This is a genomic window from Nonomuraea sp. NPDC050153 (assembly GCF_044460125.1).
Lineage (GTDB): Bacteria > Actinomycetota > Actinomycetes > Streptosporangiales > Streptosporangiaceae > Nonomuraea.
The window spans coordinates 109,097-165,612 of sequence record NZ_JBITJQ010000001.1 but is presented as its reverse complement, the minus strand read 5'-3'; the positions used below and the strand labels follow the sequence as shown (position 1 = coordinate 165,612).

Here is a 56,516-nt window from a genome sequence, read left to right as displayed (position 1 = left end):
GGGCGCGCGGTCGCTGCACATCTCGATGACGGCGTCGTAGGTGCCGAGCCCGCGCAGCGTCCCGTAGGCCAGCTCGGTCGCCAGCGCGGCGTCGCGCCCCTTGATGCCGCGGTCGCGAAGCAGCCGCGGCAGCAGCAGGTTGGCGTACGCGTCGCGCTCGTCGACCGCGCGCACGACGTCGAAGGCGGCGTTGCGGGCGTGGTCGCGTGCCGGTCTCGGCGGCCTGCGCGTACGGCTCCCGCCGCCCCTGCCGCCGGCGCCCTGGTCCCCCCTCGTCCTCATTCCCTCAGACTTCCCTCACGCCTCGTGCACCGGCCTCTCGCATCACTTGAAGACCTCGTCGCCCTCGGGGCGAACGCCGCGAGCCCACTCCACGGCCCCCATCACCCGCTTGCCCTGCGGCTGCACCTCACCCAGCTCCACCGCGTCGGTGGCCGTGCCGACCAGCACTCTCGCCTTCGAGGCGGCGATCCCGCCCTCGGGCAGCCGCTCGCCGGGGACGACGCGCACGGGCCCCAGCTTCACCCGCTGCCCCCGGAACTCGCTCCACGCCCCGGGCGCCGGGGTGCAGGCCCGGATCTGGCGGTCGATGCCCATGGCGGGCCTGGCCCAGTCGACCCGGGCGTCCACCACCGTGATCTTGGGGGCGAGGCTCACCCCTTCGGCGGGCTGCGGCCTGGCCTCCAGGGTGCCGTCCTCGACACCGTCGAGGGTGGCGGCCAGCAGCCCCGCCCCCGACACCGACAGGCGCTCCAGCAGCGACCCGCTCGTGTCGTCCGGGTGGATCGCCTCGGTCACCACGCCATAGACGGGCCCGGCGTCCAGCTCCTTGACGATCTGGAACGTCGAGGCCCCGCCGATCTCGTCACCGTGCAGGATCGAGTGCTGCACGGGCGCGGCCCCGCGCCAGGCGGGCAGGATCGAGAAGTGCAGGTTGATCCACCCGTGCCGGGGGATGTCCAGCGCCGACTGCGGCAGCAGCGCCCCGTACGCGACCACCGGGCAGCAGTCGGGCTCCAGGGCGCGCAACCGGTCGAGGAACTCCGGGTCGCCGGCCCTGGCCGGGCGGAGCACCTCGATGCCCGCCTCCTCCGCGAGCTCGGCCACCGGCGAGGGGTGGACCTTGCGCCCGCGGCCGGACTGGGCGTCGGGACGGGTGACGACCGCGACGACCTCGTGGCGCGGCGAGTCGATCAGGGTCCGCAGCGACGGCAGCGCCGTCTCCGGCGTGCCCGCGAAGACGAGACGCATGCTCTCAGAGCGCCCTTCCGCCGGTGGCGTGCGGCGAGACCTTGATCACAGGGGCGGACAGGCCGCTCCACTCGGCCTCGCGCACGGCCTTCATGGCCAGCTTGCGCTGCTTGGGGTCCATCCGGTCGATGAACAGGATGCCGTCGAGGTGGTCGGTCTCGTGCTGGAAGCAGCGGGCCATCAGGTCGGTGCCCTCCAGCGTGACGGGCTCGCCGTGCATGTCGAAGCCCTTGGCCACGGCGCGGAGGGCGCGCGGCGTCGGGTAGGACAGGCCGGGGAAGGACAGGCAGCCCTCCTCGCCCTCCTCGTCCAGCTCCGGGGACAGGTCGAGGTCGGGGTTGATCAGGTGGCCGAGCCGCTCGTCCACGTAGTAGGTGAACACCCGCAGCCCGACCCCGATCTGCGGGGCCGCCAGGCCGGCGCCCGGGGCGTCCATCATCGTGTCGGTGAGGTCTTTGACCAGCTTGCGGAGCTCCTTGTCGAAGTCGACGACCGGGGCCGCCGGGGTGCGCAGCACCGGGTCTCCGAACAGTCGGATCGACTGGATCGCCAAGGGGTCACTCCGTTTCTCGTCTGTGGATCACCCCAGTTTAGTGCTCTCCAGGGACCGCGCCTTCATCGCCGCCTTGCGCGCCGCCTTGACCACGGCCTGGTCGTCGTGGGCGGCGGCGAGCATGTCGAGCACGGCGATCGTGTCGGGGTGGTCGACCGCGGGCATCTCGCCGACCAGCTTGATCAGATCCTCCCCCGGCTCGGGCGTGTCGAGCCGGCCCGCGGCCGGGCCCGACAGGTGCATGAGGGCGGCCAGGGAGTCGACCGCGATCCAGGTGTGATCCTCGGGGCTGAGCGTGGGGGCTTCCAGGTCGCGGATGTGCAGCCAGGAGGCGGCGTAGCGGCGCATGAGCGGGTGGTCGAGCGCCCGCCTGACGGGCCCCTCGGCCTCCGGGCCCAGCTCCTCGAGGATGGCCCCGACCGCGCCGCGCTGGCCCGCCGTGCCGGACCCGGCGATCTCGATCAGGTCGCGGGCCGCGGACTCGGGCGCGCGGCGCTCCAGCCACCCGGCGACGGCGCTCTGCGTCGCCGAACCCTTGACCAGCGCCTCCACCAGCTCGGACGCCGACAGGTCGGCGAACACCTCCACCTCGGCCGTCGTCGGCGCGTCGTGGCCCTCGCGCAGCAGGTCGCGCCGGATGGCCCAGACGCCGAGCGGGGTGAGCGCCGTGCGGCCGGCCGCGGTCTGCTCCACGAGCCCGCAGTACGCCAGCAGCGAAAGCGCCTCCAGCAGCTCGGCGGGCAGCGCGGCGGCGAGCCGGCGCATCTCGACGGGGCCGGGGGCGCAGGCGACCTCGTGGGACTGGAGGATGCCCCTGGCGAGGTTGGCGGTGGCCACGCCGGAGCGCACGGAGTAGATCGTGGCGAGCATCTCGGCCAGGTGCCCGTCGACCACGGCCGAGCCGGTCAGGCCCACGTCGGCGCGGTCGAGCACGTCCATGACCACGCCGTCCCAGAACTCCAGCGTGGCCTCCACCGTGAGCTGCATCGACAGCGGGCCCCGCGAGGCGCGGCCACCGAGGATCCGAAGCAGCCCGGTGTTGACGGCGACGATCCAGATCAGCCGCAGCCGGGCGGCGGGCAGGCCGAGCTCCCGGGCGGCGGCCTCGGCGTCCGGCCCGGTCAGGTGCCCCTCCGGGGTGACCTCGCGGTCGCCCGTCCACGTGGTGAGCCTGATGGCGTCAGCGACGAGCGGCACCGCGGGCACCGCCGCGGCCAGCTCGGCATCGGGCGCGGGCAGGACCGGCGGGAACGTCAGCGCTTCGTGCTCCACGGGAGTCTCCTCAGGAGGCCGTGGGGGCACGGCGGCCTGCTCATCGATCAGCTTGCGCAGCTCGGCGAGGTCGAAGACGTTGTTTGCCACCCACGAAACTTACTGCACAGGAGTCACATGGGCGTACTCAACGGATGGCGCGGGACCGGGCTTTGAAAGCGGCCTTGCGTGCCGCCTTCGCGACCGTGCCGTCGGGGATGGAGCGTCCCAGCAGCTCCAGGACCTCCACGACGTCGGGGTGGTCGACCCGCCACATCTCCTCGATCATATGGGCGGGCGGGCCCGAGGCGGCCATGTTCTCGGCGAAGATCTCGGGATCCTCCTCGGCCGCGGGCATCGCGAGGGCCAGCATGTCGACGCTGACCCAGAGCAGCTCCTCCTGGGTGAGCTGCGGCGCGGGCAGCCCCCTGGCGGCCAGCCAGTGGATGGCGTGCGGGCGCAGCTCCTGGTCGTCGAGCTGGTCGCGGACGTGGGGCTCGGCCTCGGCGCCCAGCCGGTCGACGATGGTGATCGCGATGCCGCGGGCCACGGCGGGCGCGCCGGAGGCGGCGGCCAGCAGCTCGGCGGCGGCCTCGCCGGGCTCCCTGCCGCTCAGCCAGCGGCTGATGTCCTGCTCGGCGAGCTCGGTGGGCAGACCGTCGAGCAGCCCCTCGATGAGCCCGAGCGCGTCGGCCTCGGCCAGGTCGGGGGCCTCGGGCGCGTCGAGGCCGAGCGACAGGTAGTGCTCGCGCAGCCCCCAGACGGCCAGCGAGGTGAGCTCCGCGGTGTCGTCCGTGACCTGGACCATGCCGCACCAGGACAGGCGGTCGAGCGCGGCGCCCAGGTCGGCCTCGCCCTCCTCGGCGATCTCGTCGAGGTAGTCGCCGATCACGGTGACGGGCACCCGCACCTGGAGCCGGTAGAGCATGTCGAACAGGTCGTAGTATCCGTCCTCCGCCTCGGCCAGGTGGGCGACCCGCCCGGCCCAGCCCGCCAGCGGATCGCCGGTGTCGGGCAGCGGGTCCTCGGCCAGCATCGGCACGCTCTCCAGCGCCGCGACGAGGTCCTCCCGCGCGGCCAGCCGGGCGGCGGGCAGCGGCGTGCACCCGGGACAGTCGCAGGGCGCCTCGCCCAGGTCGGGCACCTCGCCGGAGGGGATGGCGACCGCCTGCTCCAGCGACTCGGGGCCGATGGAGCTGAACAGGCTCTTGGCCATGCCGAAGTTCGCGGGGTCGGCGAGGGCCTCGGGCATGCGCGGCGCGATGTCGTCGAGCCTGTCGCGCATGAGCACCGCCGTCGGCTCCGGCACCGCGCCCGCCTCGCTGAGGTAGTCGACGAGGGTGCGCGCGGCGGCGACGGTCTCCGGAGCGCTCTCCGGCGGGGCGATGACCTTGCGCGGGTAGATGGACAGCAGCAGCTCGTCGAAGGTCTCCGGGGTGAAGTCACCCAGTTCGTTGACGTTGAGGTAGTCGCTGGCGTAGTCGCAGAGCAGGCGGACCTCGTCCGCGTCCACCTCGACTTCCCGCGCGTGCCCCCAAGCGCGCAGGTCGTCGATGGCCTGGTTCACCCATTCGATCGACACATGGGCACGCTAACGGCTGGTCCTCAGATGAGCGAATCGGGGAAACGGGCTAAATCAGGTCGAGTGGGTCGACACTCACCTTCACGACATCCGGCGTCTTACGCGCCGCGCGCACCCCACTGGCCCCTTTGAGCGCGGCCGCCAGGGCTGCCCCGCCGGACCTCCGTACCCGGATCATGGCGCGTTCCTGGCCGGACTCGTCCACCGGGACGGGGCCGAGCACCTCGGCGTCGGACGGGAGGCGCACCTCGTCGAGCATCTGCCTGACCGCGCTTGCCGCGCCGGTCAGCGTGGCCATCCGCACCGCCGGCGGGAATCCCAGCTCGGCGCGGTCGCCCAGCTCGCGCTCGGCGTGGGTGACGGGGTCCCACCGCAGCAGGGCCTGTACGGCGGGCAGCGCGGCGTCGCCGAGCACCACCAGCTCGGCGACGGGGCGGAGCAGGGCGGCGGCGTTCATCCACCTGCGGACCGCCTCCTCGGCGGCCCGCAGGTCGGCCCGGCCGAGGAGCGCCCAGCCGTCGAGCAGCACCGCCGCCGCGTAGCCGCCCTCCGCCACGGGCTCGGCGCCCGGCGTGGCGACGACCAGCGCGCGAGCGGCGGGGACCGTGGCCAGCACGCCGTCGCGGCCCGAGGTGCGCACCTGCACGGACGGGAAGGCCCTGCCGAGCTCCTCCGCCGTGCGCCTGGCGCCGGTGACGACGGCGCGGAGCCTCGGGCTGCCGCAGGACGAGCAGCGCCAGTCGGCGTCCACCCGGCCGCACCAGCGGCAGTAGGGGGCCGCGTGACCGCCCCGGAGGGCGAGCGGCCCGTGGCACAGGTGACCGGGCCCCGCCGCCCCCGGAGTCGGGCCCTGAATCGGACCCGGAATCGGGCCCTGAATCGGAATGGCCGAGTCGGTGCGCGGGTCCGGCGGCAGCGCCACCCTCCGGGTGGGCGGCAGGACGCAGCGGGCGGGAGTGCGGCAGTGCCGGCAGGCCAGGGCGGGCAGGTAGCCGCGTCTGGGCACCTGCACCAGCACGGGCCCGTTCTCCAGGCCGTGGCGCAGGGCCCGCCAGGCGAGGCTGGGCAGCCTGGCCAGGCGGGCCGCCTGGTCCTTGGCCAGCTCGGCGTCCTCGCCCGCGGGGCGGACCCGGGGGGCCAGGGCCCTGATCGTCGTGCGGGCCGCCGCGATCGGCCTGGCCCAGCCGGAGGCGACGAGCTGGGTGGCCTCGGCGGTGCGCGCGTATCCCCCGATGAGCATCGCGGCGCCGGTCCGGTGGGCGCGCAGGCCGAGGACCTCGCGGGCGTGCGGATACGGGGCCAGGCGCTCGGCGTGGAGGTCGTCGCCGTCGTCCCAGATGGCCACCAGGCCGAGATCGGCGACGGGGGCGAACATCGCGGCCCGGGTGCCGACCACGGCCCGCACCTGGCCTCTCAGCACCTTCAGCCACCGGCGGTAGCGCTCGGCCGGGCCGAGGTCGGCGGTGAGCGCCACGTGCCTGCCCGGCCCCAGCGCCCGGGCGAACTCGCCGTCGGCCAGCGCCACGTCCTTCCCGTCGGGCACCACGACGACCGCTCCCCTGCCGCCGTCCAGCGTCGCCCGCACCGCCTCGGCGGTCGCCCCCGCCCATCCCCTGGCGCCCGGCAGGGCGGACCACACGGCCCGGGGCGCGCGCCCGTCGCGCAGCGCGTCGAGGAAGGAGGGGCCGGTCGGGTACGCGTTCCATGCGCTTTCGGTCTGGGACGGCTCCGCGGGCGGCGGGTCCTGCTTGGCGGGCTCCTCCGACTCGGCCTTGGCGTGGCGCGGCGGGACGGCCAGGCGCAGCACGTCGGTCAGGGTGCCCGCGTACCGGTCGGCGACCGCCCTGGCCAGCCCGGCGATCTCGGGGGTGAGGACGCGCTCGGGGGACACCACGCGTTCGAGCGGCATGAGCCTGCCGTCGTGGTCGCTCTCGTCCGCCCGCTCCAGCAGGAACGCGTCGACCAGCTTGCCCGCGAACCGCACCCGCACCCGCACGCCCGGCTCGGCCGTCTCGTGCATGGAGTCGGGCACCAGGTAGTCGAAGGGGCGGTCGAGGTGCGGCAGCGGGCTGTCCACCACGACCCTGGCCACGGGGCGCTCGGGGGCGGGCGCGGGGGCCCCTTTGGTGTCCTTCGACGACGCTGGGGGCCGCACGGCGTCGAGCGGCAGAAGGGCGTCGTCGGAGTCGGTCACGCTTAACGTCTACCAGACCGTTCCCCGTGACCGAGTGGGAGCGGAGTTGTTGCCGGGACGACGCTTCCCGGGCACGCGGAAGGCCCGCGTTCACCCAGGTGGGCGGGTGTCCGCGGTCGTGATCTCCAGCCGTCCGGGACTCCGGTGGCGCGGCGGGCGGGTCGTCGTCGAGCCCGCCGTGCGACCTCACGCCCCGATGGCCGGACGGCGGCTCACCGGCTCCGGACGTGTCCCCCGGCACGCCCAGAGGCGCCGCGCACCGAGGCGGCGCCCCTTGAGCTCAGACGGCGGCGTGGATCAGAGGCCGATCAGAGGCCGGCGGCGGTCCGCAGCGCCTCGGCGCGGTCCGTGGACTCCCAGGAGAAGCCCTCGCGGCCGAAGTGACCGTAGGCGGCGGTCTCCGAGTAGATCGGGCGCAGCAGGTCGAGGTCGCGGATGATGGCGGCCGGGCGCAGGTCGAAGACCTGGAGGACGGCGTCCTGGATCTTCTCCACCGGCAGCTTCTCGGTGCCGAAGCACTCCACGAACAGACCCACCGGCTGCGCCTTGCCGATCGCGTACGCGACCTGGACCTCGCACCGGTCGGCCAGACCGGCGGCCACGACGTTCTTGGCGACCCAGCGCATCGCGTACGCGGCCGAGCGGTCGACCTTGGACGGGTCCTTTCCGGAGAAGGCGCCGCCACCGTGGCGGGCCATGCCGCCGTAGGTGTCGATGATGATCTTGCGGCCGGTCAGGCCGGCGTCGCCCATGGGGCCGCCGATCTCGAAACGGCCGGTCGGGTTGACCAGCAGGCGGTAGCCCTCGGTGTCGATCTCGAGGCCGGCCAGCACGGGGTCGACCACGTGCTCCTTGATGTCCGGCGTCAGCATCTCGCGCAGGTCGATCTCCGCCGCGTGCTGCGTGGAGACCACCACGGTGTCGAGGCGGACGGGCGTGTCGCCGTCGTACTCGATCGTCACCTGGGTCTTGCCGTCGGGGCGGAGGTAGGGCACCGTGCCGCTCTTGCGCACCTCCGACAGCCGCTGCGCCAGCCGGTGGGCGAGGGTGATCGGCAGCGGCATCAGCTCAGGGGTCTCGCGGCAGGCGAAGCCGAACATGAGCCCCTGGTCGCCCGCGCCCTGGCGGTCCAGCTCGTCCTCGGCCTGGTCGACCCGGCTCTCGTAGGCGTCGTTGACGCCCTGGGCGATGTCGGGGGACTGGGCGCCGATGGACACCGACACGCCGCACGAAGCTCCGTCGAAGCCCTTGTGGGAGGCGTCGTAGCCGATCTCGAGGATCTTCTCCCGGATGAGGGCCGGAATGTCGACGTAGGTCTCGGTGGTGACCTCGCCTGCGACATGGACCTGGCCGGTAGTGATCAGCGTCTCGACGGCGACCCGGCTCTTGGGGTCGTCCTTGAGCATGGCGTCGAGAATCGCGTCACTGATCTGGTCAGCGATCTTGTCCGGGTGGCCCTCGGTGACCGACTCGGAGGTGAACAGGCGACGTGACAACTCAGTGGCTCCTCATGCAGCGGCTGCTGACGGATGTAAGGCCCGGGACGCATGGGCATGCCCGAGCCTCGCCGAAGTCTAGCCCCACCCGGCGCCAGGGTGCGAAACCATCCGTCCTGCGGCTCGGATCACAGCTCGGGCAAGGGATCGGGCGGCAGGGTCTCCGGCGCGAAGATCTCCGCGTCGGCGGCCGCCACCACCGCGGCGTACTCCTCATCGAACTCGAACACCATCGAGTCCAGCTCGATCACCGGTCCAGGCAGGATGGGGCCGAGCCTGGTGTAGCGCGGGAACTCCGCGAACACCGCGACCGGCCGATCGCTCCGGAGCGTCCTGGTGGCCAGCACCGATATAGAGGAAGCGGTGACGACGATCAGGAAATTCCCCGTCCCCGTCGGTCCCACGGACGCCGCGGGGAAGACGTAGCGGATCTCCCCCTGGTCGCCGAGCAATGTTCTACAACGGTCTCTGACAGCAGACCCCACCGGCATTCCATCCCCCTTTGCCCCAAGTATCCGCAGGCGTATAGGGATGTCGCAATAGGTGATCGGGTAATCGGTCTTGCACGATTTGAACGGTCCAATAGGCGAGGTGAGGCCCAGGTCCTCAGGGTGCTGATCCCGCCGGCAGGACTCCTGACACGTGCGGCCGCGCGCTAGGCGAGGCGGGCCGCCACGAGGTCCCACACGACGTCGGCGAGGGCCTCCTTCGGCCCGAACGGCACCTCGACCGGGTCGCCGCCCGCCACGAGCACGGTGGCCGCGTTGTCGGGCGTGCCGAACGCCAGCCCCTCCCCCACCTGGTTGACGACCAGCAGGTCGCACCCCTTGCGGGCGAGCTTGGCCTGGCCGTTGGCGAGCACGTCGTGCGTCTCGGCCGCGAACCCGACGATCACCTCCGGGTACGCCTGCGGCACGCCGTCATCCTGCTCCGGCCCGGCGGCTACGTCGGCCGGCGGCGCCGAAGCGTCCTCGCCGGTCGCCGTCGTGGCCGTGCTCTCACCGCTCGCGCTCGCGGCGGCCGGGAGGGGCCGTGCCGCGCGCGTCTCGGCGGCACGGGCCTCGCGGGCCTCGCGGGCCTCGCGGGCCTCGCGGGCCTCGCGGGCCTCGCGGGCCTCGCGGGCCTCGCGGCGGATGGTGCCGAGCTCGGCGAGGATGTCGGGGTTCTTGGCCAGGAAGATCGGCTCCGGCTCGCCGTCCGTCTTCTTGATCTTCGCCTCGTGCCGCGCGGCGGGCCGGAAGTCGGCCACCGCGGCGGCCATGACCACCGCGTCGGCGTCGGCCGCGGCGGCCAGCACCGCCTCACGGAGCTCGGTCGCCGACTCCACCCGTACGACCTTGGCCCCGGCGGGGTCGGGCAGCGTGACGTTCGCCGCCACCAGCGTCACCTCGGCCCCCCGGGCGACCGCCGTGCGGGCCAGCGCGTAACCCTGCCGTCCCGACGAGCGGTTGCCGAGGTAGCGGACCGGGTCGATGGGCTCCCGGGTGCCCCCGGCGGAGACGACGACCTTGCGCCCGGCCAGGTCGCGGGGCCGGCCGCGCAGCACGCGCAGGCAGACCTCGAAGATCTCCGCGGGGTCGGGCAGGCGCCCCGGGCCGGTGTCGGCGCCGGTGAGGCGGCCGACGGCGGGGTCGATCACGACGGCGCCCCGCTCGCGCAGCGTCGCGACGTTGGCGCGGGTGGCGGGGTGCTGCCACATCTCGGTGTGCATCGCGGGCGCGAACACGACCGGGCAGGTGGCCGTCAGCAGCGTGTTGGTGAGCAGGTCGCCGGCCAGCCCGTGGGCCGCCCTGGCGAGCACGTCGGCGGTCGCGGGCGCCACCACGACGAGGTCGGCCCGCTTGCCGATCCGTACGTGGGGCACCTCGTGGACGTCGTCCCACACCTCGGCCGACACGGGGTTGCCGGACAGGGCGGCCCAGGTGGGCGCGCCCACGAACTTCAGCGCCTCGCGAGTCGGCACGACCCGCACCTCGTGGCCCGACTCGGTGAACAGGCGCAGCAGCTCGCAAGCCTTGTACGCGGCGATGCCGCCGCTGACGCCCAGGACGACCTTCATCGAAGGCGTCAGACCGCGCCTTCGATGGGCTCGGCGTTGAGCAGGCCCTCGGAGACCTCGCGCAGCGCGATGGACAGCGGCTTCTCCTGCGCGTGCGTCTCGACCAGCGGGCCGACGTACTCCAGCAGGCCCTCGCCGAGCTGGGAGTAGTAAGCGTTGATCTGGCGAGCGCGCTTGGCGCCCATGATCACCAGGGAGTATTTGCTGTCGACGATGTCGAGCAGCGCGTCGATCGGCGGGTTGGTGATGCCCTCCGCGGCCGGGGTGGTGCCTGCCACGATTGTCAGACCTCTCGGTTGATGGTTGTCGTGACCCCCTGAGGGTCAGTCATCAAGGCTATCAGCCGGCGGCACACTTCTTGGACGCTCGTGTTCACGAGTGTCAGGTCGAACTCCTGCTCCGCGGCCATCTCGACCCGCCCCGCCTCCAGGCGGCGCGCGATGACGTCCTCAGGCTCGGTGCCGCGGCCGCGCAGCCGCTTCTCCAGCTCCTCCCAGGTGGGCGGGGCCAGGAACACCAGCAGGGCCTCCGGCATGCTCCTGCGCACCTGCCTGGCGCCTTCGAGGTCGATCTCGAGCAGGGTGGGCACGCCCTCGGCGAGCTTCTTCAGCACCGGCTCGCGCGGCGTGCCGTAGCGGTTTCCCGCGAACTCCGCCCATTCGAGCAGCTCACCGGCCGTCACGAGCCGGTCGAACTCCTCGCCGTCGGCGAAGTAGTAGTGGACCCCGTTCACCTCACCGGGACGGGGCCTCCTGGTGGTCACCGAGACCGACAGCCACACCGCGGGGTGTGCCCGCCGGAGCTCGGCGACGACCGTGGACTTGCCGACGCCCGACGGCCCCGAAAGGACCGTCAGCCGCCGTTCGCTCAAGGGCAAGAATCCGACCTCCGCTCCGGGTCCGAATGCCTGATAGGCACTGACTTCTCCGGACCAGGACCCGTCGGTCACTTTCCTACCCCCCGTTGAACCTGCGCTTTCTTGTGGAACAGAGATTAGCTCTCGTTGCCACCGAACTCGCGCTCGAGGGAGGCCCTCTGGTTCGCGCCGAGACCCCGCACGCGGCGGGACTCGGCGATGGCAAGCCGCTCCATGAGCTGCTTGGCGCGGACCTTGCCGACGCCGGGGAGCGATTCCAACAGAGCCGACACCTTCATCTTGCCGATGACGTCGTCGGTCTGCCCATCCTTGAGCACCTCAGCCAGAGAAACCGCGCCATGCTTGAGCCGGTTCTTGACCTCGGCACGCTCTTTACGGGCCTTGGCAGCCTTCTCCAGGGCTGCGGCGCGCTGCTCAGGGGTCAGTGGAGGAAGAGCCACGCCGGGTCACCTCGAATTTCTGTCGATGTACTCGGACGGGAAGGGAAACTAGCTGGTCATCGCCCCCTAAGCAACGTCAAGCGCCGTTTCTCTCCTCACAAAATCCACTTCATCACTCTGCGTGATTGTAAAATCACATTGTGCTGATCAAATCGCCCTCACTTCCCGGTTCGCCCGTCAGGGCGCGACGGTGTCGCGAAACGCAACGATGATCGCATTCCAGCCACCCGCCGATGTCCGTAATGCTGCCCAGACCAGGGCCGAAACCCATTCCGAAGATCGCGTGCGCAGGCCACCGCGGATGCATTATGATCTTGCAAGGCACCCCTGGCGCACCATGATCAAAACCCTGCCGCCCACCCCTCCGGACGGCACCCCCGCGCCAAGGGACCCCGCCACCGATCCGAGCCCGCGGATCACACCCCGGACGCCCACCCACCGCGCCCGGAAAACCGGCCCCACCCGAACGACCGGACATCCGGCCGCCAGGGCAACGGCCACCCCACGGGCAACGCGAGCCTCACACCCGGCACTTGACCGCGCCATGGGCCCGCACCGGAGACGGCGGCGGCACGACGCCGACCGCGCCACGGAGCCGGCCGCGCCGCAGGGTCAACCGCGCCATGGGATCGACCGCCGCGCAGGGCGCTGTGGCAGCGCAGCCGGGGGCGGGCTGAGGTCGCGGGCGCGATGGGCCGGCGATGGGCCACGGAGCCGGTCAAGAGTGCGCGTCGTCACGGCGACCAGCCCGTGAGCCTTCACGACCGGCCATGACAGACGGCAACGAGCGTCGGCGCGTGCGGCCCACCGTGCGCAGCCGTAAAGAATGAACGGCTTGAGCGGCGCGGGGCCGTGAGATGAACGGCACCCGCCCCACCGTGCGTAGTCGTAGAGGACGGGAGTTGATCGGCGGGTCAGAGGGGGGTCATGACGCGCGGCGGAGAGACGCGGCGATGGCGGCCGCGGCGGCGCCCGGGTCGGGGGACGCAGTGATGGGGCGGCCGATGACCAGGAGGTCGGCGCCGTCGGCGAGGGCCTGTTCGGGCGTGGCGACCCGCGCCTGGTCCTGCGTGTCGGCCCCCGTGGGCCGCACGCCCGGCGTGATGAGCGTGATCCCCTCCCCCACCTCCGCCCGCACCGCGGACACCTCGTGGGGCGAGCACACCAGCCCCGTGGCCCCCGACTCCACCGACAGGGCGGCCAGGCGGCGTACGGCGTCGTCGGCGGGCCCCACGAGCCCGATCCGCGCCAGGTCGGCCTCCGACAGCGAGGTCAGGATCGTCACTGCGGCGATCTTGGTCTGCGGGTCCGCGGCCTCGACGGCGGCGCGGATCATGGCGGGGCCCCCGGCGGCGTGAACGGTGAGGATGGCCGGGCGCAGGCGGGAGACGGCGCGGGAGGCGCCGGCGACGGTGTTCGGGATGTCGTGGAGCTTGAGGTCGAGGAACACCTGGACGCCGCTGGCGCCCCGCACCGAGGCGATCACGTCGGGGCCGTAGCGGAGGTAGAGCTCCAGGCCCACTTTGACCGTGCTGACGTGCGGCGTCACCAGGGCCGCCCACTGGGCGGCGGTCTCCAGGTCGGGGGCGTCGAGGGCGACGGCGATGGGCGCGGGGGTCAACAGGGGCGCGGGAGTCAAGACTTGCTCTCCTCGTTAAGACGGGCAGTGGTCACGGGGTGCTCTCTTCGGAGTCGACGAGCAGGTGGCGCGGGGCGCTCCCCGGCGGGCGGTGGGCGAGGCCGACGGCGTCGGCCAGGCGCTGGAAGCCGCGGGCCCTCAGAAGGTCCTCAAGCTCGCGTTCGATGCGCAGGCAGGCATAGGGGTCGTGGAACAGCGCCGTGCCCACTCCGACCACGCAGGCGCCCGCCAGGACCAGCTGGAAGGCGTCCCTGCCGCTCATCACGCCGCCGATGCCGATGAGGGGCACCCCGGGCAGGGCGGCGTGGACCTGCCACACGCACCGTACGGCGAGCGGCAGGATCGCGGGCCCCGACAGCCCTCCGGTCACGGCGGCGAGCGAGGGCCGCAGCGCCTCGGTGTCGATGGCCATGCCCAGCGGATTGTTGATCATGGACAGCGCGTCGGCCCCGGCGTCCACGCAGGCGCGCGCCACCGACACGATGTCGGCCACGTCGGGGGCCAGCTTGGCCACGACCGGCACGTCGTAACGCATGATGGAGCGCACCGAGGCGATCACCTCGGCCGCGGCGCTGCCCTCGCGGGCGAAGACGCGGCCGCGGTCCTCGATGTTCGGGCAGGAGAGGTTGACCTCCAGCGCGGTGACCCCGGGCGCGTCGGCGAGCCGGCGGGCCAGCTCGGAGTATTCGGCGACGGTGCCGCCGCCGATCGAGACGATGGTCTTGATGCCCCGCTGCGCGAGCCAGGGCAGCTCGCGCTCCAGGAACGCGTCGATGCCGGGCCCCTGCAGGCCGACGGCGTTGAGCATGCCCGAGGGCGTCTCGGCCATGCGCGGCGTGGGCCGCCCGGCGCGCGGCGCCATGGTGATCGAGCGGGTGGTCAGCGCCCCGAGCCGGTGCAGGTCGAAGAACTGGGCCAGCTCCCGCCCCGAAGCGGCGCATCCGGCGGCCGTGGTGATCGGGTTCGCGAGCTCCATATGCGCCAGAAATGTCCGCATATCAACTGACATGTCGTGCACCGCCTCCGGGGGCGCCGAGCGCGTCGAACGGGATCGTTCCCACGTCCTCGAAACGCACTCGCTCCCCCCGGAACACCGGCCCTTCAGCGCACGCCCGCACCATCCTGGTCACCCCGTCGTCCCCGATGACGGGCAGCACGCACGTCATGCACACCCCGATGCCGCAGGCCATCGACTCCTCGACGGCCACCTGCACCGGGATGTCGAACTCCATCGCCACCGCCGTCACCGCCCGCAGCGTCTCCATCGGCGCGCAGGCGTAGACCGCGTCGGCCCGCGCGTCGGCGATCACCGAGGGTAGCGCGTCGGTGACCTTGCCGCGAAGCCCGAGCGAGCCGTCCTCGGTGGTCAGCGTGGTGGTCTCGGCGATCCGGCGGGCCCGCATGGCGCCGAACACCCGCTCGGCCCCGGTGCCGCCCAGCACGAAGTCGACCCGGCAGCCCCGCGCCAGCAGCGCGTCGGCCAGCGGGAACAGCACCGCGGAGCCGTACTCGGAGCCGACGAGCACGCAGTGCGCCGGGTCGCGCGGCAGCGGAAAGGGCCGGCCGAGCGGCCCGACCAGGTCGAGCGTGTCGCGGGCGCGCCGCTCGGCCAGCCAGGCCGTGCCGGGGCCCTGGGCGGTGAAGACCAGCTCGACCGTGCCGCCGTAGTCGGCCTTGACGTCATGGATGGACAGCGCGCGGCGGGTCACCATCGACGTGTGGGCCCCGCCGACCGCCACGGAGACGAAGTGACCGGGGCGGTAGCGCTCGGCGATGCCGGGCGCCACCACCGTCAGCGCATGGTAGGCGTCGACCCGGCGCGTGGTCAGCACCGTGCCCGTCACCTGCACCGGAGTGCCGGCCAGACGTCTTCACCTCCTGTGCGGGGTCAGCCCCGGAGTGCCTGTGCGTGCTCCTGGAGCGACCGTACGCCGACGTCGCCGCGGACGATCGCCTGGATGCCCGCCGCCGCCGCGGCGAGCCCTGAGACCGTGGTGATGCACGGGATGCCGCGCAGCACCGCGGCGGTGCGGATCTCGTAGCCGTCGAGCCGCGGCCCGGACTGCCCAGGGCTGCCGAAGGGCGTGTTGACGATCAGGTCGACCTCGCCGTCCAGAATGGCCTGCACGCTCGTGGGCTCACCTCCGGGACCCGTCCCCTCGCTCTGCTTTCGCACGATCTTGGCATGGACGCCGTTGCGGCGCAGCACCTCGGCGGTCCCCTCGGTGGCCAGGATCTCGAATCCGAGATCCGCCAGGGCCTTCACAGGGAAGATCATGGCACGCTTGTCCCGGTTGGCCACGGACACGAACGCGCGTCCCTTGGTCGGCAGCTCGCCGTAGGCGCCCGCCTGGGACTTGGCGTACGCGATCCCGAAGAACTTGTCGATGCCCATGACCTCGCCCGTGGAGCGCATCTCCGGCCCCAGCACGATGTCCACGCCCCGGAAGCGGTTGAACGGCAGCACCGCCTCCTTGACCGCGATGGAGGCGTCCATCGGCAGCGTCCCGCCGTCGCCGGTCGCGGGCAGCATGCCCTCCTCGCGGAGCGAGGCGATCGACGCGCCGAGCATCACCCGGGCCGCCGCCTTGGCCAGCGGCGCCCCCGTCGCCTTGGACACGAACGGGACGGTGCGGCTGGCCCGCGGGTTGGCCTCCAGGACGTACAGGACGCCGGCCGACATCGCGTACTGGACGTTCAGCAGCCCGCGCACGCCCACCCCCGCGGCGATGGCCTCGGTGGCGGCGCGGATGCGCTTGATGTCGTGGCTGCCGAGCGTGATGGGCGGCAGCGCGCACGCCGAGTCGCCGGAGTGGATGCCGGCCTCCTCGATGTGCTCCATGACGCCGCCCAGGTAGAGCTCCGACCCGTCGTACAGGGCGTCGACGTCGATCTCGATGGCCTCGTCCAGGAACTTGTCCACCAGCACCGGGTGGCCGCCCTCCTGGGCCGCCATGTACGTCGTCAGCGTGTCGTCGTCGTACACGATGGCCATGCCGGCGCCGCCGAGCACGTAGGACGGCCGGACGAGCACAGGGTAGCCGATCTCCTCGGCGATCTCCCGGGCCTCGGCGACGGTGAGGGCGGTGCCGTGCTTGGGCGCGGGCAGGCCAGCCTCGGCCAGCACCCGCCCGAACGCGCCACGCTCCTCGGCCAGGTGGATCGACTCCGGCGAGGTGCCCACCACGGGCACGCCCGCGTCCTTGAGCGCCTGCGCCAGCCCCAGCGGCGTCTGGCCGCCGAGCTGCACGATCACGCCCGCGACCGGGCCCGTCTGCTGCTCGGCGTAGACGACCTCCAGGACGTCCTCCAGCGTGAGCGGCTCGAAGTAGAGCCGGTCGGAGGTGTCGTAGTCGGTCGAGACGGTCTCCGGGTTGCAGTTGACCATGACGGTCTCGAACCCGGCCCTGGACAGCTCGAACGAGGCGTGCACGCACGCGTAGTCGAACTCGATGCCCTGCCCGATGCGGTTGGGCCCGGAGCCGAGGATGATGACCTTCTCGCGCTCGCCCTCGGGGACCTCGTTCTCCTCGTCGTAGGTCGAGTAGAGGTACGGCGTCCTCGCGGCGAACTCGGCGGCGCAGGTGTCGACGGTGTTGTAGACCGGGCGCAGCCCCAGCGCGTGGCGCAGGTCGCGGACCCGGGCCTCGTCGATGCCGCGGATCTCGCCGATCTGCGCGTCGCTGAACCCGTGCCGCTTGGCCCGCTCGAGCACCTCGGCGGTCAGCTCGACGGCCGCGGCGACCTCCCCGGCCTCCTCGTGGAGCAGGAAGAGCTGGTCGACGAACCACGGGTCGACGCTGGTCGCCTCGAACACCTCCTCGGGCGTGGCGCCGGCCCTGATGGCCTGCTGCATCGTGCGCAGCCGCCCGTCGTGCGGCGTGCGGCAGCGGTCGAGCAGCTCGGCCTTGTCGCCGGGCGAGCCCGCCCAGGTGAAGGACGACTCCTTCTTCTCCAGCGACCGCAGCGCCTTCTGCAGCGCCTCGGGGAAGGAGCGGCCGATGGCCATGGCCTCGCCCACGGACTTCATGTGCGTGGTGAGCGTCTGGTCGGCGCCCCGGAACTTCTCGAACGCGAACCTCGGCACCTTCACCACGATGTAGTCGAGCGTCGGCTCGAAGGAGGCCGGGGTCTCCTTGGTGATGTCGTTGGGGATCTCGTCGAGCGTGTAGCCGATGGCCAGCTTGGCCGCGATCTTCGCGATCGGGAACCCGGTGGCCTTGGAGGCCAGCGCCGAGGAGCGCGACACGCGCGGGTTCATCTCGATGACGATCATGCGGCCGGTGCGCGGGTCGACCGCGAACTGGATGTTGCAGCCCCCGGTGTCGACGCCGACCTCGCGGATGACCGCGATGGCGACGTCGCGCATGTTCTGGTATTCGCGGTCGGTCAGGGTCAGCGCGGGCGCGACGGTGACGCTGTCGCCGGTGTGGACGCCCATCGGGTCGATGTTCTCGATGGAGCAGACGATGACGACGTTGTCGTGCTTGTCGCGCATGACCTCCAGCTCGTACTCCTTCCAGCCGAGGATCGACTCCTCCAGGAGCACCTCGGTGGTCGGAGAGGCGTCGAGCCCGGACCCGGCGATGCGCCGCAGGTCGGCCTCGTCGTAGGCGAACCCGGACCCGGCCCCGCCCATGGTGAACGACGGCCGGACCACGACCGGGTAGCCCAGCTCGCCCGCGGCGGCCAGGCACTCCTCCATCGTGTGGCAGATGGCCGACCTGGCCGACTCCGCGTTGAGCCCGCGCTCGCGGGCGACCTTGGCGACGATCTCCTTGAACCGCTCGCGGTTCTCCCCCGCCTGGATCGCGTCGAAGTCCGCGCCGATCAGCTCGACGCCGTACTTCTCCAGCACGCCCGACTCGTGCAGCGCGACCGCGGTGTTGAGCGCGGTCTGCCCGCCCAGGGTCGGCAGCAGCGCGTCGGGCCGCTCCTTGGCGATGATCTTCTCGACGAACTCGGGGGTGATCGGCTCGACGTACGTGGCGTCGGCGAACTCGGGGTCCGTCATGATCGTCGCAGGGTTGCTGTTGACCAGGACGACACGGAAACCCTCGGCCCGCAGCACGCGGCACGCCTGGGTGCCCGAGTAGTCGAACTCGCACGCCTGTCCGATCACGATCGGCCCCGAGCCGATCACCAGCACGGACCTGATGTCCTCACGCTTGGGCACGGCTCATGACCTCACAGAACTCGTCGAACAGGTAGGCCGCGTCGTGGGGCCCCGCGGCGGCCTCGGGATGGTACTGGACGCTGAAGGCCCGCCCGTCGAGCAGGCGCAGCCCCTCCACGCAGCGGTCGTTGAGGTTGACGTGGCTGACCTCGGCCCGACCGTACGGGGTGTCGAACGGCCCGTCGAGCGGCGCCTCCACGGCGAACCCGTGGTTGTGCGCCGAGATCTCGACCTTGCCGGTGCGCATGTCCTGGACGGGCTGGTTGACGCCCCGGTGCCCGTAGCGCAGCTTGTAGGTGGACAGGCCCAGGGCCCGCCCGAAGAGCTGGTTGCCGAAGCAGATCCCGAAGAACGGGACCCCGGCCTCCAGGACGCCCCGCAGCGCGCTCACGTCGGCCGTGGCGGGGTCGCCGGGCCCGTTGGAGAAGAACACCCCGTCCGGGCCGACGGCCATGATCTGCTCGTAGGTGGCCGTCGCGGGCAGCACGTGCACCTCGCAGCCGCGCTCGGCCATCCGGTGCGGGGTCATGCCCTTGATGCCGAGGTCCACGGCGGCCACGGTGAAGCGCTTGGCCCCGATCGCCGGCACCACGTACGGCTCGGTGGTGGCCACCTCGGCGGCCAGGTCGGCGCCCTCCATACGGGGCGACTGCCGCACGCGCTCGACCAGCTCCTCGACCGGCGCGGTGGGCGCGGTGAAGATGCCGGCGCGCATGGCGCCGCGCTCGCGCAGGTGGCGGGTGAGCGCGCGGGTGCCGGAGATGGCGATCCCGACGACGCCCTGCTCCTTGAGGTAGTCGTCGAGCGAGCGGTTGGCCCGCCAGCTGGAGACGACCCTGGACGGCTCGCGCACGACGTAGCCGGCGACCCAGACGCGCCCGGACTCCGGGTCCTCGTCGTTGACGCCGGTGTTGCCGATGTGGGGCGCCGTCATGGCGACGATCTGCCGATGGTAGGACGGGTCCGTGAGGGTCTCCTGGTAGCCGGTCATGCCGGTGTTGAAGACCATCTCGCCGAACGTCTCGCCCTCGGCGCCGTACGGACGTCCCTGGAAGACGCGGCCGTCTTCCAGGACGAGCACCGATGTGTTCAAACCAGCTTCCCTTCGAGAACGGTCGCCCTGCCGCGCAGGAACGTGGCCACCACCCGGCCGGGCAGCGTCATCCCCTCGTAGGGGGTGTTCCTGCTCTTCGACGCGAATGCGGACGGATCCACCTCGGTGCGCACGGACGGGTCGTACAGCGTGATGTTGGCCGGGGCGCCCACTTCGAGCGGCTGGCCCTGGCCGCCGAGACGGCCGATGCGGGCCGGGACGACGGACATGCGCTGGGCGACGCCCGCCCAGCCGAGCAGCCCGGTCTCGACCATGGCCTCCTGGACCACGCTGAGCGCCGTCTCCAGGCCCACCATGCCCATGGCCGCGGCCGACCACTCGGTCTCCTTGTCCTCGACCGGGTGGGGGGCGTGGTCGGTGGCGACGATGTCGATCGTGCCGTCGGCCAGCGCGGCCCGCAGCGCCTCGACGTCGGCGCGGGTGCGCAGCGGCGGGTTGACCTTGTAGATCGGGTTGTACGCGCCCACCGGGGACTCCTCGACGAGGTCGTCGGTGAGCAGGAGGTGGTGCGGGGTGACCTCGCAGGTGACGTTCCAGCCCTTGGACTTGGCCCAGCGGATGATCTCGACCGAGCCGGCCGTGGAGACGTGGCAGATGTGCAGCCTGGAGCCGACGTGGGCGGCCAGCAGGCAGTCGCGGGCGATGATCGCCTCCTCGGCGACCGCGGGCCAGCCGGTCAGGCCGAGCCTGCCGGAGACCACGCCCTCGTTCATCTGGGCCTCGGCGGTGAGCCTGGGCTCCTGGGCGTGCTGGGCGATGACGCCGTCGAACGCCTTGACGTACTCCAGGGCGCGGCGCATCAGCACGGCGTCGTCGACGCACTTGCCGTCGTCGGAGAAGACCCGCACGCGGGCGGCCGAGTCGGCCATCGCGCCCAGCTCGGCGAGCTGCTTGCCCTCCAGGCCGACGGTGACGGCGCCGACGGGGTGGACGTCGCAGTGCGCGAACTCCCGCCCGAGCCGCCACACCTGCTCGACGACCCCCGCGGTGTCGGCGACCGGCGAGGTGTTGGCCATGGCGTGCACGGCGGTGTATCCGCCCCGGGCGGCCGACTGCGTGCCGGTCTGCACGGTCTCGGCGTCCTCGCGGCCGGGCTCGCGCAGGTGCGTGTGCAGGTCCACGAGGCCGGGCAGCGCGATCGCGCCGCCGCCGTCGACGGTCTCGGGCCCCTCCAGGCCCGGCCCGATCTCGGCGATCAGCCCGTCGGCGACCCGGATGTCGACGGGCTCCCCGCCCAGGATCCTGACATTCTTAATGATCATTGTGCCTCCTTCGTCGGCACACTGATCAAGATGCTGTGCCCATTGGTTCGTTCGCTTCGCTCACTCACGAGCTCTCTCCCCCCAGCAGCAGGTACAGCACCGCCATGCGAATGGTCACGCCGTTGGCGACCTGCTCGACGATCGTGGAGCGCGCCGAGTCGGCCACCTCGGCGGCGATCTCCATGCCCCGGTTCATCGGCCCGGGGTGCATCACGATGGCGTCCTCGGGCATCTTGGCGAACCGGTCCCTGTCCAGGCCGTATCGGCGGGAGTACTCCCGCTCGCTGGGGAAGTAGGCGGCGTTCATCCGCTCCTTCTGCACCCGCAGCATCATCACCACATCCGACTTCGGCAGCACGGCGTCGAGGTCGTAGGAGACCTCGCACGGCCAGGAGCCGACGGAGACGGGCAGCAGGGTCGGCGGCGCCACCAGCGTGACGTCGGCGCCGAGCGTGTCGAGCAGCAGCACGTTGGAGCGGGCGACCCGGCTGTGCAGCACGTCGCCGACGATCGTGACCTTGCGCCCTTCGAGGCTGCCCAGGCGGCGGCGCATCGAGAAGGCGTCCAGCAGCGCCTGCGTGGGGTGCTCGTGGGTGCCGTCGCCGGCGTTGACGACGCTGCCGCGCACCCAGTTGGCCAGGCGGTGCGGCGCGCCGGAGGAGCCGTGGCGGATGACGACCGCGTCGGCGCCCATGGCCTCGAGGGTGAGCGCGGTGTCCTTGAGCGACTCGCCCTTGGACACGCTCGACCCCTTGGCCGAGAAGTTGATCACGTCGGCGGACAGCCGCTTGGCCGCCGCCTCGAACGAGATGCGCGTGCGGGTGGAGTCCTCGAAGAACAGGTTGACCACGGTGCGCCCGCGCAGCGTGGGCAGCTTCTTGATGGAACGTTCCGAGACCCTCGCCAGCTCCTCGGCGGTGTCGAGGATGAGGAGCGCGTCGTCCTTGGTGAGGTCGCCCGCGGAGATCAGGTGGCGGTTCACTTGGCGTCCCCCTTCATGAGGAGCACGGCGTCGCGGCCGTCGATCTCCTGCAGGTAGACCTTGACCTTCTCGCTCTTGGCCGTCGGGAGGTTCTTGCCGACGTAGTCGGCGCGGATGGGCAGCTCGCGGTGGCCGCGGTCGACCAGCGTGGCCAGCTGCACCGCGGTGGGCCGGCCGAGGTCGTTGAGGGCGTCGAGCGCGGCGCGCACGGTGCGCCCGGAGTAGAGGACGTCGTCCACCAGCACGACGACCCTGCCGTCGATGCCGTCCGGCGGCAGCTCGGTGCGGCCGAGCGGCCTGGCGGGCTTGAGCCGCAGGTCGTCGCGGTACATCGTGATGTCGATCGAACCGACCGGGATCTTGACGCCTTCGAACTGCTCGATGCGGTCGCCGAGCCTGCGGGCCAGCGTGGCGCCGCGGGTCGGGATGCCGAGGAGCACGACGTCGTCGGCGCCCTTGGTGCGCTCGAGGATCTCGTGCGCTATCCGGGTCAGCGCTCGGTGGATGTCCGGGGCCTCCAGGACGGCCCGGGAATCGGACATGGCGAATCTCACCACCTTTCCCGCCTCACGGGACGGGTCTTAAAAGGGTGTTGGTCGGCACACACAGTACCAGGGGCTACCAGGAACAACGCGAGTGGCCTCCCATGGCGTCACCAAGCCGCGGCGGGGTACGGATGGCGTACCGGCTTCCTCGGGGAGACGCTGATACTGCCCGAGGAAGCCGCCAGGAGGGGATGCTGCGAACATGGCCTTTCACGTCGATTCCGAGGTCGGACACCTGCGCCAGGTGCTCCTGCACGGACCGGACCGGGCGCTCAGGCGGCTGACCCCGTCCAACAAGGACGCCTTCCTCTTCGACGACGTGCTGTGGGTCCAGCGCGCGATGGAGGAGCACGAGGAGTTCCGGCGGGTGCTGACCGGCCGCGGCGTCAAGGTCCACCTGCTGGCCGACCTGCTCAGGGAGACCGTCGACATCCCCGAGGCGCGCAAGCACATCCTCGACGCCGTCATCGACGAGCGCTGGCTCGGCCCGGGGGCCATCGACGACGTCCGCAACGCCCTCGACGGGATGGACTCCGCGACGCTGCAGGTCTACCTGACCGGCGGCATCACCAAGCGCGAGCTGGTCGAGACGGGCTGCGATTTCGACTCCGTGACCTTCCACACCATGGGCGACGACGACTTCATCCTGCCGCCGCTGCCCAACCACCTCTTCACCCGCGACACGTCCTGCTGGATCTACGACGGCGTGTCGATCAACGCGATGAAGAAGAAGGCCCGCATGCGCGAGACGGTCAACATGGAGGCCGTCTACATGTACCACCCGACGTTCGCCGGCGGCTTCAACCGGCCCGAGCAGGGCGGCTTCCACTGCTGGATGCCGGGCCAGCCGGTCGCGCCGGCGACCATCGAGGGCGGCGACGTGCTGGTCATCGGCAGGGGCGCGGTGCTGGTCGGCATGAGCGAGCGCACCCAGCCGCAGGCGGTGGAGATGCTGGCGCAGCGGCTGTTCGCGGCGGGCTCCGCGCGCAGGATCGTGGCGCTCGACATGCCGAAGGCGCGGGCGTTCATGCACCTCGACACCGTGATGACGATGCTGGACGTGGGCGTGTTCACCCAGTACGCGGGCCTCGGGATGCTGCCCGCCTACACCATCGAGCCCGGCGGCACGCGCAAGGAGCTCAAGGTCACCGACCACCCGCCGCAGGACATGCACAAGGCCATCGCCCACGCCGTCGACCTGCCCGGGATCACGGTCCTGACGCCCGCGCAGGACGTCCACGCCGCCGAGCGCGAGCAGTGGGACGACGGCTGCAACGGGCTGGCGCTGGAGCCCGGCGTGGTCGTCGCCTACGAGCGCAACACCACCACGAACGCCTACCTGCGCGACAACGGCATCGAGGTCATCACGATCAGGGGCAGCGAGCTCGGCCGGGGGCGCGGCGGCCCGCGCTGCATGAGCTGCCCGCTCGAACGCGACGGAGTCTGAGGAGGGGCCGGATGCGGGTCATCGTCGCACTGGGCGGCAACGCGGTGCTCAGGCGCGGCCAGCCGCCGGACGCGGACGTCCAGCGGGCCAACGTGCGCGCGGCCGTCAAGACGCTCGCCCGGCTCGCCGCCGAGCACGAGCTGGTCATCACCCACGGGAACGGCCCGCAGGTCGGCCTGCTGGCCCTGGAGAGCGCCGCCGACCCGAGCCTGACCAGGCCGTACCCGTTCGACACGCTCGGCGCGCAGACGCAGGGCATGATCGGCTACTGGATGCAGCAGGCCCTGCAGAACGCGCTGCCCGGCAGGCAGGTCCTGGCCATGGTCACGCAGACGCTGGTGACGGCCGTCGACCCCGCGTTCGAGCACCCGACCAAGTTCGTCGGCCAGGTCTACGAGTGGGAGGAGGCCGAGAAGCTGGCCGCCGAGTACGGCTGGACGGTCCGCCGGGACGGCGACCACTGGCGGCGCGTCGTCCCGTCGCCGACCCCGCGCCGCATCGTCGAGACCCGGCTGATCCGCCAGATGATCCGCGAGGGCGTCATCGTGGTGTGCGCGGGCGGGGGCGGCATCCCGGTCGTCCGCGACGAGCGCGGCCGGCTGACCGGCGTGGAGGCGGTGGTCGACAAGGACCTCACCGCCTCGATGCTGGCCGAGGCCCTGGACTGCGACGCGTTCCTCATCCTCACCGACGTGCCGCGCGTCGTCCGGGGCTTCGGCACGCCGCACCAGACGGAGATCGCCCACACCACGCCGCACGAGCTGCGCGCCCTGGAGTTCCCCGCGGGGTCGATGGGGCCGAAGGTGGAGGCGGTATGCCGGTTCGTGGAGACGACCGGCGACATGGCCGCCATCGGAAAACTCGACGACGCCGAGCGCATACTCGACGGCTCAGCGGGAACGATCGTGACACCCAATGGCAGGTGGCCGCTGACGAGCACGCTGTAGGGGGTGTCCGTGACACTGGCCCGACGGCTATTCCGCACCAAGCCCACGGAGCGCATCATCGCGGAGGGCGGTCACGGCGAGGGGGGCGAGCTGCGGCGCACCATGTCGCTCTGGCAGCTGACGCTGTTCAGCGTGGGTGCCACGCTCGGCACCGGCATCTTCGTCATCCTGGGGCAGGCGGTGCCCAAGGCGGGGCCGGCGGTGGTGGTGTCGTTCGTGCTGGCGGCGATCACGGCGCTGTTCTCGGCCCTGTCGTACGCCGAGCTGGCCGGGACGATCCCGGTGTCCGGCTCGTCCTACTCCTACGCGTACGCGACGCTGGGCGAGCTCGTGGCGTGGATCTGCGGCTGGTGCCTCATGCTGGAGTACGCCGTCTCCGTCGCGGCCGTGGCCGTGGGCTGGGGCGAATACCTCAACTCGTTCCTGCGGTCCCTGTTCGGCTTCACGCTGCCCGACGCGATCACCCGCTCCCCCGGCCAGGACGGCGGCGTGATCAACGTGACCGCGATCGTCATCGTCCTGCTCGCCACGTGGCTGCTGCTGTACGGGACCTCCGAGAGCGCCACCGCGAACGCGATCTTCGTGATGATCAAGGTCGTGGTGCTGCTCTTCTTCTGCGTGGTGGCCTTCACCGCCTTCCAGGCCAAGAACTTCACGCCCTTCGCCCCCTTGGGGGTGGCCGGCATCACGGCGGCGGCCTCGCAGGTGTTCTTCTCCTACATCGGCTTCGACGCCGCCTCCACCGCGGGCGAGGAGGCCAAGAACCCCAGGCGCGACCTGCCCCTGGCGATCATCCTGTCGCTGGCCATCGTGACGGCCGTCTACGTGCTGGTCGCCGTGGCCGCCGTGGGCGCGATGCCGTGGACGGAGTTCGACCCGAAGCACACCGAGGCGAGCCTGTCCTACATCGCCGACCTGGCCGTCGGCGCCACCTGGCCGGGCCTCATCGTCTCCTTCGGGGCGGTCATCGCCATCGCCAGCGTCGTGCTCACCGTCATCTTCGGCCAGACCCGCATCCTGTTCGCCATGTCCCGCGACGGGCTGATCCCGCGCGTCTTCCAGCGGGTGAACATGCGCCACCAGGTCCCCGTCGCCAACACCCTCATCGTGGCCGCCTTCATCTCCGTGCTGGCCGGCCTGGTGCCGCTCGGCCAGCTCGCGGAGGCCACCAGCATCGGCACCCTGTTCGCCTTCGCCATCGTGAACATCGGCGTGCTCGTCCTGCGCTACCGCAGCCCCGAGCTGCCGCGCAGCTTCCGCACGCCGCTGTTCCCCGCGACGCCGGTGCTCGGCGCCGTCTTCTGCGTCATCGTGATGGCGGGCCTGGCCGGGGTCACCTGGCTGGCCTTCGGCCTGTGGATGCTGGTGGGGCTGCTCTGCTACTTCCTGTACGGCTACGGCCATTCGCGGCTGAATGCCGAGGTGCGCTAGATGAAGCTCGACAACGTGCTGGCCGGCTACGTCCCGGGGCCCAGGGGCAAGGACGGGCTGGCGCTGGCCGTACTGGTCAGGGAACAGGTCCGCGGGCAGCTGACCGTGGCTTTCGTGCAGCCGCCCGCGCGGTCCACGCCCGGACCCGCCAGGGCCGAGGAGAGCGCGTGGCGCGCTTACCTGATGGAGCAGGCCGACGCGACGCTCTGGCAGGCGCGCGAGCAGGCCGGCCAGGACGCCGACTACGTGGTCCACACCCACAAGGGCAGCGGGCGCGGGCTGGTGGAGCTGGCGCGCAAGCGCGGCGCCGACGTCGTGGTGATCGGCTCGGCCCCCGGCGGCGGCAAGGGCCGCGTCACCGTCGGCAGCACCGCCGACCAGCTCCTGCACTCGTCCTCCGTTCCCGTGCTGCTCGCCCCGCGCGGCTACGGCGACAAGCCCCCCGCCGCCTTCGAACGCCTCACCGTCGCCTATCGCCGCGGCCCGCACTGCGACGCGGCGGTCAGGGACGCGGCGGCGGTGGCCGCGTCGCTGAACGTCCCCCTGCGGCTGGTCACGCTGGTGATCAGCACGGGCAGACGCGCCAGGATCGAGGAGGAGATGCTCGTCCGCCTGCGCGACGAGGCGGGCTCCGACCTGCGGGCGGCGGCCCGCGGACGGCCACGCGCGGAGGTGGAGGTGCTGGAGGGCCGCAACGTCGCCCAGGCACTCGGCACGACCTCGTGGCTCCCCGGCGAGATGATCATATGCGCTTCGAGCGCCACCGGGCCACTCAGGCGGGTCTTCCTCGGAGACACCTCGATCAAGATCGTACGGGCTGCGACCTGCCCTGTCATGATTCTCACGCGCCGGACCTAGGGCAAGGAAATTTATCGTCAAACTGTGACGAAGTAGTGTTACCAGTGGGACATGAGGGGCGATTGCGGCGATCCCTACCGGATCGGATTCGGCATCTTTTTTCCAATCAGCTTGACCTCAGGCGTCCGCCCCTTTACCGTCACTGTGCGTAACCACACCTCGCGGCGTTCTGGGGTAAACCTGGGGCCATGGCTACCGATGGTGCCGAGCCTGGCACCAGACCCCCCGGTGGCTAGGGCATACGCCGCAAGGGAGCACAATCTACTGAGAGCGATACATACAAGACCGGGGGCCACACATGCCGTCTGAGTACGCAAAGTCGCTGGGTGCACGACTCCGCGCCATACGCACCCAGCAGGGCCTGTCCCTGCATGGAGTCGAGGAAAAGTCGCGCGGCAGGTGGAAAGCCGTGGTCGTGGGCTCGTACGAGCGTGGCGACCGAGCGGTGACCGTGCAGAAGCTTGCCGAGCTTGCCGACTTCTACGGGGTGCCCGTATCCGAGCTGCTGCCGGGCGGAGCCGCGCCCAGCCCGCTCGGACCGACGCCCAAGCTTGTGATCGACCTGGAGCGCCTGGCCACGCTGCCGAAGGAGAAGGCGGGGGCACTCGCCCGCTACGCCGCCACGATCCAGAGCCAGCGCGGTGACTACAACGGCAAGGTGCTGTCGATCCGCCAGGAGGACCTGCGCTCGCTTGCCGTGATCTACGACAAGTCGCCGAGCGAGCTGACGGAGGAGCTGATCAGCTGGGGCGTCCTCGACGCCGAGGCCCGCCGCGCCGTCGAGTCGTTCTGAGGCCGTCCCTCTCCCCTGAGGTCGCCCCTCCCTCCTGGGCCGTCTCACCCCGCCTTGAGACCGCCCTGTCCGCTTGTGGGTCCGCTTGTGGGCCCGCTTGAGGGCTCGCTACCGCCACGCGGTCGGCGAGCCACCCTGCTGCGAGGCCCCCTGGCCGGCCACGTTTCGAGTGGCATGGGCAGGATCGCGCGCACGTACGGCGGCGCGCTCGCATCATGACCGCGTGAGCGGCTCATCGGCGTGCGTCCGTCCTTCTCGCCGCCCGCTCCCGGAAAGGGGCGCTCCCCCGCTCTGAGGGCCGCCGCATCGGCGCTCGGCCGCGGGAAGCCACGATCAGGGGCCGGCGACGACCTTCGGGCCCGCCGCGCCGAGAGCCGCCGCACCGGCTCTCGGCCGCGCGGAAGCCGCGCTCCACGCAACGGTCAAGGGCCGGCGAGCGTCAAGGGGCCGGCGGGCGACCTGAGGCCGGTCAGGCCGAGGAGACAAAGGTCTCGACCGCAGAGAAACCGCGTTCGGGCGCGGCGAAGGCCGGTGGGCCGCCAAGGGACATCCACCGGAGGGCCGGGACATCGGCGCTCAGCCGCGTTACGACACGGTGCCGCGGCCCAGGAGCCCGGTGCGCCAAGGGCCGGGAAGGAACGTCCGCCAAGGCGGGAGGCTGGGGGTCAGCCTGCCAAGGGGACGTTGACCGGAAGCTGGGGCTGGGTCGGCACGCCCAGCAGGGCCTCCACGGTGGAGACGAACGTCTCCGCCTCGGCCAGGAGCTCGTCGGCGTCGGCCGCGCTGACCCGGCTGACCAGGCCCGCCTCCGCGGCGGCGCGCTTGGCGGCGCTCACCGAGAAGTAGGCGGCCCACTCGGCCAGGCTCGGCTCGGCCTCGGGCAGCAGCTCCCAGGCACTGCGCAGGCGGCGCCTGCGGCCTTCCATGGGGCGGGGACGGGCGGCCAGCACCGCCGCCGCCGCTCGAAGGGCCGCCAGGTGGGCGGCCACATATCGGGATGCCGGGGAGCGAGCGCCGGTCGCCTCCGCCAGGCAGGAACGTGAGTCGGTCAGATGTGCCCGAACCGCAGGCGACAGCCGGGGCCCGGGCGTTTCTCTAGGCCGTGGTGCCATCTTGCGCGCCTCCTTGGAGTCGTGGGCGGCCGCCGGCGTCTGCGCCGGTAGGGCCAACACTTGCAGACCCCACCGACATTTCCGCCGGGCTGGCCGGACGAGGAGCTTCCCCACTCCCCGTCCGGCCAGGACACGCCCACTCGTCTTCGCCGACGACGAGGACGTGCCCTTCGCCCATGGAGCCTGGCCGCGGGGGAACGCTTGGGGAAGCGAACGGCCCGCGACCAGGTCCTGGTGACGTTGAGCCGCGAGCCCCAACCGTCACTACGTCGAACATAATTTCGATCACGCTCGGTGTCAACCGATTCCACGAACACAGGTTCGACGAACATCACATGAACGGCGCGAAAAAGCCGTCGCCGCGGAGAGCCTGCGGCGACGGCCGGGTGGTTCAGGATGACGGCAAGGCGGTCGTCAGGGGACGACGGAGATGGCCCCCGACGGACAGAGGGTCACAGCACGGCGGACGCCGTCCTCCAACTCCACCGGCGGCACCTGCTGCAAGAGCACCACCGTGCCCTCGTCCTCGCTCTGGTCGAACACCTCCGGCACCGTCAGAGCGCACATGCCCGCCCCGATGCACACCGTCGTATCTGCCTTGATTTCCATGGTGACCTACCAAGTGACTGGGAGGCGGTGCACTCCATAGATGCTCATGTCCGAGCGCATCGGCACCTCCTCGGGTGTTACGGCCAAGCGTAGACCCGGGAAGCGGCGCAGCAGCGCAGGGTATCCGATGCGCATTTCCGTGCGCGCGAGCTGCTGTCCCAGGCACTGGTGGATGCCGTGGCCGAAGGTCAGGTGCCCGGTGACAGGCCTGGCGACGTCGAGCCGGTCGCCGTCCGGGAAACGGGACGGGTCGCGGTTGACGGTGGGCAGGTGGAGCGCCACGCACTCGCCCGCCTTGATGAGGTTGCCCTCGATCTCGACGTCCTCCAGCGCGCTGCGGAGCGGGCCGAGGTGGATGATCGTGAGGTAGCGCAGCAGCTCCTCGACGCCGTTGTCCACCACGGACGGGTCGTCGCGCATGGCGGCGAGCTGCGCGGGGTTCGTGAGCAGCGCGTACGTGCCGAGCCCCAGCATGTTGGCGGTCGTCTCGTGCCCGGCCACCAGCAGCAGGAGCGCCACCCCGGTGAGCTCCTCGTCGTCCAACTCCCCGCCCTCGACGAGCCCGCTGATCAGGTCGTCGGCCGGCTCCTTGCGCTTGCGCTGGACGAGCCCGTACATGTACGCCGTGATCCGGCCGAGCCCGGCCATCGCGTCCTCGGCCTTGGTCTCCAGGTTGACCAGGAGCTTGGTGTCCTCCTGGAACTGCGCGCGGTCCTCGTACGGCACCCCGAGCAGCTCGCAGATCACCAGTGACGGGATCGGCAGCGCGAACTTCTCCACGAGGTCCACGGGCCCGCCGGCGGCGGCCATGTCGTCCAGGCAGGCGTTCGTGATCTCCTCGACCCTGGGTTCGAGCATCTTCATCCTGCGCACGGTGAACTGGCCGGTCAGCAGCCTGCGGAAGCGCGCGTGCTCGGGCTCGTCCATGCGCAGGAAGAACCCGCGCGGGGCCTTCGCGTCCTTCCCCAGCCTCGCCCGGATCAGCATGCCCGGGATCGGCGGGTGCGCGAGCTCAGGACGGTTGCTGAAGCGCGGGTGCGCCAGCACCGCGCGGGCGGCCGAGTAGCCGGTCACCAGCCAGCCCCGATGGCCGTCGGCGAAGGTCATGCGGTGCATGTCCGCCCGTTGTCGCAGCTCAGTGGCTTCGTCGGGCGGGTCGAACGGGCGTCGCCGATCGATGGGGAACGTCACGTCAGACATGTTTCGGCTCCTTTCCGAGCTTCACCTCCAGAAAACCTCATTCATTGCAAAACTTCAATGCATGAAAAACATATACGCATGCAGTATAGTTCCGTCATGGTGGATAACGGCGGCGTGGGACTGCGGGAGCGCAAGAAGCAGCGCACGCGCCGGGCACTGATCGAGGCCGCGCTCCGGCTGTTCGACGAGAAGGGCTTCGACGAGACCACGCTGGCGGAGATCGCGGCGGAGGCCGAGGTGTCGACGCGCACGTTCTTCAGCTACTTCGCGAGCAAGGAGGACGTGGTCTTCTACGACTCCGCCCGCAAGATGGAGCTGGCCATCGCGTCGCTGGCCGACAGGGCTCCCGGCGAGGCGCCGGGCGACGTCCTCCTGCGGATCGTGGAGGACAGCCTGACCTGGCTGACCACGTACGAGGAGCTCGCGTTCGAGGACGCGGAGCTGCGGATGCGGCTCGTGCTCAAGGAGCCCACGCTGCAGGCGCGGGCCCTGGTGATGCTGCTGGAGAGCCAGACCGGGCTGGCGCGGGCGCTGCGGGAGGCCTACCCCGAGCTGGACCCGGTGGAGGCGGCCGCCGCGGTGGGCGCGATGTTCGGCGCGGTGAAGCTGGCGGTCGTCGCCGTCCTCGGCCACGACCTGTCCGCGGAGCAGCTGTCGAGCACGGCGCGCCGGGCGGCCGAGCTCACGCTCACCGGCCTGCGTTCCCTCGGATAGCTCCGGATGCCGGATTTCTGAGAAGCTGTCCGGAACGAAAAGGGGGCCGGGTGGCGGGTAAAAGGTGGCTGATCGCTGTCGTCCTGCTGGCGCTGGGGCCGGTCCTGGCGGCGGCGTACGCGGTCGTCAACCTCGTGGCCATCAGGACGGCCGTCAAGGCGCAGATCACGGGCCCGGAGTGGGGAGGCGGCCGGCTCGCCGCCGACGGGATGACGGCGCTGGGCAGGGACTACTGGAGTCTGGTCCTGATCGTCGCCGTGGTCGTGGGCGTCCTGGGGGTGATGTACGCCGTCATGGGCGCGCTCCTGCGGCGGGGCGGCCGGGGCCGCACGCCCCTGCTCGTGGTGTCGGGCGTCCTGATCGTCCCCTACGCCCTCGCGGTCCTGTTCATGCTGACCGTCCCCGCGAAGGCGGCGGCGGGACTCTACGACTCCCCTGACTTCGCCGACGGCATCCCCGCATGGCAGCCGGCCACCGTCCTCGTCCTGGTGGCGGCCGGGCTGGCGCAGGCCGTGGGGATGGTGCTGGCGGCCGTGGAGGGCAGGCGGGCCGCCGCCGCCCGGTCGTGAGACTCACCGGCAGCGGTCGTTCGACCAGGTCGCCCAGCCCATCTGGGCGCCGCCCCGGCCCGTGTCGGCCCAGCCCGGCGGCGGGGCCGTCCCGTACGGCACCACGGCGGTGCACGCGCCCGACGGAGGCCGCCCGTCGTAGAACTCGATCTCGGTCCACGACACCCGGTACGCCAGCGGCACCCAGAGGTTCCACCGCACCCGCCGGTCCACCGCCACGCGGCCGGGAGGCGGCGTGGGCAGCCAGTCCGCGCCCGACGGGCGTGCGGGGGCCTGCCCTGCGGTGAACGCGATGTCGATCAGCGCCAGCACGCCCACGACCAGCAGCCCGGTCCGGCGGCCGGAGAGGAAGGCCGCCCCGGTCAGGCAGGCCAGCAGGACCAGGGCGGGCAGGGACGCCTCGACCAGGTCCAGCGCGTCGTTCTCGCCCGTGAGAAAGATCACTTCGGGGAAGTCGAACGCGATGAACGCGTAACGCTGGAGCCGGTCCCCCGCGTACCAGGCGGCCACCCCGCCGGTCACCGCCATCAGCCCGGCGGCGGCCAGCGCGTGCCGCACCACGGCCAGGCGCCCGCCCTTCACCAGGACGATCAGGCCGGCCAGGGTCCAGGCCACGGCGACACAGGCCAGGTAGCGCCCGTAGACGTAGTTGCCGACGCGGTGCTCGTCCGGGAGGGCGGCCGAGGAGGCGTACGCGATGCCCAGGGTCGTCAGCAGCAGCGCGCCCGCCAGGACGCGGTGCAGGTACGGCGCGGACCGCCGAACCAGCATGGCCGCCGCGCCCGCCAGGCCGACGCCCGCGAGCCCCCAGGTGCCGACGGCGAGGTACCAGAGTTGCCCGGCCGCCCCCGACAGCGCCCACGCCTGGCCTTCGAGGCTCGTGAGCCTGGACACGAGCAGCGCCGACAGGTCCCGGGGCCCGCCCGGATACAGCGCGGCGCTCAGCGCCCCGTTGAGCGCCTTGCCCGCCACCGCGACCACGGCCGCGCTCGCCAGCGCCGCGACCGCCGGCGCCGCCGTCCTCCCGCGGACCCACACCACCGCCACGACCAGCGCGCAGACCAGCAGGACCACCGTCCCCCGCAGATGCGCCGCCATCGCGAACGCCGACAGCGCGCCCGCCGCCGCTCCCGCCCGCGCCGACCCGTACGCGACCAGGTCGTGCAGCGCGAGCAGCCAGGCGAGGACGAGCACGGGCAGGATCGCGTCGGTCAGCGCCAGCCCGGAGAACAGCAGCAGCGCCGGCGACAGCCCCGCGACGAACGCCGTGATCAGCGCCGCCCGCCGGCCCAGGCCCATCCGCCGCAGCAGCAGGTACGCCAGCGGGAAGGCCCCCGCCGCCACCATCGACCCCACCCCGGCCACCAGCCGGTACGCCAGGACGGGGTCGGAGGTGAGCCAGAAGATCGGGACCAGCAGCAGCGGATAGCCGCCCTGGTAGAAGGTCGAGCCGGTGAGGTCCGCGCCCGGCCCGCCGGCCAGCCAGCGGGCGGCGAGGAGATATCCGGTCTCGTCCGGGTTCGCCACCGGTCCGGTGTGATACCGATACAGCCACAGCCGTAAGGCCACGTGGGCGGCCCACCCGGCCGCCAGCACCCACCACAGGCGGGCCCGCCCCGTATGCCGCGCCGCCGTGTGGACGGGCGCGGGCGTCATGAACGCAGTCGTCATGCACTCCCCCCAAGAAAGTCAGGAGGGAGTCCAGCAAAAGCTCCATAACCGGCCCGTCACCGCTTTTGGTTATGCGGGCGTTACACCGCCGGCGGCGACGCGGGACGGATGCCTCAGAGGCGCTTGAACCTGCCCCGGACGTGCACCGGCACGCCCTTGCCCAGCATCCCGGGCAGGACCTCGGCCACGTTCATCGGCATGCGCACGCACCCGTGCGAGGCCGGATACAGCGGCACCGACAGCGCGCCGTGGAAGGCGATGCCGCCGTTGAAGAAGATCGGGTTGTAGAGCTGCCCCAGGTAGGACCGGTGCCAGCCGCGGGCGCGCCACGTCGTCTTGTAGTCGCCCGTCGGCGTGCTGGCCGAGCCGCAGAACCGCTGCTGCTTGCCCTGCCACGAGGCGGTCTCGCAGTAGGGGACGCCGCTGCCGGAGGACACGTGGGTGATCAGCTTCACCTCGCCGTCCACGTACAGGACCATGATCTGCTTGGTGAGGTTGACCTCGGCGCGGGTCGGCCTGCCGTCCTTGACCAGGACCTTCGGCGCCTTCGGGGTCTCCAGGGCCTCCCACGTGCGCCTGGCGACGGTGCTGGTCGGCCTGATGCCGTTCACCTTCTGGAACGCCCACACGGCCGCCAGCGTCGCGCCTCCGTAGCGGCCGTCGGCCTTGCCCGGGCGGTAGCCGAGCTGGGCCAGGCGTTTCTGCAGCCACTGGACGGCCTTGCCCTTGGCGCCGAGCTTGAGCGTCTTGTCCGGCGCGACGACCGCGGCGGCGGGACCGGAACGGGCTCCCGCGGAGGTATGCGCGGCGGCCGATGAATCCGTCCTCAAGGACGCCGTCGAACGATGCGACGCGAGCGTGCCGCACCCCGACAGTGCGACGGCGCCGGCCGTCACGAGAGCAGCCACCCCGGGCAGCCGTCGAGCCCCCACCAGTACCACCTCTCATACCATCAACAAACGGATCAGCTGACCTTATACCAGTCACCATCAATCGGTAATGACGCGGTCAACCTGTTTAGAGTGTTTCTATGTCTGAGAAGTTGCCGTCCAATGCCGTCGTGGTTCAATCCGCTCTGCGCGAACTGGGGGCGGACGGTGAGATCGTCGTCCTGCCCGAGAAGGCGCCCACGGCCGCGACCGCCGCGGCCCAGGTCGGGTGCGAGGTCGGGGCCATCGCCAACAGCCTGATCTTCGACGCGGACGGCGCGCCGCTGCTGGTGCTGACGAGCGGGGCGCATCGCGTGGACGTGGAGCTGATCGCCCGCACGGCGGGGGTGGGGAAGGTACGCCGGGCGACGCCGGAGTTCGTCAGGGCGGCGACCGGCCAGCCCATCGGCGGCGTGGCCCCGGTCGGGCATCCGGCGCCCGTGCGGACCCTGGTGGACAACTGGCTGAGCAAGCACGAGGTGGTGTGGGCGGCCGGGGGGCATCCGCTGACCGTGTTCCCGACGACGTTCGACGAGCTCGTGCGGATCACCGGGGGCACCGCGGTGGACGTCGAGTAATGTGCGACGCGTGATCGAGTTTCGCGGGGCGGGTCCGGCCGAGTTCGTCGAGCGGCTGGAGACGGTGATAGACGTCTACGCGGCTGCCATGAACCCGCCCGCGGACCAGATCAACGGCCGCAAAAGCATCATGCGAAACCACGCGACTTATCCCCATTTTCAGTGTTATTTCGCAGAACTGCGCGATCCGTCCCTTTCCACCCCCCTCACGGTCGGCTTCGCGTACGGCTTCCGCGGCACGCCCGGGCAGTGGTGGCACGACGTGGTCTACCGCGCCCTGACCGACCGCCTCGGCCGGCAGGCCGCCAACGCCTGGCTCGGCTACACGCTGGAGCTGGCCGAGATCCACGTCCACCCGGACTTCCAGGGCAAGGGCATCGGCCGCGCCATGATCCGCACACTCTGCGCGGGCCGCCCCGAACGCTCGGCCGTCCTGTCCACCCACGACCAGCCCACGGCCGCCCGCCACCTCTACGCCAGCATGGGCTTCACGGACCTGCTCACGAGGTTCATCTTCCCGGGCGGCTACGAGGACTACGCCATCATGGGCCGCCCCCTGCCCTTGACGTGAGGATCACGCGTCCCTGACGAACCCGTGACCGCTGGGTTTGTCCGCGGATTACTTGGGGCACCATCCATTACGTAAAGTAGCCGCCCTTTTACTCACCGTCCACTGTCCCCTGCCCGTCACCCGCCCGGTCCCCCTGCGGGCGGGTGACGGGCCCTACCATCCGGCACCGGACGCTCCCGCCACCCTCCCGTGCCGCCCGGCTCTCCTCACGACCTGGGCCCGACCGGGCACCCTCGAACGCCAGTGCGGCGAGGAGGGCGGTGCGATGCGGGTGGTGGGTGGTCGGCGGCCTCTGGCGGGCGATCGGGCCGGCCGCTCAGGGGCAGCGCTTTCAGGCGGAGACGGGGACCGTGTCGAGGCGTTGGAAGACCTCGCGCGAGGCGCTGGAGCGGTTGAAGGTGATGAAGTGGATGCCCGGCGCGCCCTCGTCCAGGAGCCGCTGGCACAGCTCGGCCCCGTGATCGATGCCCAGCCGCCGGACCGCGGCCGGGTCGTCCGCGACCTCCTCGAAGCGGGCCGCCACCTCAGGCGGGAACGGCGCTCCCGACAGCTGCTCCGAGCGCGCGATCGTGCTCATCTGCGTCACCGGCATGATGCACGGGATGATCGGCGTGTCGCACCCCTGGGCCGCCACCCGGTCGCGCAGCCGCAGGTAGTCCTCCGCCCGGAAGAACATCTGCGTGATCGCGTAGTCGGCGCCCGCCTCGCACTTGCGTACGAAGAACTCGGTGTCGCTCTCGATGGACGGCGAGCGCGGATGCTTGTAGGGGAAGGCGGCCACTCCGACGCAGAAGTCGCCCGCCTGCCTGATCAGCCGCACCAGCTCCTCGGCGTAGAGAACGCCTTCGGGATGCCGCATCCACTCGCCCGCCGGGTCGCCAGGGGGGTCGCCGCGGACGGCCAGGATGTTGCGCACCCCGGCGTCGGCGAAGCGGCCCACCAGGTGGCGCAGCTCGCGGATCGAGTGGTCGACCGCCGTGAAGTGCGCCACGGGCGTGAGCGTCGTGTCGTGGGCGATCCGCTCGACGATGTCGACCGTGCGGTCGCGCGTGGAGCCGCCCGCGCCGTAGGTCACCGACACGAACGTCGGCCGCAGCGACTCCAGCTCCCTGATCGCCTTCCAGAGCTGCCGCTCCCCCTCGTCGGTCTTCGGCGGGAAGAACTCGAAGGAGAACGACCGGCCACCGGCGGCGAGCATGTCGCGGACGGTGGGAACACGATCGGGCAGGATGGAGGGTCGACCAAGCGCCATGCCCCAAGGTTACAGGGACCTCGCCCACCCAAGGTCACGGCCGCGTCACCCCCGTGGCCACAGCCATGTCACCCGTACGAACCGGGCATCCCACCCCGCGCCACCCCAGATCCCGTTATAGAGACACCTGCGCATCCGAGCCCCGGCACGCGGCCACTAGTCTCAAGGCATGACCACTGACGCCGTTGGCATGGACACCCTGCGCACACAGGTGGAGCGTGCCCTCGGAGAGTTCGTCGAACGGCAGCTGCCCTCCCCCGGTGACCCCGAGCTCGAGCCGCTGCGCACGGCGGCCGACGAGCTGCTGTCCGGCGGCAAGCGGCTGCGTCCGGCATTCTGCTACTGGGGCTGGCGCGGCGCGGGCGGCACGGACGTGCCCGAGATCTTCACCGCGGCGGCCTCGCTGGAGCTGCTGCAGGCCAGCGCGCTGGTGCACGACGACGTGATGGACAAGAGCGACCTGCGCAGGGGCATGCCGTCCGCGCACCGCCGGTTCCAGGCGCTGCACGAGAAGTCCTCCTGGCACGGCTCCGCCGCGCAGTTCGGCGAGGGCGCGGCGATCCTGCTGGGCAATCTGCTCCTGATCTGGTCGGGCGAGATGTGGCGCACCAGCGGCCTGCCGCCCGAGTCCCTGGCGGCGGCCCAGCCCGTGCACGACCACATGCGTACGGAGCTGATGTGCGGCCAGTACCTCGACCTGCTGGAGCAGGCGCACGGCGAGAACACGTTCGAGTCGGCGCTGCGGGTGGCGCTGTTCAAGAGCGGGAAATACTCGGTGGAGCAGCCGCTCAGGCTCGGGCTGGCGCTCGCCGGCGGCAAGCTCGCGCCCTGGATGGACGAGCTGTGCACGGGCTACGGCACAAAGGTCGGGATCGCGTTCCAGCTCCGTGACGACATCCTGGGGGTGTTCGGCGATCCGGCGCAGACGGGCAAGCCGGCCGGCGACGACCTGCGGGAGGGCAAGCGGACGATGCTCGTGGCGCGCACGCTCGCGGCCGCGTCCCCGGGTGCGGCGGAGACCGTCCGGCGGCTGCTGGGGGATCCCGGGCTGGACGAGCGCGGGGTGGAGACGCTGCGGCAGATCATCGACGACACGGGCGCGCTGCAGGAGTGCGAGGACCTGATCGGCGAGTATCTGGCGGACGCGCTGTCCGCGCTCGACGGGGCGCCGATCATGCCCGAGGCGCGCACGGCGCTGACGGAGCTGGCCATCGCCGCCACCTCCCGCAAGACCTGACGGCACGATCTGAACACACGACCTGACCGCACGACCTGACCGCACGACTGGGGCGCGCCACAATCTGGGCGCGCAGCGCGGCCTGACCGGGTGAACAGGCCCGCGCCCCGGAGGCGCCCGCGTGGTGGCGAGCGCCCCCGGCAGGCGGGAAGCCCCTGCGACCAGGGGACCCTGCGGTCGGGGAACCCCTGTGACCAGGAGGCCTGGTGTGGCCAGGCCTCCTGTGATCATGGGGCTTCGTGTGGTCAGAGGGCCTTGTGCGGTCAGAGGGTGGACAGGCGTTTGGCGAACTCCGCCGCCGCCGCGCCCGGATCCTCCGCGTCCGTGATCGCCCGTACGACCACCACGCGGCGCACGCCGTACGACATCACCTCGTCCAGGTTCGCGAGGTCGATGCCGCCGATCCCGAACCACGGCCGCGAGGTCTCCAGCGCGGCCGCGTGCCGGAGCAGCGGCGGGCCGGGGGCCGGGCGGCCGGGCTTGGTGGGCGTGGGCCAGATGGGGCCGCAGCAGAAGTAGTCGACGCCCGGCTCCGCTGCCGCGGCGGAAGCCTCGGCCACGGAGTGGGTGGACCGTCCGATGACGATGTGGTCGCCGAGTATCTCTCGCGCGACCGTCACAGGAAGGTCGTCCTGCCCCAGGTGGAGCACGTCGGGGCGGGCGGCGTAGGCGATGTCCGCCCGGTCGTTGACGGCCAGGAGTTTGCCGTGCCGGTCGCAGGCGTCGCGGAAGATTTCGAGGAGCGCGAGTTCGTCGCGAGCCTCCAGACCCTTCTCCCGCAGCTGGATGATGTCCACGCCGCCGGCCAGCACCGAGTCGAGGAACTCCGCGAGGTCGCCGCGGTCGCGGCGGCCGTCGGTGCAGAGATAGAGGCGGGCCTCAGAAACCGAGGGCTTGGGCACGCCGCTTGACCTCAGTGTGACGGCCGGCCTTGATCGCCTCGATGGGCGATCCGGGCAGGGACTCGTCGGGGGTGAAGAGCCAGCGCAGCGACTCGACGTCGTCGTAGCCGGCGTCCAGCAACACGGTCAGCGTGCCGGGCAGGCCCTTCCTCACATCCTTTCCATCGAGGAACACCGCGGGCACCTGCGGCCCGCCGCTCCCCCGGCGAACGCCGAGCAGCTTGTGGTCCTTGAGGAGTTGCTTGGCCCGCCCGATCGAAAGGTCGAGGCGCGAGGCCACTTCGGGGAGAGTGAGCCACTCGTCGACGAGCTGGTCGGTCTCCCGGTCGATCTGTGCAACAGAAAGCGTCACGAAACCACAACTACCACATGCCGTGCTTGCTCAAACAACACAATCCCGTAGGGAGACTTCTGGATCTACCAGGCGTTCCACGTCGAGACGGTGTCCGGCGCCGATGATTCTACGCCCCTGTACGAGGTCCCGCGGCCGGTCCACGGCGAGCACCGCTGCGGGAACGTCGTCGGCCGTGAGCCAGACGGCCGACCACTTGCCCTCGGGCTCGCCGCGATAGATCAGCCGTTCCCCTGCCAAATGATGACCGGCGTATTGCACCATATGTCCGAACTGCTCCGACCAGAAGTACGGAACGGGATCGTACGCGACGTCCTCGCCCAGCAGGCTCGCGGCGGCCACTTCCGGGGCGTTGAGCGCGGTGTCCCAGTGCTCGACCCTGAGCCTGGTCTGCCAGCGACGCGACCACCAGGCGGCGCAGTCGCCGACGGCCACCGTGTTCGGGAGGGAGGCGCGCAGGTGCTCGTCCACGACGACGCCGTTGTGCAGGTCGATGTCGGCGCCGGTGAGCCATTCGACGGCCGGGCGCACGCCGATGCCCGTGACCACCACGTGGGCGTCCACGAACTCGCCGCCCACCAGCCGCACGCCGCCCTCGTCCACGGAGTCGACCATGGTGTCGAGCCGCAGGTCGATGCCGTCGTACCAGCGCTCGGTGCGAGCCCCGATCCCGGCGCCGACCGCCGCGGCGAGCGGCGCCGGGCCGGCCTCGATCACGGTCACCGCGCACCCGGCGCGGCGGGCGGCCGTGGCCACCTCCGCGCCGATCCAGCCGGCGCCGATGACCGCGACGCGGGCGCCGGGGACGAGCATGGCCCTGAGCTCGTGGGCGTCGTCGAGCGTGCGCAGCACGTGCTGCGGGCCGTCGCCGGGCAGCCTGATCGGCTCGGCGCCGGTGGCGATGACCAGCCCGTCGTAGCCGATCTCGCCCTCGGTCGTCTCGACGACCCCCTCCCGCAGCGCCTTGGCGCTGACCCCGGGCTGGAACTCCACGTCGATCGCGGCCAGGTCGGTGTCGACGAAGCTGGTGTCGGCGTCGCCGAACAGCACGGCCTTGGACAGGGGCGGACGGTCGTAGGGGCGATGCCGCTCCTCCCCGATCAGCGTGACCCTCCCCTCGAACCCCCGCGTGCGCAGCGCCTCCACGGTGCGCACTCCGGCCAGCCCAGCTCCCACCACCACGACTCGGTTCACGTTCATGACCCTAACGTGGGGCGGTGTCGGGGCGTCGCAGCGAGGCCGTAGGCTGGAGGACGTAAGACGCGCGGGAGTCCGGCCGTGACCGGGCTGAGAGGAAGGCTGCCATCGGGCCTTCGACCGCAAGACACCTGATCCGGATCATGCCGGCGAAGGGAGCGCGGATGGATGTGATCGTGGGCGGCGGGGTCGTCGGGCTCTCCGCGGCCTGGCGGCTGGCCCGCGCGGGGCGGCCCGTCACCCTGGTGGACCCGGCCCCCGCCTCGGGGGCCTCGCACGCGGCGGCGGGGATGCTGGCGCCGATCAGCGAGGTCACCTACACCGAGGCGCCGCTGCTGCGGCTCGGGGTGGCGTCGCTGCGCCGCTGGCCGGCCTTCGCCGCCGAGCTGGCCGCCGACGCGGGGCTGGCCGGCCCCGAGGCCCTGGACCTGCGCTCCGAGGGGACGCTCGACGTGGCGTTCGGGGCGGACGACCTGGCCGCGCTGGACGAGCTGGCCGCGTACCTGGAGAAGCTGGAGCTGCCCGTCGAGCGGCTGACCGGCCGCGAGTGCCGCCGCCTGGAGCCCATGCTGGCCCCCTCGGCGCGGGGCGGGCTGCTGGCCCCCGGCGACTCCTGGGTGGACCCGCGCCGCGTGACGGCGGCGCTGCTGGCCGCGCTCGACCGGCAGGGAGTCCCGCTGGTACGGGCCCGGGTGGGCGAGCTGCTGCGCGACGGCGCCCGGGTCACGGGGGTACGCCTGGAGCCGCCCGGCGGCGACGGCCGGCGATCCGAGCTGCCGGCGGAGCGGGTGATCCTGGCGGCCGGGGCGTGGAGCGCCGGGCTGGCCGAGGTGCCGGTGCGGCCGGTGAAGGGGCAGATCATGCGGTTGCGCTCGCCGCAGCCACTGCTCACGCGGTGCGTGCGCGGCACCGTCCACGGCACGCCGGTCTATCTCGTCCCCCGGGGTGACGGCGAGCTGGTGGTCGGGGCGACGCAGGAGGAGATGGGCTTCGACACCAGGGTGACCGCGGGCGGGCTCTACGAGCTGCTGCGGGACGCCAGGGAGCTGGTGCCGGGCGTCACCGAGCTGGAGGTCGCCGACGTGGTGGCCGGGCTGCGTCCGGGTACGCCGGACAACCTGCCGCTCATCGGCCCGAGCCGCACCCCGGGGCTGACGCTGGCCACCGGTCACCACCGGGGCGGCGTGCTCCTGGCGCCGCTCACGGCGGACATCCTGCTGGGCGAAGAGGGCGAGCTGGCGGCGTTGTGCACGCCTGGGAGATTTCGGGAAATTTCATGATTGTGACGATCAACGGGGCCTCGCACGAGGTGACCGACGGCATGACCGTGGCGCAGGCCGTACGCACATTGACCACGGCCACCACCGGGGTGGCCGTGGCCGTCAACGACGAGGTGGTCACGCGGAGCTCGTGGGAGACGACGGCGCTCAGCGACCGTGACCGGGTGGAGGTTCTGACGGCGGTGCAAGGTGGATGAACTGATCATCGCCGGGGAGAAGTTCTCCTCCCGGCTCATCATGGGGACCGGCGGCGCGCCCTCGCTCGACGTGCTCGACCAGGCGCTGGCCGCGTCCGGCACCGAGCTGACCACGGTGGCCATGCGGCGGCTCGACCCGAGCGCCCCCGGGTCCGTCCTGGACGTGCTGCGCGAGCGGGACATCAAGGTGCTCCCCAACACGGCGGGCTGCTTCACCGCGGGCGAGGCCGTGCTGACGGCGCGGCTGGCCAGGGAGGCGCTCGGCACGAACTGGGTCAAGCTGGAGGTCATCGCCGACGAGCGGACGCTGCTGCCCGACCCGATCGAGACGTTCGACGCCGCGGAGCGGCTGGTGGCCGACGGGTTCGTGGTGCTGCCGTACATCGGGGACGACCCCGCGCTGGCGCGGCGGCTGGAGCAGGTGGGCTGCGCGGCCGTCATGCCGCTGGGCGCGCCGATCGGCTCGGGCCTCGGCATCCGCAACCCGCACAACATCGAGCTGATCGTGGAGGCCGCGTCCGTGCCGGTGGTGCTCGACGCGGGCATCGGCACGGCCAGCGACGCCGCGCTGGCGATGGAGCTGGGCTGCGACGCCGTGCTGCTGGCCACCGCGGTCACCAGGGCGCAGCGGCCCGATCTCATGGCGGCCGCGATGAAGGGGGCCGTGGCGGCGGGACGGCTGGCGCGGCTGGCGGGCCGCATCCCGCGCAGGCGCTACGCCGAGGCCTCCTCGCCGATGACGCCGTGACCTGAGTGGTGCGCGAGGAGCTGGGACGTTCCAACGGGAACGTCTCAGTATCGGTTTCGGGCGGTGGGGCCCTCCCAGTGGCAAAACGCCCGTAAACTCGGCGGGGTGGATACGACGACTGCGGACCCCCTGGTCGGGCGGCTCCTCGATGGGCGCTACCGCATCGAGAGCCGGATCGCCCGGGGCGGTATGGCGACCGTCTACCTCGCGCTGGACGTCCGCCTGGACCGGACGGTGGCGCTGAAGGTCATGCACTCCTCGCTGGCCGAGGACCCGTCGTTCGTGCGCAGGTTCATCGGCGAGGCCAAGTCGGTCGCCCGCCTCTCACACCCCAACGTGGTGCACGTCTTCGACCAGGGCACCGACAATGACGTCGTCTACCTGTCGATGGAGTACGTGCCCGGCAAGACGCTGCGCGACATCCTGCGCGAGCGCGGCAGGCTGCCCGCCCGCGAGGCGCTCGAGATCATGATCCCGGTGCTCGCCGCCCTCGGCGCGGCCCACCAGGCGGGCATGGTCCACCGCGACGTGAAGCCGGAGAACGTCCTGATGACCGACGACGGCCGGGTCAAGGTCGTCGACTTCGGCCTGGCCCGGGCCATCGAGGCCACCAACCAGACCCGCACCGGCGTGATGATCGGCACCATCGGCTACATGGCGCCCGAGCAGGTCACCACCGGCGCCGCCGACGTGCGCAGCGACGTCTACGCCGCGGGCATCATGCTGTTCGAGCTGGTCACCGGCCAGCAGCCCTACGACGGCGCGACGCCTATGTCGGTGGCCTACCGGCACGTCCACGACACCGTGCCCGCGCCGTCCTCGGTCGTCCCCGACGTGCCGCCGCTGATCGACACGCTGGTGGCCCAGGCGACGGCCCGCGAGCCGGACCAGCGCCCGGCCGACGCCACCGCGATGCTCGTGGCCGCCGTCGACGCGCACCGGATGCTTCCGCGCCTGACCAACCCGCCGGGCTCCCACCCGCAGGGCCCTGCGGCCCCGCACGCCCGGACGCAGGTCTTCAACGCCTCCGGCGCCGCCTCGGCGCCCCAGCCCGCCCCCGCCCACACCTTGATCCAGCCGCGGGCGGAGGCGCCGGCGTCGCGGCGGCGGCCGGGGTTCAGGCCGAACTGGTTCCTGGTGGCGCTCGCCGGGGTGATGGTGGTCGCGGTCGGGCTGACGGGCTGGTACTTCGCGCAGCCCGAGATGGTCTCCGTGCCCAGCCTGGTCGGCAAGAACATGGCGCTGGCCAAGCAGAGCGCCGCCGCGGCCGGCCTCAAGGTGCAGGAGGCCGACGGCGTCAACGACGAGAAGCTGGCCGCGGGCCTGATCCTCCGCACCGACCCGGCGGCCGACACCGAGGTCGAGAAGGGCACCACGATCACGCTGGTCCCCTCGCTCGGGCCCAAGCGCGTCGCCGTGCCCAACACCGAGGGCATGACCGGCGACCAGGCCCGCGACAAGATCGCCAGTGCCGGGCTGACCGTGGGCGTCGTCAAGCGGCTGGCCGACCAGGAGGTCGAGCGCGACAAGGTCATCCGCACCTCGCCGCAGGTCGGCGAGAAGGTGCGGGTGGGCGCCAAGATCGACATCTACGTCAGCGCCGGCCTGGTGATGCCCGACGTCAGCAGCATGCCCAAGGACGAGGCCGCCCAATATCTCGGCGGGCTGGGCTTCCAGGTGCAGGTCAACGAGGTGGACGACGACGCCGAGCCGTGCACGGTCATCGCGCAGGCGCCGAAGGCGAAGTCCGAGGTGGACAAGGGCGCGCAGGTCATGGTCACGGTGGCGCGGTGCCAGACGGACTTCTGGGACTGGTTCAACGGCGACAGGGACGACGAGGCCCGCGACGATTCACAGTTCGCCCTGGTGCCGGCGGTGATCGGCAAGGAGGTCAGGGACGCCAAGTCGGAGCTGGAGGCGCTGGGGTTCAAGGTGCGGGTGCAGCGGCTGGGCAACCGCGGGGTCGTCCAGTTCCAGCGGCCGCTGCCCAACAGCGAGCGGCCGCAGGGGAGCACGGTCGTCCTCTGGCAGTGAGGCGCCTCCGGCCGAAGGCCGGAACGCCGCCTGGTCAGGGGGTGGCGAGGTGGCCGTGGAGACGCACGCGGGCCAGGCCGCCGTCCGGGTAGATGTCCACCCGCACGTGGGTGACCGGGTCCGGGTGGTGGAGGCGGAAGCGGTGCGGGGTGTCGGGCTGGAGGCGAGTCCGCGGGAGGAGCTCCACCTCCCGGTCGCCGTCCAGGCCCGTCAGCGAGACCGAGCCCGGCGCGTTGAACAGCAGGTTCGTGGTGTCGATCTCGGCCAGCCCGATCACGCCGCGCTCGGCCAGCCGGATGAGCAGCCAGTCGTTCCCGTCGCCGCGGCGGCGGGCGGTCTCCCAGCCCTCGGCCTGGTGGCGGGCCAGGCCCGGGGCGATGGCGTTGTTAGGGGCCGAGTAGAACTCGTTCGAGCAGGCGGTGACCAGGGCGCCGTTCGCGAGCGCGGCCAGGTCGAGGCCGAGGCCGTCGTACACGGACAGGTCGGGCCGGGCCTCCCCGTGCACCCGGAGGCGGGCGACGCCGCCGTCGGGGAAGATGTTCAGCCGTACGTGGGTGAAGCGGCGCTCGTCGGTGACGGCGAAACGGTGCTCGCTGTCGCCGGTGAGCTCGGACCGGGGGACGATCTCCGCCCACGGCGCGGCCTCGAGCTCGGCCGGGGAGGGGTGGCCCTCGATCGCGGCCGCCTCCACGGAGGCGTGGGGCGGGTAGTTGCCCTTGAACCACGCCGTGTCGATCACCACGCCGCGGATCACGCCGGGGAGGCCGAGGCGTACCAGGGCCCAGTCGTGGCCGGGTGAGCGGCGGCGGCGGGTCTCCCACCCGTCGTAGACCTGCCCCTTGCTCCCGAACGTCTCGGCCCGGAAGCCGGGCCGCCCCGGCCGGATCAGGCTCTCCTTCTCCGCGAACGACTCGTCGCTGGCCGCCACGACGGAGCCGCCCAGCGTGCGCAGGGCGAGGTCCGGCAGGGTGATGAAGCTCGGCAAATCTACTGCTCTCCCAACAGGAATCGCCCGTGCGGCGCGCCGTCCACGGGCCGCCCGCGCAGCCAGGTGGTCAGTACGGCGCCCTTGAGCACGCGGCCGTGGTACGGGGTGACCGGGTTCTTGTGGTGGAGCCGCGCGGCGTCCACGGGGTGGTCGGCCAGCGGATCAAATGCCACCAAATCGGCATCATTACCGGCCTTTATCCCGCCTTTTCCGGAAATCTCGGCCATCGAGGCCGGATTGGCGGACATCCAGCGCACCACGTCCTCCAGCCCGTACCCCCTCCGCGACGCCTCCGTCCAGATCGCCGGCAGGCCGAGCTGGAGCGAGGCGATGCCGCCCCAGGCGGCGGCGAAGTCGGGCACCTTGAGGTCGGCGGGCGAGGGTGAGTGGTCGGACACGACGCAGCTCAGCACGCCCCTGGCCAGCCCGTCCCACAGCAGGTCGCGGTTGGCCTCGGAGCGGATGGGCGGGCAGCACTTGAACGCGGTCGCCCCCTCGGGCACCTGCTCGGCCACCAGCGTCAGGTAGTGGGGGCACGTCTCCGCCGTGACCGCGACGCCCTCGGCCTGTGCCGACCCCAGCACGTCCAGGCAGGAGGCGCTGGAGACGTGCAGGATGTGCACCCGGGCGCCGGTCTCGGCCGCCAGCCGCACCACCCGCGCGACCGCGCTGCGCTCGGACTCCCCCGGCCGCGACTCCAGGAACTCCCGGTATGTCGGCCCGCCCGGCTCCGTGAGCAGCGCCGGGTCCTCGGCGTGCACCACCATCACCCCGCCGACCGCCGCCACCTCGGACAGCGCCTCCCGCAGCTCGGAGTCGCCGAGCGGCGGGAACTCCTCCACCCCCGACGGCGACATGAAGCACTTGAACCCGTAGACCCCGCGTTCGCGCAAGGGAGCGAGGTCCTTGACGTTCCCCGGCACGGCCCCGCCCCAGAAGCCCACGTCCACGTGGCACTTGCCCTCCGCGGCCGCCAGCTTGGCCTCGAAGGCGGCCACGTTCACGGTGGGCGGGAGGGAGTTGAGCGGCATGTCGAGGATCGTGGTGACGCCTCCGGCGGCGGCCGCCCTGGTCGCCGAGTCGAACCCCTCCCAGTGCGTCCGCCCCGGCTCGTTGACGTGCACGTGGGTGTCGACCAGGCCGGGGAGCAGGGCCAGGTCGCGCAGGTCGATGTCCTCGGCGGCGTCGAGCGGCGCGGCGTAGTCGTACAGGCCCGCGATCTTCTCGCCCCGCACGGCCACCGCCGCCGCCCGCTCCCCCTCGGGGGTGACGGTGCGGCGGGAACGGATCACCAAGTCGATCATCTAGTCACCTTCGAGATGGTTCGCGGCCAGCCGCGCGGCCAGGCGTTCGAGCAGGGGCCCGGCCTCGGCCATGCAGCGTTCGGGGTCGGGTTCGAGATCGGTGAGGGCGTAGGCGGCCTCGATGCCCGCGGCCCGCAGCTCGTCGTCGGTGAGCGTACGGCGCCCGCAGACGGCCACCACGGGGACGCCCGCCCTGGCCGCGGCCTGCGCCACGCCGACCGGCGCCTTGCCGCGCAGGGACTGCTCGTCCAGCGACCCCTCACCGGTGATCACCAGCCGCGCGTCCTTGACCAGCTCGCCGAACCCGAGCAGGTCGAGCAGGTAGCCGATGCCGGGCCGGATCTCGGCGTGCAGGAACGCCAGCGCGGCGAACCCCACCCCACCGGCCGCCCCGGCCCCCGGCGCCCCCGCCACGCCCATGGCCCGAGGCGTGTTGTCGTGCTCGACCGCCCCCATCAGCCCATGTGTCGCGGTCGCGACGGCGGCCAGCCGGCTCAGACCCGCCTCCAGCGTCTTGACGTCGTCCGGGGTGGCGCCCTTCTGGGGCCCGTAGACGGCGGCGGCTCCGTGGGGCCCGAGGAGCGGGTTGTCGACATCGCTGGCCACCACGAACTCCACGCCGGAGACGTCCGCGAACCCCGACAGGTCGATCCGGGCGAGCCCCCTCAGCGCGGCCCCGCCCCGGGGGAGGTCGTCGCCGTCGGCGTCCAGCAGGCGCGCGCCGAGCGCCTGCGCCATGCCCGCTCCCCCGTCGGTGCAGGCGCTGCCGCCCAGCCCCAGGACCACGCGCTTGGCGCCCCGGCGCACGGCGTCCGCGATCAGCTCGCCCGTGCCGTGGCTGGTGGCGGTCAGCGGCTCGTGCCCGCCGGGCAGGCGGCGCAGCCCCGACGCCTCCGCCAGCTCCACCACCGCCGTCGCGTCGGCGTCCTGCCAGGCGTACGAGGCGGGGATCCGCTCGCCGGTGGGCCCGGTGACCTCGATCGTGACCCGGCCGAACCCGCCGGCCACGGCCGCGTCCACGGTGCCGTCGCCTCCGTCGGCCACCGGCAGCTCCACGGTGGGCACGCCGAGCCCGGCGGAGACCCGGGCGGCCACCTCGGCCGCCGTCAGAGAGCCCTTGAACTTGTCGGGGGCTATCAGAACCTGCTGAACCACTACGAACCCCTACAGGATGGTGAACAATGTCCTGACACGCCTTCCTGCCCGGTGCGAGCGGGCAGGAAGGCGTGACTCATCATCACGCACGGCTGACGGGGCACGCCCGGAGGGGTCGTCAGGAGACGGTGCGGATGAACTCCTCCAGCGAGTAGCGGCCGTCCTGGTCGGAGTCGGCCGCCTGGCTCATCGCCCCCAGCGCCTCCGCCGGGAGACCAGGGAAGTGCCGCGTCAGCTCGGCCTCGCTGATGTAGCCGTCGCCGTCGGTGTCGATCGACGCGAAAGTGTTCTTGAGCTGCGCCAGCCGCTCGGCGGGGAGTTCCTCGGGCACGGGATCGCCTTCCTGCTCGTTTCAGACATTCCCACCTTAGTCGCCTGGTCAGTGGAGCTCCTTGGCGGCGGTGAGGCCGCGCTCCCGCGCCAGCCCCATCAGCCGGCGGTGCGCCTGGGCGCCCGCGCGGCCGGCGGCGTCCTGGGGGACGGTCCTCAGCTCGCCGTCCTCGACCACGACCCGGCCGCCGACCAGCACCCGGGCCAGGGGCGGCGGGGGCCCGAAGACGAGCGCGCAGACCGGGTCGGTCACCGCCGAGGTGAAGGCGCCGTCGACCCGCCACAGGGCGAGGTCGGCCAGCTTGCCGGGTTCGAGGGTGCCGAGCTCGTCCTGGCGGCCGAGGTTGCGGGCCCCGCCGAGCGTGGCGATCTCCAGGGCCTGCCGGGCCGTGAGCGCCTGGGGGCCGTACGCGGCACGCTGGAACAGCAGGGCCTGCCGCAGCTCCCCCACGAGCGGCGTCAGCTCGGAGGAGGCGCTGCCGTCCACGCCGAGGCCCACGTTCGCGCCGCGGCGCAGCATCTCGGAGACGCGGGCGATGCCGGCGCCGAGCCGGCCGTTCGACGAGGGGCAGTGCGCGGAGCCCGTGCCGGTGGCGGCGAGCTTGCCGATGTCGTCGTCGCTCAGGTGCACCGAGTGCGCGAACCACACGTCGGGCCCCAGCCAGCCCAGCTTCTCCATGTAGTCCACCGGGCGCAGCCCGAACTGGGCCAGGCAGTGCTCGTCCTCGTCCGAGGTCTCGGCGACGTGCGTGTGCAGGCGCACGCCCTTGGCCCTGGCCAGGGCGGCGGACTCGGTCATCAGCTCGGCGCTGGAGGAGAACGGCGAGCACGGCGCGACCGCGATCCGCAGCATCGAGGAGAAGGACGGGTCGTGGTAGGCGTCCACGGCCTCCGACGTGGCGGCCAGGATCTCGTCCAGCTCCTCGACCACGACGTCCGGCGGCAGCCCGCCGTGCGACTCGCCCCGGTCCATCGAGCCGCGGGCGGGGTGGAAGCGGATGCCCACCGCGCGGGCGGCCTCGATCTCGGCCGCGAACAGGTCGCCCCTGCCCTTGGGGAAGATGTAGTGGTGGTCGCTGGAGGTGGTGCAGCCGGACAGCGCGAGCCAGCCGAGCCCCGCCGTGGCCGCCCCGTTGACCACTTCGGCGTCCATGGCGGCCCACACCTGATAGAGGGCGACCAGCCACTCGAAGAGGGTCGCGTCCTGCGCCAGGCCCTGCGAGGCCCACTGGTACAGGTGGTGGTGGGTGTTGACCAGGCCGGGGGTGGCCAGGCAGCCGGTGCCGTCGATCCTGTTCGGGTGGCTGGTCGCGCCTGGGGCGGGCCCGGGGCCCAGCTCCGCGATCCGGTCCCCCTCGATCCTGATATATCCGGATTCGATCTCCGGGCCGGCGACGGGGGCGATGTGGACGTTCTCGATGAGCAGGCTCACTCGGCGTCCGCCTTCCGCGACGCGGCCAGCCGCACCGCTTCGATGATCTTCTCGTAGCCCGTGCACCGGCAGAGGTTCCCGGCCAGGGCCTCCCTGATCTCCGCGTCGGACGGCCGCCCCACCCGCGCGATCAGGTCGTGCGCCTGCACCACCAGCCCCGGCGTGCAGAACCCGCACTGCACGGCCCCGCACTCCACGAACGCCTCCTGGACCGCGTCGAGCCGGTCCCCCTCGGCGAGCCCTTCGACGGTGCGCACCTGCCGCCCCTCGGCCTGCCCGGCGGCGACCAGGCAGGAGCAGACCGGCACGCCGTCGAGATAGACCGTGCAGGAGCCGCATTCGCCCTGCTCGCAGGCGTTCTTGGAGCCGGGGAGCCCGACCCGCTCGCGCAGCACGTAGAGCAGGCTCTCGCCTTCCCAGACGTCGTCGGCGATCTCCTCGCGGCCGTTGACGGTGAAGGTGACGCGCATCAGGCGGCCCTCCTTCCCAGATGGTCGTTCCAGGCCCAGGTCAGCGTGCGGCGGGCCAGCACGCCGATGGCGTGCACCCGGTAGGCGGCCGTGCCCCGCACGTCGTCGATCGGCGCGGCGGCCCTCGCGCACAGCTCCCCGAATCGCCTGGTCAGCGCCGGATCGAGCGGCGCGCTCCAGTCTAGTTCGCGGGCCAGCAACTCCTCCGCCTCCAGCGCCCGGCGCGGCGTGGGCGCCGCGGAGCCGATCCCCGTGCCGACCCGCCGCTCCTCCGGGTGCAGCGCGATCGCGAACGAGCACACGGCGATCACCATGGCGTTGCGCGTCCCGACCTTGGAGAAGTACTGAGGCCCGGTCGCGGGCCGGACGTGGACGGCCCTGATCAGCTCGTCCGGCTCCAGCGCGCTGCGCTTGACCCCCAGGTAGAACTCGTCGGCCGGGATCATCCTGACGCCGCGCTCGCGTGACTCCGCCTCGACCACCGCGCCCGCCGCCAGCAGCGGCGGATGGCTGTCGCCGGCGGGCGAGGCCGCGCCGAGGTTCCCGCCGACGGATCCGCGGTTGCGGATCTGCGGCGAGCCGACCGTGCGCGCGGCCTGCGCGAGCCCCGGCAGCGGCCCGCCCAGCTCCTCGATGATCCGCGCGTACGGCACCGCGGCCCCGACCCGGCACAGGCCGCTCACCATGGCCCACTCCCGCAGCTCGGCCACCTGGTTGAGGTCGAGCAGCGCCGCGGGCCTGCGCACGTCCATGTTGATCTCGACCATGACGTCGGTGCCGCCCTGGATGGGCACCGCGTCGGGCCGGTCCGCCTTGGCGGCCAGCGCCTCCTCCCACGTCGTGGGGCGCAAGAAGTCCATATCCCCTACTCCCAGGCGAATCCGGCGTCGGGCGCGTCGTCCCGCAGCACGCTGCCCTCGATCAGGCCGTAAGGACGGTCGGCGGCGTGGAAGACCTCGTTGTCGTTGTCGAGGCCGAACGGCGACAGGTCCACGGCGAAGTGGTGCTTGTTCGGCATGGCGAGCCTGACCTCGCAGATCTCGGGGCAGGCGGTCAGGGCGCGCTCGCCCATGGCGTAGAGGGTCTGCTGGAGCGACAGGCTGTGGGTGTCCGCGAACGCGTCCAGCAGGCACTGGCGCACCTGCTCGTACGACTTGCCGTACTCGGGCGTCTCCCCCGCGTGCCGCCAGCGCGCGGCCACGGCGGTGGCCAGGACGCGGTCGGTGGTGGGCCGCAGCGTGGTGTACTCGTCCACGATGTAGCCGTGGAACTCCGAGCCGGTCGTGTTCATCAGCACCAGGTCCTTGAGCCCGGACACCACGGTGGAGCGGCCGTCCCGGTCGTGGTGGACGACGCACGTGCGCACCTCGCCGCCCTCGCGGGCGAACGAGTGCGGCCCGCGGCGGGTCCAGGCGTACTCGTCGATCTCGACCCTGGCGTGGTGGACCGTCGGCTGCGTCCGCACGAAGTGCCTGGCCAGCAGGAGGGCGAACTCCTCGATCTGGCCGACGCCGTGCTTCTTCGCCAGCGCGTACGCGGTGTTCTTCTGCGTGTCGGTGGGCAGCACGGCGGCGTTGTCGCCGGTCAGGTGGACGGCCTCCATGGCGCCGGAGAGCGAGGTGCTGACGTTGAGGTCCTTCACGTGGTGCACGGGGCCGTCCCTGACCACGCGGACGAGCCTGGTCTCCGCCTTGCCGTAGCGGTTGGGTCCGAGCCTGATGGACATCTAGCTCCCTCGGTAGGTGGAGTAGGCGTACGGGCTGAGCAGCAGGGGCACGTGGTAGTGCCGTCCGGGGTCGGCGACGATGAAGGTGACGACGACCTCGGGATAGAACGTCTCCTCCAGATAGGCCCCGGTGTCGAAGACGACCCGGTGGACGCCGGCTCCCGGGTTCCAGCCCTTGATGCGCCCGTCGTCGTCGGTGCGCCCCTCGGCCACCAGCCGGCCCTCGTGCTCCAGCCGGACGTGGACGCCCCGGGCGGGCAGGCCGGTGACCGCGTTCAGCACGTGGGTCGAGAAGCTCATGTCCCCTCCTTCACGAGCTTGCGCAGCCGCAGCGCGGTGATCGCGGCCAGCTCGCCCCGCACGGCCGCCCGCTCGCTCTCCTCGTCGTTGCCCAGCCGCTCGCGCAGCCTGGCCAGCATCTGGGCCCCGGTGAGCCCGGTGGCGCAGACCAGGTAGACGTGCCCGAACCGGTCCTCGTACGCCTGGTTGCCCGCCGCGAGCGCCGCGCGCACCTCGTCCTCGACTCCCGACTGCTCCTGGCGCGACCACGACGCCTCCCTGCCGCCGCCCGCCGCCCGCTCCCCGATCCTCGGGTGCGCCCGGAGCGCCTCCAGCACGTCGTCCCACCCCAGGTCGCGGACGGCCGCCTCGGCGGTCACGGCGAGCTCGTCGAGATCGTCGTACGGCCGCAGCGCCGCCACCTTCGCGGCGAAGGCGCGCGAGGCGCAGCAGGCCAGCAACTCCTCCTCGGCGCCGGCCGCGGGCCTGGCGTTGAAATCGCTCAGCGTCTCGGGCATGTCAGAAGTACACACACCCGCCTCGTGCCCGGTCCATCCACGAGAACTCCCAACCGGCCGCCTTCGCGGCCAGGACTTTTCGTGTCATCATCCAACCAGCGCGGCGACGCGCCCGGTCAGTACGGGCCGCCGGGTTGTCGTGGCGTGCGCCTACACTGAGACCCATCATGACCCCAACATCCCTGATCGGCGGGCACGTGCTCGTCACGGGCGGCCTGGCGACCGGCGGCCTGAAATACATGGCCGAGATCGGCGCCGAGATGATCCAGGTCTTCGTGACCAACCCACGCGGCTGGGCCCTGGCCGAGGGCAAACCCGCCGAGGACGCCAAGCTGGCCGAGTCGGGCGTCGACACGTTCGTCCACGTGCCCTATCTCGCCAACTTCGGCTCGCCCAGCCCGGAGACGCTGGCCAACTCCATCGCGCTGGTGCGCCACACGCTGCGGCGCGGCGCGGAGATCGGCGCCAAGGGGGTCGTGGTGCACACGGGCTCGGCGGTCACGCAGTCGCGCGACGACGCGCTGCGCCAGGTGCGCGAAAACCTGCTGCCGCTGCTGGAGGAGATCCCCGACGGCGGGCCCGACCTGCTGCTGGAGCCGATGGCCGGGCAGGGCGCCATGCTCTGCGCCACCGTCCAGGACATCGAGCCCTACCTGGCCGCGCTCGACTGGCACCCGCGCGCCGGCATCTGCCTCGACACGTGCCACGCCTACGCCGCCGGCCACGACCTCGCGGCGGCGGGCGGGGTGCAGGAGACGTTCGACGCCCTGCACGAGATCGCCCCCGGGCGGCTCAAGCTGATCCACGCCAACGACTCCAAGGACGTGTGCGGGGCCAAGAAGGACCGGCACGAGAACATCGGGGCCGGCCACATCGGTGCCCAGCCGTTCGCCGACCTCATGCGCCACCCCGCCATGGCGGGGGTGCCGATCTGCATCGAGACGCCGGGCAAGGCGCCCAAGCACGCCGAGGACATCGCCCTGCTGAAGAAGCTCCGCGACTCCTGACCCGCCGCCCCGGGCATCGTGACTCGGGGCATCGTGACTCGGGCATCGTGAAAAGGGCGCCTGCTCGCGCGATCCGGCCGCCCCCGAAGGGCCGAATCACGGGGCCGGCTGAGGGCCTCAGCAGGCGCCCCTTCACGTGACCGGCGTGGCGGGCCCCACCCCCGGATGGGGGCCCGGCAGCCGTGGTGACCTGCACGGTCACCGGTGAAGTCGGCGCATCAGGCCTGTCGTGAGCCCCCCGGCTCGTCCCCCCCGATGCGCCGGGTTGGCTTTCCGTTGCCGAAACACTACGGTCGCGATCTTGCGGGCGATACCCTGTTTTCGGACAGCTCGCTGAACGGTCCGTAGTCATCGACATACGGAGAGTGCTGTTACGATGAGCGGTCACCATGCTGCGACGAGCGGTAGCCCCGCGGGCCCGCGAGGTGCTCGGGCACGTGCATCCTGGCCATCATCCGCCCCACCCCGCGCGGCATCCGACCCGGCGTGACCAGGGAAATCATCACCATCGCGGCAAAGGCGACCGGCACGGCCACCGGCACGGGGCTGGACGTGAGCACGCCCATCTTCACGCCCGCCTGCTCCTCGATCACCAGGACCGCCGTCACGCCCCCGCCGAGCGCGAACCCGGCCGCCACCCCCGCGTCCGTCAGCCGCCGCCACCAGATCCCGAGCACCAGCAGCGGGCAGAGCGTGGCCGCCGAGAGGCTGAAGCCGAGCAGGACGAGCGCCACCGAGGCCTGCGGCCCGGTGACCGCCGTCAGGGCGAGCGCGGCCAGCAGCACCAGGCACACGGCCGCGCGGAAGGCGCGGACCCCGGCCCGGGTCAGGCACGCCGACACCGCTCCGCCGACCGACACCAGCACGCCCGCCGTGGTGGCCAGGAAGGCGGCGAACGCCCCGGCGGCCAGCGCCCCGGTGAGCACGTCCCCCACGACCCCTGGAAGCAGCCTGGCGGGCAGCAGCAGCACGATCTCGTCCGCCGCGCCCTCGCGCACGTGCGCGTGCCCCAGAATCCCGTACAGCGGCGGCACGACGCAGAACACCGCCAGCATGGCCTGCGCCGCCACGATCGACCGCCTGGCCCCGCGCCCGTCGCTGTTGGTGTAGACCCGGACGATCACGTGCGGCAGCCCCATCGTGCCCAGCGCGCAGGCCGCCAGCACGGTCAGCACGCCGGGCAGCGACGGGTCGCCCGTCCCCGCCAGCCCCGGCTCACCGGCCCGGTACGCCCCCTCCAGCCAGGTGACCGGCCGCGCGCCCGCCGCCCACCAGCACACCGCCCCCACCCCGACGAACACGACCAGCTTCAGCCAGAACTGCGCGGCCAGCACGCTCGTCACGCTCCCCAGCCCGCCCGCGCAGGCCACGACCAGCGCCGCCAAGGCGATGGCCGCCCACCCGAGCCACGGCGGGAGCCCGGTCAGCAGCCGCACCACCATCCCGGCCGCATGGAACTGCGCGACCATGAACGCCAGCCCGATCACGAGCACGATGAACGTGGCGAAGCGCCGCAGCCTGACCGATCTCAGCCGCCATTCGGCGAAGTCGGGCAGCGTGTACGTCCCCGAGCGCCGCAGGGGGGCGACGACCAGGGCGAGGATGACGACGAACCCGGCCGTCGCCCCCAGCGGATACCACAACATCGGCCCGCCCCGGGTGGCGATGAGCCCGGCCAGGCCCAGGCAGGCCGCGGCCGAGGTGGCCTCGGAGGCGATCGCGGCGCCGTTCCACCAGGGCGGGACGGCCCTGGCCGCCGCGGAGAAGTCGGAGACGCCGCTGGAGCGGCGTGGTCGCGCGGCGCCCACCATGACGCCCAGAACCAGCACGAAGGCGATCCCGGTCAGCACCGCGACGGTCATCTCTCCGCCCGTCCGAGCCGCCGCGCGCACCGCAGCCCGCTCACCTCTCCAGCCGCTCCGCGCGTCTCAGCTGCAGCACGGCCAGCACGACCCAGAGCCCCTGCACGGCCAGCGAGAACGCGAGCCAGGCCCAGGGCGCGGGCACCCACGCGGCGATCACCGGGACGCCCGCCAGCAGCGCCGCGACGGCGCCCACGGTCAGCAGCGCCTGCCGTAACTGCCGGCCCACGATCTCCGGCACGCCGGGCCCGCCCTCCTCGGGGTCGAACCGGTCGCGGGAGCGCCCGAGCGCGACCGGACTGCGGGAGACGGTCACCCGCCGCTCCGCGGTCACGAGATCACGCCCCTGTGGTGGCGTACGAGCTGCTCGCGCACCTGCCGGCTGTGCCGCCTGCT

Annotated in this window: 57 protein-coding genes and 1 riboswitch (2 of these 58 running past the window's edge); of the genes, 15 read left to right on the top strand and 42 right to left on the bottom strand. The window is 72.2% G+C overall.

The window, feature by feature from the left end; genetic code table 11:
- From ACIBQ1_RS00835 to pyrR, 20 genes are all read right to left on the bottom strand, one after another.
- A protein-coding gene (locus ACIBQ1_RS00835) for an RsmB/NOP family class I SAM-dependent RNA methyltransferase (RefSeq protein WP_397273843.1) crosses the window boundary here: on the bottom strand, positions 1-282 show its 5' portion. Its footprint begins 1,200 nt before the window's first position; only the first 282 of its 1,482 coding nucleotides appear in the window; its start codon is at positions 280-282; the stop codon falls past the left edge of the window.
- Between the two features lie 42 nt (positions 283-324).
- Positions 325-1,251: a methionyl-tRNA formyltransferase gene (fmt, locus tag ACIBQ1_RS00830; protein ID WP_397273842.1), complete on the bottom strand. Its 927-nt coding sequence runs from the start codon at positions 1,249-1,251 to the stop codon at positions 325-327.
- Between the two features lie 4 nt (positions 1,252-1,255).
- On the bottom strand, positions 1,256-1,804 hold the full coding sequence (gene def / locus ACIBQ1_RS00825) for a peptide deformylase (RefSeq protein WP_397273841.1): 549 nt from the start codon (positions 1,802-1,804) through the stop codon (positions 1,256-1,258).
- A gap of 27 nt (positions 1,805-1,831) precedes the next feature.
- Positions 1,832-3,166, bottom strand: coding sequence for a hypothetical protein (locus tag ACIBQ1_RS00820; protein WP_397273840.1), 1,335 nt, complete (start codon positions 3,164-3,166; stop codon positions 1,832-1,834).
- Positions 3,167-3,203: 37 nt separating this feature from the next.
- A complete protein-coding gene (locus ACIBQ1_RS00815) occupies positions 3,204-4,637 on the bottom strand; it encodes a hypothetical protein (RefSeq protein ID WP_397273839.1) in 1,434 nt (477 codons plus the stop codon).
- Between the two features lie 49 nt (positions 4,638-4,686).
- Positions 4,687-6,831 carry a primosomal protein N' gene (locus ACIBQ1_RS00810; RefSeq protein WP_397273838.1) on the bottom strand — a complete coding sequence of 715 codons (2,145 nt, stop codon included), beginning with the start codon at positions 6,829-6,831 and terminating at the stop codon, positions 4,687-4,689.
- Positions 6,832-7,139: 308 nt separating this feature from the next.
- Positions 7,140-8,327, bottom strand: a complete 1,188-nt coding sequence (gene metK, locus ACIBQ1_RS00805) for a methionine adenosyltransferase (RefSeq protein WP_397273837.1) — start codon at positions 8,325-8,327, stop codon at positions 7,140-7,142.
- 128 nt (positions 8,328-8,455) lie between these two features.
- Positions 8,456-8,779, bottom strand: a complete 324-nt coding sequence (locus tag ACIBQ1_RS00800) for a hypothetical protein (protein WP_397273835.1) — start codon at positions 8,777-8,779, stop codon at positions 8,456-8,458.
- Between the two features lie 203 nt (positions 8,780-8,982).
- The gene (gene coaBC / locus ACIBQ1_RS00795) at positions 8,983-10,386 is read right to left on the bottom strand and encodes a bifunctional phosphopantothenoylcysteine decarboxylase/phosphopantothenate--cysteine ligase CoaBC (protein ID WP_397273834.1); all 1,404 of its coding nucleotides are present in this window, start codon (positions 10,384-10,386) and stop codon (positions 8,983-8,985) included.
- Between the two features lie 8 nt (positions 10,387-10,394).
- Positions 10,395-10,664, bottom strand: a complete 270-nt coding sequence (gene rpoZ / locus ACIBQ1_RS00790; protein ID WP_043638590.1) for a DNA-directed RNA polymerase subunit omega — start codon at positions 10,662-10,664, stop codon at positions 10,395-10,397.
- A 5-nt stretch (positions 10,665-10,669) separates the two neighbouring features.
- Positions 10,670-11,263, bottom strand: coding sequence for a guanylate kinase (gene gmk, locus ACIBQ1_RS00785; protein WP_397273833.1), 594 nt, complete (start codon positions 11,261-11,263; stop codon positions 10,670-10,672).
- Between the two features lie 116 nt (positions 11,264-11,379).
- A complete protein-coding gene (gene mihF, locus ACIBQ1_RS00780) occupies positions 11,380-11,703 on the bottom strand; it encodes an integration host factor, actinobacterial type (protein WP_020541698.1) in 324 nt (107 codons plus the stop codon).
- A gap of 925 nt (positions 11,704-12,628) precedes the next feature.
- A complete protein-coding gene (pyrF, locus tag ACIBQ1_RS00775; RefSeq protein ID WP_397274538.1) occupies positions 12,629-13,324 on the bottom strand; it encodes an orotidine-5'-phosphate decarboxylase in 696 nt (231 codons plus the stop codon).
- Between the two features lie 49 nt (positions 13,325-13,373).
- On the bottom strand, positions 13,374-14,351 hold the full coding sequence (locus ACIBQ1_RS00770; RefSeq protein WP_397273832.1) for a dihydroorotate dehydrogenase: 978 nt from the start codon (positions 14,349-14,351) through the stop codon (positions 13,374-13,376).
- On the bottom strand, positions 14,341-15,192 hold the full coding sequence (locus ACIBQ1_RS00765; RefSeq protein ID WP_355365071.1) for a dihydroorotate dehydrogenase electron transfer subunit: 852 nt from the start codon (positions 15,190-15,192) through the stop codon (positions 14,341-14,343). The genes ACIBQ1_RS00770 and ACIBQ1_RS00765 overlap by 11 nt, the downstream gene beginning before the upstream one ends.
- A gap of 38 nt (positions 15,193-15,230) precedes the next feature.
- Positions 15,231-18,518 (bottom strand): carbamoyl-phosphate synthase large subunit, encoded by a 3,288-nt coding sequence (gene carB, locus ACIBQ1_RS00760; protein ID WP_397273831.1) that lies wholly within the window; start codon positions 18,516-18,518, stop codon positions 15,231-15,233.
- Complete coding sequence (gene carA, locus ACIBQ1_RS00755) at positions 18,505-19,611, bottom strand: glutamine-hydrolyzing carbamoyl-phosphate synthase small subunit (RefSeq protein WP_397273830.1); 1,107 nt, start codon at positions 19,609-19,611, stop codon at positions 18,505-18,507. Before carA ends, carB begins: the two co-directional genes overlap by 14 nt.
- Positions 19,608-20,894 carry a dihydroorotase gene (locus ACIBQ1_RS00750; protein WP_397273829.1) on the bottom strand — a complete coding sequence of 429 codons (1,287 nt, stop codon included), beginning with the start codon at positions 20,892-20,894 and terminating at the stop codon, positions 19,608-19,610. Before ACIBQ1_RS00750 ends, carA begins: the two co-directional genes overlap by 4 nt.
- A 64-nt stretch (positions 20,895-20,958) precedes the next feature.
- Positions 20,959-21,876: an aspartate carbamoyltransferase catalytic subunit gene (locus ACIBQ1_RS00745; protein WP_397273828.1), complete on the bottom strand. Its 918-nt coding sequence runs from the start codon at positions 21,874-21,876 to the stop codon at positions 20,959-20,961.
- Positions 21,873-22,418, bottom strand: coding sequence for a bifunctional pyr operon transcriptional regulator/uracil phosphoribosyltransferase PyrR (pyrR, locus tag ACIBQ1_RS00740; protein ID WP_185072969.1), 546 nt, complete (start codon positions 22,416-22,418; stop codon positions 21,873-21,875). The genes ACIBQ1_RS00745 and pyrR overlap by 4 nt, the downstream gene beginning before the upstream one ends.
- A 205-nt stretch (positions 22,419-22,623) precedes the next feature.
- Here pyrR and ACIBQ1_RS00735 point away from each other — a divergent pair, with 205 nt between their 5' ends.
- From ACIBQ1_RS00735 to ACIBQ1_RS00715, 5 genes are all read left to right on the top strand, one after another.
- Positions 22,624-23,868 carry an arginine deiminase gene (locus tag ACIBQ1_RS00735; protein WP_397273827.1) on the top strand — a complete coding sequence of 415 codons (1,245 nt, stop codon included), beginning with the start codon at positions 22,624-22,626 and terminating at the stop codon, positions 23,866-23,868.
- Between the two features lie 11 nt (positions 23,869-23,879).
- The gene (arcC, locus tag ACIBQ1_RS00730; RefSeq protein ID WP_397273826.1) at positions 23,880-24,815 is read left to right on the top strand and encodes a carbamate kinase; all 936 of its coding nucleotides are present in this window, start codon (positions 23,880-23,882) and stop codon (positions 24,813-24,815) included.
- A gap of 9 nt (positions 24,816-24,824) precedes the next feature.
- Complete coding sequence (locus ACIBQ1_RS00725; RefSeq protein WP_397274537.1) at positions 24,825-26,246, top strand: amino acid permease; 1,422 nt, start codon at positions 24,825-24,827, stop codon at positions 26,244-26,246.
- Positions 26,247-27,104, top strand: coding sequence for a universal stress protein (locus ACIBQ1_RS00720; protein ID WP_397273825.1), 858 nt, complete (start codon positions 26,247-26,249; stop codon positions 27,102-27,104). It begins immediately after the preceding gene.
- Positions 27,105-27,402: 298 nt separating this feature from the next.
- Positions 27,403-27,897, top strand: coding sequence for a transcriptional regulator (locus tag ACIBQ1_RS00715; protein ID WP_026214021.1), 495 nt, complete (start codon positions 27,403-27,405; stop codon positions 27,895-27,897).
- A gap of 665 nt (positions 27,898-28,562) precedes the next feature.
- On the opposite strand, the gene ACIBQ1_RS00710 is transcribed toward ACIBQ1_RS00715, so the two are convergent.
- From ACIBQ1_RS00710 to ACIBQ1_RS00700, 3 genes are all read right to left on the bottom strand, one after another.
- Complete coding sequence (locus ACIBQ1_RS00710) at positions 28,563-29,009, bottom strand: SAV_6107 family HEPN domain-containing protein (RefSeq protein ID WP_397273824.1); 447 nt, start codon at positions 29,007-29,009, stop codon at positions 28,563-28,565.
- A gap of 414 nt (positions 29,010-29,423) precedes the next feature.
- Positions 29,424-29,618 carry a ferredoxin gene (locus ACIBQ1_RS00705; RefSeq protein WP_397273823.1) on the bottom strand — a complete coding sequence of 65 codons (195 nt, stop codon included), beginning with the start codon at positions 29,616-29,618 and terminating at the stop codon, positions 29,424-29,426.
- A gap of 6 nt (positions 29,619-29,624) precedes the next feature.
- On the bottom strand, positions 29,625-30,818 hold the full coding sequence (locus ACIBQ1_RS00700; RefSeq protein WP_397273822.1) for a cytochrome P450: 1,194 nt from the start codon (positions 30,816-30,818) through the stop codon (positions 29,625-29,627).
- A 96-nt stretch (positions 30,819-30,914) separates the two neighbouring features.
- On the opposite strand from ACIBQ1_RS00700, the gene ACIBQ1_RS00695 reads away from it, so the two are divergent.
- Positions 30,915-31,532 (top strand): TetR family transcriptional regulator, encoded by a 618-nt coding sequence (locus ACIBQ1_RS00695; protein ID WP_397273821.1) that lies wholly within the window; start codon positions 30,915-30,917, stop codon positions 31,530-31,532.
- A 50-nt stretch (positions 31,533-31,582) separates the two neighbouring features.
- A complete protein-coding gene (locus tag ACIBQ1_RS00690) occupies positions 31,583-32,101 on the top strand; it encodes a hypothetical protein (RefSeq protein WP_397273820.1) in 519 nt (172 codons plus the stop codon).
- 3 nt (positions 32,102-32,104) lie between these two features.
- Here the strand turns inward: ACIBQ1_RS00690 and ACIBQ1_RS00685 are convergent, their stop codons facing one another.
- Both ACIBQ1_RS00685 and ACIBQ1_RS00680 read right to left on the bottom strand, forming a co-directional pair.
- Positions 32,105-33,772, bottom strand: coding sequence for a hypothetical protein (locus tag ACIBQ1_RS00685; protein ID WP_397273819.1), 1,668 nt, complete (start codon positions 33,770-33,772; stop codon positions 32,105-32,107).
- A 113-nt stretch (positions 33,773-33,885) separates the two neighbouring features.
- Positions 33,886-34,602, bottom strand: a complete 717-nt coding sequence (locus ACIBQ1_RS00680; RefSeq protein WP_397273818.1) for a peptidoglycan-binding protein — start codon at positions 34,600-34,602, stop codon at positions 33,886-33,888.
- A gap of 200 nt (positions 34,603-34,802) precedes the next feature.
- On the opposite strand from ACIBQ1_RS00680, the gene ACIBQ1_RS00675 reads away from it, so the two are divergent.
- Both ACIBQ1_RS00675 and ACIBQ1_RS00670 read left to right on the top strand, forming a co-directional pair.
- On the top strand, positions 34,803-35,279 hold the full coding sequence (locus tag ACIBQ1_RS00675; protein WP_397273817.1) for a YbaK/EbsC family protein: 477 nt from the start codon (positions 34,803-34,805) through the stop codon (positions 35,277-35,279).
- Between the two features lie 10 nt (positions 35,280-35,289).
- Entirely contained in the window at positions 35,290-35,850 is a 561-nt protein-coding gene (locus ACIBQ1_RS00670) for a GNAT family N-acetyltransferase (protein WP_397273816.1), read from the top strand.
- A 331-nt stretch (positions 35,851-36,181) separates the two neighbouring features.
- On the opposite strand, the gene metF is transcribed toward ACIBQ1_RS00670, so the two are convergent.
- Positions 36,182-37,102, bottom strand: coding sequence for a methylenetetrahydrofolate reductase [NAD(P)H] (metF, locus tag ACIBQ1_RS00665; protein WP_397273815.1), 921 nt, complete (start codon positions 37,100-37,102; stop codon positions 36,182-36,184).
- 169 nt (positions 37,103-37,271) lie between these two features.
- Here metF and ACIBQ1_RS00660 point away from each other — a divergent pair, with 169 nt between their 5' ends.
- The gene (locus tag ACIBQ1_RS00660; protein WP_397273814.1) at positions 37,272-38,339 is read left to right on the top strand and encodes a polyprenyl synthetase family protein; all 1,068 of its coding nucleotides are present in this window, start codon (positions 37,272-37,274) and stop codon (positions 38,337-38,339) included.
- A 263-nt stretch (positions 38,340-38,602) separates the two neighbouring features.
- Here ACIBQ1_RS00660 and thiE read toward each other — a convergent pair whose 3' ends face one another.
- Genes thiE through ACIBQ1_RS00645 form a run of 3 tightly spaced genes read right to left on the bottom strand, consistent with a single transcriptional unit; the run spans position 38,603 to position 40,793 of the window.
- Positions 38,603-39,241: a thiamine phosphate synthase gene (gene thiE / locus ACIBQ1_RS00655; RefSeq protein WP_397273813.1), complete on the bottom strand. Its 639-nt coding sequence runs from the start codon at positions 39,239-39,241 to the stop codon at positions 38,603-38,605.
- Entirely contained in the window at positions 39,219-39,593 is a 375-nt protein-coding gene (locus ACIBQ1_RS00650) for an Rv2175c family DNA-binding protein (RefSeq protein ID WP_397273812.1), read from the bottom strand. Before ACIBQ1_RS00650 ends, thiE begins: the two co-directional genes overlap by 23 nt.
- A 30-nt stretch (positions 39,594-39,623) precedes the next feature.
- Entirely contained in the window at positions 39,624-40,793 is a 1,170-nt protein-coding gene (locus ACIBQ1_RS00645) for an NAD(P)/FAD-dependent oxidoreductase (RefSeq protein ID WP_397273811.1), read from the bottom strand.
- Positions 40,794-40,847: 54 nt separating this feature from the next.
- Positions 40,848-40,965, top strand: a riboswitch (TPP riboswitch).
- Here ACIBQ1_RS00645 and thiO point away from each other — a divergent pair.
- The 4 genes from thiO (at position 40,955) to pknB (ending at position 45,049) form a co-directional block, all read left to right on the top strand.
- The gene (gene thiO, locus ACIBQ1_RS00640) at positions 40,955-42,070 is read left to right on the top strand and encodes a glycine oxidase ThiO (protein ID WP_397273810.1); all 1,116 of its coding nucleotides are present in this window, start codon (positions 40,955-40,957) and stop codon (positions 42,068-42,070) included. Its footprint overlaps the riboswitch before it by 11 nt.
- Complete coding sequence (thiS, locus tag ACIBQ1_RS00635) at positions 42,067-42,267, top strand: sulfur carrier protein ThiS (RefSeq protein ID WP_355365143.1); 201 nt, start codon at positions 42,067-42,069, stop codon at positions 42,265-42,267. The genes thiO and thiS overlap by 4 nt, the downstream gene beginning before the upstream one ends.
- Entirely contained in the window at positions 42,260-43,015 is a 756-nt protein-coding gene (locus ACIBQ1_RS00630) for a thiazole synthase (RefSeq protein WP_397273809.1), read from the top strand. The genes thiS and ACIBQ1_RS00630 overlap by 8 nt, the downstream gene beginning before the upstream one ends.
- 105 nt (positions 43,016-43,120) lie before the next feature.
- Positions 43,121-45,049: a Stk1 family PASTA domain-containing Ser/Thr kinase gene (pknB, locus tag ACIBQ1_RS00625; protein ID WP_397273808.1), complete on the top strand. Its 1,929-nt coding sequence runs from the start codon at positions 43,121-43,123 to the stop codon at positions 45,047-45,049.
- A 34-nt stretch (positions 45,050-45,083) separates the two neighbouring features.
- Here pknB and alc read toward each other — a convergent pair whose 3' ends face one another.
- The 10 genes from alc to uraD form a co-directional block, all read right to left on the bottom strand.
- Positions 45,084-46,034, bottom strand: a complete 951-nt coding sequence (gene alc / locus ACIBQ1_RS00620; protein ID WP_397273807.1) for an allantoicase — start codon at positions 46,032-46,034, stop codon at positions 45,084-45,086.
- Between the two features lie 2 nt (positions 46,035-46,036).
- The gene (allB, locus tag ACIBQ1_RS00615; protein WP_397273806.1) at positions 46,037-47,341 is read right to left on the bottom strand and encodes an allantoinase AllB; all 1,305 of its coding nucleotides are present in this window, start codon (positions 47,339-47,341) and stop codon (positions 46,037-46,039) included.
- Positions 47,342-48,496: a glycerate kinase gene (locus tag ACIBQ1_RS00610; RefSeq protein ID WP_397273805.1), complete on the bottom strand. Its 1,155-nt coding sequence runs from the start codon at positions 48,494-48,496 to the stop codon at positions 47,342-47,344. It abuts the gene before it with no gap.
- A gap of 118 nt (positions 48,497-48,614) precedes the next feature.
- Positions 48,615-48,827: an EF-hand domain-containing protein gene (locus ACIBQ1_RS00605; RefSeq protein WP_397273804.1), complete on the bottom strand. Its 213-nt coding sequence runs from the start codon at positions 48,825-48,827 to the stop codon at positions 48,615-48,617.
- 48 nt (positions 48,828-48,875) lie between these two features.
- A complete protein-coding gene (locus ACIBQ1_RS00600) occupies positions 48,876-50,258 on the bottom strand; it encodes an 8-oxoguanine deaminase (protein ID WP_397273803.1) in 1,383 nt (460 codons plus the stop codon).
- Positions 50,255-50,728 carry a (2Fe-2S)-binding protein gene (locus tag ACIBQ1_RS00595; RefSeq protein WP_397273802.1) on the bottom strand — a complete coding sequence of 158 codons (474 nt, stop codon included), beginning with the start codon at positions 50,726-50,728 and terminating at the stop codon, positions 50,255-50,257. The genes ACIBQ1_RS00600 and ACIBQ1_RS00595 overlap by 4 nt, the downstream gene beginning before the upstream one ends.
- On the bottom strand, positions 50,728-51,588 hold the full coding sequence (locus ACIBQ1_RS00590; protein WP_397273801.1) for an FAD binding domain-containing protein: 861 nt from the start codon (positions 51,586-51,588) through the stop codon (positions 50,728-50,730). Before ACIBQ1_RS00590 ends, ACIBQ1_RS00595 begins: the two co-directional genes overlap by 1 nt.
- A 5-nt stretch (positions 51,589-51,593) precedes the next feature.
- Entirely contained in the window at positions 51,594-52,454 is an 861-nt protein-coding gene (pucL, locus tag ACIBQ1_RS00585; RefSeq protein WP_397273800.1) for a factor-independent urate hydroxylase, read from the bottom strand.
- Positions 52,455-52,754, bottom strand: coding sequence for a hydroxyisourate hydrolase (gene uraH, locus ACIBQ1_RS00580; RefSeq protein WP_397273799.1), 300 nt, complete (start codon positions 52,752-52,754; stop codon positions 52,455-52,457).
- Positions 52,751-53,251 carry a 2-oxo-4-hydroxy-4-carboxy-5-ureidoimidazoline decarboxylase gene (uraD, locus tag ACIBQ1_RS00575; protein WP_397273798.1) on the bottom strand — a complete coding sequence of 167 codons (501 nt, stop codon included), beginning with the start codon at positions 53,249-53,251 and terminating at the stop codon, positions 52,751-52,753. Before uraD ends, uraH begins: the two co-directional genes overlap by 4 nt.
- A 167-nt stretch (positions 53,252-53,418) precedes the next feature.
- On the opposite strand from uraD, the gene ACIBQ1_RS00570 reads away from it, so the two are divergent.
- Positions 53,419-54,258 carry a deoxyribonuclease IV gene (locus ACIBQ1_RS00570; protein ID WP_397273797.1) on the top strand — a complete coding sequence of 280 codons (840 nt, stop codon included), beginning with the start codon at positions 53,419-53,421 and terminating at the stop codon, positions 54,256-54,258.
- Positions 54,259-54,629: 371 nt separating this feature from the next.
- Here ACIBQ1_RS00570 and ACIBQ1_RS00565 read toward each other — a convergent pair whose 3' ends face one another.
- The 3 genes in view from ACIBQ1_RS00565 to ACIBQ1_RS00555 are tightly spaced (at most 40 nt apart) and all read right to left on the bottom strand, a layout consistent with a single transcriptional unit that may run on beyond the window.
- Positions 54,630-56,120, bottom strand: coding sequence for a cation acetate symporter (locus ACIBQ1_RS00565; protein ID WP_397273796.1), 1,491 nt, complete (start codon positions 56,118-56,120; stop codon positions 54,630-54,632).
- A gap of 40 nt (positions 56,121-56,160) precedes the next feature.
- On the bottom strand, positions 56,161-56,454 hold the full coding sequence (locus tag ACIBQ1_RS00560) for a hypothetical protein (protein ID WP_397273795.1): 294 nt from the start codon (positions 56,452-56,454) through the stop codon (positions 56,161-56,163).
- Positions 56,451-56,516, bottom strand: partial view of a LytR/AlgR family response regulator transcription factor gene (locus ACIBQ1_RS00555; RefSeq protein WP_397273794.1) — the 3' end only. Its footprint extends 675 nt past the window's final position; 66 of the gene's 741 nt are visible here — the last part of the coding sequence; the start codon falls outside the window, past its right edge; its stop codon occupies positions 56,451-56,453. Before ACIBQ1_RS00555 ends, ACIBQ1_RS00560 begins: the two co-directional genes overlap by 4 nt.

Excerpts from the sequence above, each read along its gene's own strand:
- uraD (WP_397273798.1), bottom strand. The coding sequence starts at position 53,251 with ATGCCCGAGACGCTGAGCGATTTCAACGCCAGGCCCGCGGCCGGCGCC.
- ACIBQ1_RS00750 (WP_397273829.1), bottom strand. The coding sequence starts at position 20,894 with ATGATCATTAAGAATGTCAGGATCCTGGGCGGGGAGCCCGTCGACATC.
- ACIBQ1_RS00645 (WP_397273811.1), bottom strand. The coding sequence starts at position 40,793 with ATGAACGTGAACCGAGTCGTGGTGGTGGGAGCTGGGCTGGCCGGAGTG.
- uraH (WP_397273799.1), bottom strand. The coding sequence starts at position 52,754 with ATGAGCTTCTCGACCCACGTGCTGAACGCGGTCACCGGCCTGCCCGCC.
- thiO (WP_397273810.1), top strand. The coding sequence starts at position 40,955 with ATGGATGTGATCGTGGGCGGCGGGGTCGTCGGGCTCTCCGCGGCCTGG.
- fmt (WP_397273842.1), bottom strand. The coding sequence starts at position 1,251 with ATGCGTCTCGTCTTCGCGGGCACGCCGGAGACGGCGCTGCCGTCGCTG.
- ACIBQ1_RS00685 (WP_397273819.1), bottom strand. The coding sequence starts at position 33,772 with ATGACGACTGCGTTCATGACGCCCGCGCCCGTCCACACGGCGGCGCGG.
- ACIBQ1_RS00715 (WP_026214021.1), top strand. The coding sequence starts at position 27,403 with ATGCCGTCTGAGTACGCAAAGTCGCTGGGTGCACGACTCCGCGCCATA.
- ACIBQ1_RS00700 (WP_397273822.1), bottom strand. The coding sequence starts at position 30,818 with ATGTCTGACGTGACGTTCCCCATCGATCGGCGACGCCCGTTCGACCCG.
- arcC (WP_397273826.1), top strand. The coding sequence starts at position 23,880 with ATGCGGGTCATCGTCGCACTGGGCGGCAACGCGGTGCTCAGGCGCGGC.
- ACIBQ1_RS00675 (WP_397273817.1), top strand. The coding sequence starts at position 34,803 with ATGTCTGAGAAGTTGCCGTCCAATGCCGTCGTGGTTCAATCCGCTCTG.
- ACIBQ1_RS00695 (WP_397273821.1), top strand. The coding sequence starts at position 30,915 with ATGGTGGATAACGGCGGCGTGGGACTGCGGGAGCGCAAGAAGCAGCGC.
- allB (WP_397273806.1), bottom strand. The coding sequence starts at position 47,341 with ATGATCGACTTGGTGATCCGTTCCCGCCGCACCGTCACCCCCGAGGGG.
- ACIBQ1_RS00735 (WP_397273827.1), top strand. The coding sequence starts at position 22,624 with ATGGCCTTTCACGTCGATTCCGAGGTCGGACACCTGCGCCAGGTGCTC.
- metF (WP_397273815.1), bottom strand. The coding sequence starts at position 37,102 with ATGGCGCTTGGTCGACCCTCCATCCTGCCCGATCGTGTTCCCACCGTC.
- ACIBQ1_RS00720 (WP_397273825.1), top strand. The coding sequence starts at position 26,247 with ATGAAGCTCGACAACGTGCTGGCCGGCTACGTCCCGGGGCCCAGGGGC.
- pyrR (WP_185072969.1), bottom strand. The coding sequence starts at position 22,418 with ATGTCCGATTCCCGGGCCGTCCTGGAGGCCCCGGACATCCACCGAGCG.
- ACIBQ1_RS00590 (WP_397273801.1), bottom strand. The coding sequence starts at position 51,588 with ATGGACTTCTTGCGCCCCACGACGTGGGAGGAGGCGCTGGCCGCCAAG.
- ACIBQ1_RS00705 (WP_397273823.1), bottom strand. The coding sequence starts at position 29,618 with ATGGAAATCAAGGCAGATACGACGGTGTGCATCGGGGCGGGCATGTGC.
- ACIBQ1_RS00570 (WP_397273797.1), top strand. The coding sequence starts at position 53,419 with ATGACCCCAACATCCCTGATCGGCGGGCACGTGCTCGTCACGGGCGGC.
- pucL (WP_397273800.1), bottom strand. The coding sequence starts at position 52,454 with ATGTCCATCAGGCTCGGACCCAACCGCTACGGCAAGGCGGAGACCAGG.
- coaBC (WP_397273834.1), bottom strand. The coding sequence starts at position 10,386 with ATGAAGGTCGTCCTGGGCGTCAGCGGCGGCATCGCCGCGTACAAGGCT.
- ACIBQ1_RS00565 (WP_397273796.1), bottom strand. The coding sequence starts at position 56,120 with ATGACCGTCGCGGTGCTGACCGGGATCGCCTTCGTGCTGGTTCTGGGC.
- thiS (WP_355365143.1), top strand. The coding sequence starts at position 42,067 with ATGATTGTGACGATCAACGGGGCCTCGCACGAGGTGACCGACGGCATG.
- ACIBQ1_RS00710 (WP_397273824.1), bottom strand. The coding sequence starts at position 29,009 with ATGGCACCACGGCCTAGAGAAACGCCCGGGCCCCGGCTGTCGCCTGCG.
- ACIBQ1_RS00660 (WP_397273814.1), top strand. The coding sequence starts at position 37,272 with ATGACCACTGACGCCGTTGGCATGGACACCCTGCGCACACAGGTGGAG.
- ACIBQ1_RS00770 (WP_397273832.1), bottom strand. The coding sequence starts at position 14,351 with ATGTCAGTTGATATGCGGACATTTCTGGCGCATATGGAGCTCGCGAAC.
- ACIBQ1_RS00595 (WP_397273802.1), bottom strand. The coding sequence starts at position 50,728 with ATGCGCGTCACCTTCACCGTCAACGGCCGCGAGGAGATCGCCGACGAC.